Source organism: Streptomyces sp. NPDC030809 (genome assembly GCF_055572195.1).
This window is the reverse complement of record NZ_JBVIDV010000040.1, coordinates 1-45,508: the sequence shown is the minus strand read 5'-3', so window position 1 is coordinate 45,508 and position 45,508 is coordinate 1. Positions and strand designations below refer to the sequence as shown.

General features: G+C 74.9%; 34 protein-coding genes. 23 read left to right on the top strand and 11 right to left on the bottom strand.

Going from position 1 to position 45,508, the window contains the following annotated elements; translation table 11 throughout:
* Positions 1 to 181 precede the first annotated feature (181 nt).
* Positions 182 to 1,549 (bottom strand): MFS transporter, encoded by a 1,368-nt coding sequence (locus tag ACZ407_RS33960; protein WP_468135211.1) that lies wholly within the window; start codon positions 1,547 to 1,549, stop codon positions 182 to 184.
* Positions 1,550 to 1,999: 450 nt separating this feature from the next.
* Between ACZ407_RS33960 and ACZ407_RS33955 the strand changes: the two genes are divergently transcribed.
* Positions 2,000 to 2,908 (top strand): DUF3027 domain-containing protein, encoded by a 909-nt coding sequence (locus ACZ407_RS33955; RefSeq protein WP_468135209.1) that lies wholly within the window; start codon positions 2,000 to 2,002, stop codon positions 2,906 to 2,908.
* A gap of 578 nt (positions 2,909 to 3,486) precedes the next feature.
* Positions 3,487 to 6,570: a sacsin N-terminal ATP-binding-like domain-containing protein gene (locus tag ACZ407_RS33950; protein WP_468135207.1), complete on the top strand. Its 3,084-nt coding sequence runs from the start codon at positions 3,487 to 3,489 to the stop codon at positions 6,568 to 6,570.
* 94 nt (positions 6,571 to 6,664) lie between these two features.
* On the opposite strand, the gene ACZ407_RS33945 is transcribed toward ACZ407_RS33950, so the two are convergent.
* Together ACZ407_RS33945 and ACZ407_RS33940 are read right to left on the bottom strand one after the other, a co-directional pair.
* Positions 6,665 to 9,142, bottom strand: coding sequence for an HAD-IC family P-type ATPase (locus tag ACZ407_RS33945; protein WP_468135205.1), 2,478 nt, complete (start codon positions 9,140 to 9,142; stop codon positions 6,665 to 6,667).
* Between the two features lie 53 nt (positions 9,143 to 9,195).
* Entirely contained in the window at positions 9,196 to 9,543 is a 348-nt protein-coding gene (locus ACZ407_RS33940) for a DUF2530 domain-containing protein (protein WP_468135203.1), read from the bottom strand.
* Positions 9,544 to 9,681: 138 nt separating this feature from the next.
* Between ACZ407_RS33940 and ACZ407_RS33935 the strand changes: the two genes are divergently transcribed.
* Positions 9,682 to 11,139 (top strand): NCS2 family permease, encoded by a 1,458-nt coding sequence (locus ACZ407_RS33935; protein WP_468135201.1) that lies wholly within the window; start codon positions 9,682 to 9,684, stop codon positions 11,137 to 11,139.
* 70 nt (positions 11,140 to 11,209) lie between these two features.
* Here the strand turns inward: ACZ407_RS33935 and ACZ407_RS33930 are convergent, their stop codons facing one another.
* A complete protein-coding gene (locus ACZ407_RS33930; RefSeq protein ID WP_249767154.1) occupies positions 11,210 to 11,392 on the bottom strand; it encodes a BrnA antitoxin family protein in 183 nt (60 codons plus the stop codon).
* 163 nt (positions 11,393 to 11,555) lie between these two features.
* Here ACZ407_RS33930 and ACZ407_RS33925 point away from each other — a divergent pair, with 163 nt between their 5' ends.
* The 5 genes from ACZ407_RS33925 to ACZ407_RS33905 all read left to right on the top strand — a co-directional run bounded on the left by ACZ407_RS33925 (position 11,556) and on the right by ACZ407_RS33905 (position 16,932).
* On the top strand, positions 11,556 to 11,993 hold the full coding sequence (locus ACZ407_RS33925; RefSeq protein WP_468135199.1) for a MarR family winged helix-turn-helix transcriptional regulator: 438 nt from the start codon (positions 11,556 to 11,558) through the stop codon (positions 11,991 to 11,993).
* A gap of 25 nt (positions 11,994 to 12,018) precedes the next feature.
* A complete protein-coding gene (locus ACZ407_RS33920; RefSeq protein ID WP_468135197.1) occupies positions 12,019 to 13,371 on the top strand; it encodes an MFS transporter in 1,353 nt (450 codons plus the stop codon).
* 172 nt (positions 13,372 to 13,543) lie between these two features.
* Entirely contained in the window at positions 13,544 to 14,098 is a 555-nt protein-coding gene (gene thpR / locus ACZ407_RS33915; protein ID WP_468135195.1) for an RNA 2',3'-cyclic phosphodiesterase, read from the top strand.
* 251 nt (positions 14,099 to 14,349) lie between these two features.
* Entirely contained in the window at positions 14,350 to 15,339 is a 990-nt protein-coding gene (locus ACZ407_RS33910; RefSeq protein WP_468135193.1) for an aldo/keto reductase, read from the top strand.
* Between the two features lie 111 nt (positions 15,340 to 15,450).
* Positions 15,451 to 16,932: an FG-GAP and VCBS repeat-containing protein gene (locus ACZ407_RS33905; RefSeq protein ID WP_468135191.1), complete on the top strand. Its 1,482-nt coding sequence runs from the start codon at positions 15,451 to 15,453 to the stop codon at positions 16,930 to 16,932.
* A 58-nt stretch (positions 16,933 to 16,990) separates the two neighbouring features.
* Here the strand turns inward: ACZ407_RS33905 and ACZ407_RS33900 are convergent, their stop codons facing one another.
* Positions 16,991 to 17,677, bottom strand: a complete 687-nt coding sequence (locus ACZ407_RS33900) for a GDSL-type esterase/lipase family protein (RefSeq protein WP_468135189.1) — start codon at positions 17,675 to 17,677, stop codon at positions 16,991 to 16,993.
* Between the two features lie 86 nt (positions 17,678 to 17,763).
* On the opposite strand from ACZ407_RS33900, the gene ACZ407_RS33895 reads away from it, so the two are divergent.
* Entirely contained in the window at positions 17,764 to 18,768 is a 1,005-nt protein-coding gene (locus ACZ407_RS33895) for a TolB-like translocation protein (RefSeq protein WP_468135187.1), read from the top strand.
* Between the two features lie 162 nt (positions 18,769 to 18,930).
* The gene (locus ACZ407_RS33890) at positions 18,931 to 19,800 is read left to right on the top strand and encodes a hypothetical protein (RefSeq protein ID WP_468135185.1); all 870 of its coding nucleotides are present in this window, start codon (positions 18,931 to 18,933) and stop codon (positions 19,798 to 19,800) included.
* A gap of 259 nt (positions 19,801 to 20,059) precedes the next feature.
* Here the strand turns inward: ACZ407_RS33890 and ACZ407_RS33885 are convergent, their stop codons facing one another.
* From ACZ407_RS33885 to serC, 3 genes are all read right to left on the bottom strand, one after another.
* Complete coding sequence (locus ACZ407_RS33885) at positions 20,060 to 20,761, bottom strand: class F sortase (protein WP_468135183.1); 702 nt, start codon at positions 20,759 to 20,761, stop codon at positions 20,060 to 20,062.
* A complete protein-coding gene (locus ACZ407_RS33880) occupies positions 20,754 to 21,755 on the bottom strand; it encodes a hypothetical protein (RefSeq protein ID WP_468135181.1) in 1,002 nt (333 codons plus the stop codon). The genes ACZ407_RS33885 and ACZ407_RS33880 overlap by 8 nt, the downstream gene beginning before the upstream one ends.
* A 332-nt stretch (positions 21,756 to 22,087) precedes the next feature.
* Complete coding sequence (gene serC, locus ACZ407_RS33875; protein WP_468135179.1) at positions 22,088 to 23,206, bottom strand: phosphoserine transaminase; 1,119 nt, start codon at positions 23,204 to 23,206, stop codon at positions 22,088 to 22,090.
* 93 nt (positions 23,207 to 23,299) lie between these two features.
* Between serC and ACZ407_RS33870 the strand changes: the two genes are divergently transcribed.
* On the top strand, positions 23,300 to 26,413 hold the full coding sequence (locus ACZ407_RS33870; RefSeq protein ID WP_468135177.1) for an FAD-binding and (Fe-S)-binding domain-containing protein: 3,114 nt from the start codon (positions 23,300 to 23,302) through the stop codon (positions 26,411 to 26,413).
* A gap of 79 nt (positions 26,414 to 26,492) precedes the next feature.
* Positions 26,493 to 27,443, top strand: a complete 951-nt coding sequence (locus ACZ407_RS33865; RefSeq protein ID WP_468135175.1) for an EamA family transporter — start codon at positions 26,493 to 26,495, stop codon at positions 27,441 to 27,443.
* Between the two features lie 117 nt (positions 27,444 to 27,560).
* On the opposite strand, the gene ACZ407_RS33860 is transcribed toward ACZ407_RS33865, so the two are convergent.
* Positions 27,561 to 28,565, bottom strand: a complete 1,005-nt coding sequence (locus tag ACZ407_RS33860; RefSeq protein ID WP_468135173.1) for a helix-turn-helix transcriptional regulator — start codon at positions 28,563 to 28,565, stop codon at positions 27,561 to 27,563.
* 503 nt (positions 28,566 to 29,068) lie between these two features.
* Here ACZ407_RS33860 and ACZ407_RS33855 point away from each other — a divergent pair.
* The 7 genes from ACZ407_RS33855 to ACZ407_RS33825 all read left to right on the top strand — a co-directional run bounded on the left by ACZ407_RS33855 (position 29,069) and on the right by ACZ407_RS33825 (position 38,439).
* On the top strand, positions 29,069 to 29,917 hold the full coding sequence (locus tag ACZ407_RS33855) for a TIGR03084 family metal-binding protein (RefSeq protein ID WP_468135171.1): 849 nt from the start codon (positions 29,069 to 29,071) through the stop codon (positions 29,915 to 29,917).
* 203 nt (positions 29,918 to 30,120) lie between these two features.
* The gene (locus ACZ407_RS33850) at positions 30,121 to 32,220 is read left to right on the top strand and encodes an acyclic terpene utilization AtuA family protein (protein WP_468135169.1); all 2,100 of its coding nucleotides are present in this window, start codon (positions 30,121 to 30,123) and stop codon (positions 32,218 to 32,220) included.
* A complete protein-coding gene (locus tag ACZ407_RS33845) occupies positions 32,217 to 33,815 on the top strand; it encodes an acyl-CoA carboxylase subunit beta (protein ID WP_468135167.1) in 1,599 nt (532 codons plus the stop codon). The genes ACZ407_RS33850 and ACZ407_RS33845 overlap by 4 nt, the downstream gene beginning before the upstream one ends.
* A 7-nt stretch (positions 33,816 to 33,822) precedes the next feature.
* The gene (locus ACZ407_RS33840; RefSeq protein WP_468135165.1) at positions 33,823 to 35,895 is read left to right on the top strand and encodes an acetyl/propionyl/methylcrotonyl-CoA carboxylase subunit alpha; all 2,073 of its coding nucleotides are present in this window, start codon (positions 33,823 to 33,825) and stop codon (positions 35,893 to 35,895) included.
* The gene (locus ACZ407_RS33835; protein ID WP_468135163.1) at positions 35,892 to 37,064 is read left to right on the top strand and encodes an acyl-CoA dehydrogenase family protein; all 1,173 of its coding nucleotides are present in this window, start codon (positions 35,892 to 35,894) and stop codon (positions 37,062 to 37,064) included. Before ACZ407_RS33840 ends, ACZ407_RS33835 begins: the two co-directional genes overlap by 4 nt.
* A 23-nt stretch (positions 37,065 to 37,087) precedes the next feature.
* Entirely contained in the window at positions 37,088 to 37,840 is a 753-nt protein-coding gene (locus ACZ407_RS33830; RefSeq protein WP_468135161.1) for an enoyl-CoA hydratase family protein, read from the top strand.
* Positions 37,828 to 38,439, top strand: a complete 612-nt coding sequence (locus ACZ407_RS33825; protein ID WP_468135160.1) for a TetR/AcrR family transcriptional regulator — start codon at positions 37,828 to 37,830, stop codon at positions 38,437 to 38,439. The genes ACZ407_RS33830 and ACZ407_RS33825 overlap by 13 nt, the downstream gene beginning before the upstream one ends.
* 111 nt (positions 38,440 to 38,550) lie before the next feature.
* Here the strand turns inward: ACZ407_RS33825 and ACZ407_RS33820 are convergent, their stop codons facing one another.
* Positions 38,551 to 39,657: a citrate synthase 2 gene (locus ACZ407_RS33820; RefSeq protein WP_468135158.1), complete on the bottom strand. Its 1,107-nt coding sequence runs from the start codon at positions 39,655 to 39,657 to the stop codon at positions 38,551 to 38,553.
* Between the two features lie 326 nt (positions 39,658 to 39,983).
* Between ACZ407_RS33820 and pdxH the strand changes: the two genes are divergently transcribed.
* A complete protein-coding gene (gene pdxH / locus ACZ407_RS33815; RefSeq protein ID WP_468135213.1) occupies positions 39,984 to 40,616 on the top strand; it encodes a pyridoxamine 5'-phosphate oxidase in 633 nt (210 codons plus the stop codon).
* A 417-nt stretch (positions 40,617 to 41,033) separates the two neighbouring features.
* Positions 41,034 to 42,305: a PAS domain-containing protein gene (locus tag ACZ407_RS33810; RefSeq protein ID WP_468135156.1), complete on the top strand. Its 1,272-nt coding sequence runs from the start codon at positions 41,034 to 41,036 to the stop codon at positions 42,303 to 42,305.
* A 60-nt stretch (positions 42,306 to 42,365) separates the two neighbouring features.
* On the opposite strand, the gene ACZ407_RS33805 is transcribed toward ACZ407_RS33810, so the two are convergent.
* Entirely contained in the window at positions 42,366 to 43,121 is a 756-nt protein-coding gene (locus tag ACZ407_RS33805; RefSeq protein WP_468135154.1) for an SIS domain-containing protein, read from the bottom strand.
* A gap of 197 nt (positions 43,122 to 43,318) precedes the next feature.
* On the opposite strand from ACZ407_RS33805, the gene ACZ407_RS33800 reads away from it, so the two are divergent.
* Both ACZ407_RS33800 and ACZ407_RS33795 read left to right on the top strand, forming a co-directional pair.
* Positions 43,319 to 44,014: a metal-dependent transcriptional regulator gene (locus tag ACZ407_RS33800; protein ID WP_468135152.1), complete on the top strand. Its 696-nt coding sequence runs from the start codon at positions 43,319 to 43,321 to the stop codon at positions 44,012 to 44,014.
* A gap of 407 nt (positions 44,015 to 44,421) precedes the next feature.
* The gene (locus tag ACZ407_RS33795) at positions 44,422 to 45,300 is read left to right on the top strand and encodes an alpha/beta fold hydrolase (RefSeq protein ID WP_468135150.1); all 879 of its coding nucleotides are present in this window, start codon (positions 44,422 to 44,424) and stop codon (positions 45,298 to 45,300) included.
* Positions 45,301 to 45,508: the final 208 nt, after the last annotated feature.

Genomic DNA, 45,508 nt, shown 5'->3' with positions numbered 1-45,508 from the left:
AGGGAAGCACACCCCGCGGGTTGCTCTGTGGCTTCCCTTTCTCCTTCCCCCCCCCCCCCCCCCCCCCCCCCCCCCCCCCCCCGAGGCTGGATTTTGCCCCCGCAGGGTCGGATTGGGCCCGCAGGGTCAGGTTGCCCCCGCAGGGTCAGGTTGGCCCGCAGGGTCGGGGGACCGGGGGTGGTTAGGTGACGTGGGGGCGGGGGTGGCTGCCGGGGCCGGGGTGGTGGGGGGCGGTGAGCATGCCGCGGAGGGCCATCGCCGTGCCCGCCGCCACGATCGCCGCGGCCACCGACATGCCGACGACCCCGTTCAGCGGCAGCGAGATGCCGATGCCCCCGCCCACCACCCACGCCATCTGCAACAGCGTCTCCGACCGCGCGAACGCCGACGTACGGACCTGTTCCGGGATGTCCCGCTGGATCATCGCGTCCAGGGACAGCTTGGCCAGGGCCTGGCAGAAGCCGGCCGTGGCGCCGAGCACCGCCATCAGGATCCCGCTGAACAGCACGGCCGCCACGATCGCCGCCGCCAGGGTCAGGGCCAGCACCGCGGCCACGATCGCCTCCGGCGCGCGGGCCCGCAGCCACGCGCCCACGGCCGTCCCGCACGCGTTGCCCACCCCCGCCGAGACCCCGACGATGCCCAGGGAGACGGCCGCGCTCTGCCCGGACAGCGGGTGCTCGCGCAGCAGGAAGGCCAGGAAGAAGATCAGGAACCCGGACAGGCCGCGCATCGCCGCGTTCGCCCACAGCCCGCACAGCACCGAGCGGCTCAGCGTGCGCAGGGAGGGCCGCCGCGAGCGGTCCTCGTGGGTGGACAGCCGGGCCCGGCGCTCGCCCTTCGCCGAGTCCACCTTGTGGGGCATGGACAGGGCCAGCCAGGTCCCGGCGAGGAACACCGCGCAGGCCCCGTACAGCGGCCACTGCGGCCCGATCATGTGCAGTCCGGCCCCGAGGGGCGCCGCCGCCCCGGTCGCCAGCAGGCCCGCCAGGGTGACCCGCGAATTGGCCTTGACCAGGGAGAACGTGGGCGGCAGCAGGCGCGGTACGACGGCGCTGCGCACGACCCCGTACGCCTTGGAGGCCACGAGCACGCCGAGGGCGGCCGGGTAGAGCTGGATGCCGCCGGTGGCCACGGCCGTGGACATCATCACGGCGAGCACCGCCCGGGTGAGCATCGCCCCGGCCATCGCGGCCCGGCGGCCGTGCGGGAGCCGGTCGAGCAGCGGGCCGATCACCGGGGCGAGCAGGGTGAACGGGGCCATCGTGATGGCCAGGTACAGGGCGACGCGGCCGCGGGCCTCGTCGGTGGGGACCGAGAAGAACACGGTGGAGGCGAGGGCGACCGTGATCAGGACGTCGCCGGCGCCGTTCACGGCGTGCAGCTCGATGAGTTTGCCGAGGCCGGATTCCCCCGCGCCGTGGGCGTGCGTGGCGCGGCGGATGCGGCGGGCGGTGCCGGTCACGGGGCGTTGCAGGGCGCGGCCCACGGCCCGTCCGGTCCTGCGGGCCCGGCCCGGGCGGGTGTGGGAAAACCGTGCGGCTGCCACGTGGCCATAGTGCCCCACGGCGGCGCTCCGGACCCGCCCCGGCGCGTCCGCACCCGTACGGGGCCTGGTTTCCGGGGCTTTCGGGAGGCTTCTTGCGGGGTCCGGGGCGGTGCCCCGGCTGTGAGGGGCCCGTTGGCTGAGGCATGATCATGGCTCTGGGGAGCGGATTCCGGGACTCCGCCTGTCCGCGAATCGGACGTGCAGGTGGGCCCAGCGCTGTGAAGGAGGTAGCGTGCGTAGCGCGCCACCGACGGTTGCTCTTGGCCGCGCGCCTTTCCGCCATCCCGCAGAATGGGAAGCGAGTAGGTGCGCCCGAGGCCGGTCGGGCGCGGACGTCGACGCGGCCCCCTGGTCCGCTCCGCCCGCGCCGGTACGGACGGGACCGACGGGTCGTCAGGGACGACGGACGGACGGCGCACTCGTGAGACGGCGTAGGAGAGAACGAGACCAGTGAGTGCTGCGACGACGCGAAGCCGTACCCCCGACCGCCTGTGCGCCGAAGCGGTCGACCTCGCCCGCGAGGCGGCCGAGGAGGCCGCCGCCCCGGGGGCGGTCGGCGAACACGTCTCCGTCGTGGCGGAGGGCGACCGGGTCGTCACTCACTTCTTCGAGTGCAAGGAAGCGGGGTACCGCGGCTGGCGCTGGGCGGTGACCGTGGCCCGCGCCTCCCGCGCGAAAACCGTCACCCTCGACGAAACGGTGCTGCTTCCCGGCCCCGATGCGCTCCTCGCCCCCGAGTGGGTGCCGTGGAGCGAGCGGCTGCGGCCCGGGGACATGGGGCCCGGCGACCTGCTGCCCACCGAGGCCGACGACCTGCGCCTGGAGCCCGGCTACACCGGCGAGGACGCGCCGCCGCCGAACTCCGCCGTCTCCGAGGAGATGGCCGAGCTGGTCGAGGCGGAGGACGCGGAGGTCACCGACCGGGTCGTCGTGCCCGAGCGGGGCTCGATCACGGCGGTCGCCGAGGAGCTCGGCATGCGCCGGGCGCGGGTGCTGTCCCGTTACGGGCTGCACTCGGCGGCGGACCGGTGGGACGAGTCCTTCGGGGCGAAGACGCCGATGGCTCAGGCGGCGCCGGCCTCGTGCGTGAGCTGCGGGTTCCTCGTCAGGATCGGGGGGTCGCTGGGGCAGGCGTTCGGCGTGTGCGCGAACGAGTTCGGGCCGGCGGACGGGCGGCTGGTGTCGCTGTCGTACGGCTGCGGGGGGCACTCCGAGGCGGCCGTCATGCCGAAGCCGCCGAGGCCGGCGGAGCCGGTGCTCGACTCGATGCGGGCGGACGAGTTCCTGCTGCGGCCCGCGGCGGACACGGGCTCCGTGCCCGCGGCCGACCTCCCCGAATCCGACCTCGGCCACTCCTGACCCCCTCGGGGCTCCGCCCCGGACCCCGCGCCTCAAGCGCCGGCGGGGCTGGGGTGTGTCCCGCCCGGTGGGCGGCCGCGGCCTGTCGTCTCGGGGCTCTGCCCCGGACCCCGCGCCTCAAGCGCCGGCGGGGCTGGAGGTTGCCCGGCGGGCTGGGGCGTGCCCGGCGGGGCTGGAGTTGCCCCGCCCGGTGGGCGGCCGCGGGCCGTCGTCTCGGGGCTCTGCCCCGAACCCCGCGCCTCAATCGCCGGCGGGGCTGGAGGGTGCCCCGCGAGGCTGGATTGCCCCGCGGGGCTGGAGTTGCCTCGCCCGTTGGGCGGCCGCGGCCCGTCGTCTCGGGGCTTCGCCCACGCCCCGTACCGCCGGACGGGTGGTCCCGGGGTCGGGTGGGGGGAGGGCTGTTTCGGCCGGGGCGGGGCGGGGGGTGGCGTGCCACGCTGGAGGGTGCCGGGCGTGGGCCGCAGCAGCCCGAAGGCCCTTGCAGCCGCGCGCGCCCGCCCGCAGCCGCCCGCGGCCCCCCGCAGCCCAGGCGGTACGGTCGGGGACCGGCAGGACAACCGGTCTACGTGGGAGGCACCGTGAGAGCGACGGCAGCGGACGGCAGCGGAGTCGACCCCTTCGGCACCGCGAGACTGCGCCGCGGCGTGCTCGACGCCTGGACCGCGAGCCCGGCCCGGTTCCGCGAGGACGCGAACGCCGAGGAGGACCTCGCCCTCGGCGGCTACCGCGACCGCCTCGTCGTCGAACTCGCCCAGAACGCCGCCGACGCCGCCGCCCGCGCCGGCGTGCCCGGCCGGCTCCGGCTCACCCACCGCCCCGGCATCCTCGTCGCCGCGAACACCGGCGCCCCCCTCGACGCGGCCGGCGCCGAATCCCTCAGCACCCTGCGCGCCTCCGCCAAGCGCGAGAGCGGCAGCGCCGTCGGCCGGTTCGGCGTCGGCTTCGCCGCCGTCCTGGCCGTCAGCGACGAGCCCGCCGTCGTCGGCCGGCACGGCGGCGTGCGGTGGTCCCTCGCCGAGGCCCGCGAACTCGCCGGGCAGGCCGCCGCCGACAGCCCCGGCCTGGCGGACGAACTCCGCCGCCGCGACGGCCACGTGCCGCTGCTGCGCCTCCCGCTGCCCGCCGAGGGCTCCGCCCCCGAGGGCTACGACACCGTGGTCCTGCTCCCGCTGCGCGACGGCAGCGCCGAGGACCTCGTACAGCGCCTCCTCGCCGGCATCGACGACGCCCTGCTCCTCACCCTCCCGGGGCTGGAGGAGATCGCCGTCGAGACCCCCGCCGGCACCCGCACCCTGCGCCGCCGCGAAGACGGCCCGTACACCGCGGTCGAGGACAGCGCCGGGGAGACCACCCGCTGGCGCACCGTGCGGCACGGCGGACCCGTGGAGCCCGCCCTGCTCGCGGACCGGCCCGTGGAGGAGCGGCTGCGCCCCGAATGGACCGTGTCCTGGGCGGTGCCCGTGGACGAGGACGGCGCCCCCGTGCGCCCCGGCACCGCGCCCGTCGTGCACGCGCCGACCCCCACCGACGAGCCGCTCGGCGTGCCCGCCCTGCTCATCGGCTCGTTCCCGCTCGACACCACCCGCCGGCACCCGGCGCCCGGCCCGCTCACCGACTTCCTCGTCGAGCGCGCCGCCGAGGCGTACGCCGAACTCCTCGCCGAATGGCGGCCGGTGACCACCGCCCTGGTGGACCTCGTGCCCGGCCCGCTCGGCAAGGGGGAGCTGGACGGCGCCCTGCGCGCCGCCGTGCACCGGCTGCTGCCGCGCACCGCCTTCCTCGCCCCGGCCGTGCCCGCCGAGGAGCTCCCCGCGCTGCGGCCGTTCGAGGCCGAGGTGGTCGAGGGGGCGGGGGCCGAGACCGTGCGCGTGCTCGCCGAGGTGCTGCCCACCCTGCTGCCGGCCGGGCTGGAGCGCCGTACCGAGCTGCGCACCCTCGGCGTGGGCCGGCTCCCGCTCGGGGACGCCATCGAGCGCATCGCGGGCATCGAGCGCACGCCCGAGTGGTGGCACCGGCTGTACGAGTCCCTCGCCGGGGTGGATCCCGACCGGCTCTCCGGCCTGCCGGTGCCGCTGGCCACCGGCCGCACCGCCATCGGCCCGCGCCAGGTGCTGCTGCCCGGCCCCGACACCCCGCCCTCGCTGGCCCGCCTGGGCCTGAAGGTGGCGCATCCGGACGCCGCGCACCCGCTGCTGGAGAAGCTGGGGGCCCTCCCGGCCTCCCCCCGGGCTGTCCTGACGACCCCTCAGGTCCGGGCGGCCGTCGCCGGCTCCCTGGATGCGGGGGAGGTCTGGGACGAAGACGCCCTGGATCCGGAGGAGTTGGCGGAGATCGTGCTCGGGCTGGCCCGGGACGCCGGGCTGGAGCCGGGCGACGAGCCGTGGCTCGGCGCCCTCGCCCTGCCCGACGAGGACGGCGAACTCGCCCCCGCCGGTGAGCTGGTGCTCCCCGGCAGCCCCTTCGCGCAGGTCATGCGCGAGGGCGAGCTCGCCCTGTGCGATGCCGAACTCGCCGAGCGATGGGGTGCACAGCCCCTCACCGCCTGCGGGGTGCTCGCGGACTTCCAGCTCGTACGCGCCACCGATGTGGTCCTCGACCCGGACGAACTGGAGCCCCGCGAGGGTGATTTCGCCGAGCCGGACGACGCCGGGCTGCTCGACGCGGTGGACGTCTGGTGCGAGGACGTGCTCGACCAGCTGCCCGACTCCCCGGTGCCGCCGGTCGCCACCGAGATCGTCGCCGTCCGCGACCTCGACCTCGTGGACGACGAGGCCTGGCCGCAGGCGCTCGCCCTGCTGTCCCGGCCGCCGCTGCGCGACGCCCTGACCCAGCCCGTCCGGGTCCTGCTGCCCGACGGCACCACGCAGACCGTCCGCCCGTACACCGCCTGGTGGCTGCGCGACCACCCGGTGCTCGACGGCCGCCGCCCCGCCGGGCTGCGCGCCGCCGGCGGGGACCCGCTGCTGGAGGGCCTCTACACCTCCGCCGACGCCACCGGCTTCGAGGACGAGCAGGTGCTGCACGCCCTCGGGGTGCGTACTTCGGTGGCGGCCCTGCTCGACGAGCCGGGCGGGGCGGCGGAGCTCCTGGGCCGGCTCGCCGACCCGGACCGCAAGGTCACCGGCCGCCAGCTGCACGCCCTCTACGGCTACCTCGCCGACCTCGATCCGGAGCAGGTCACCCTGCCCGACGAACTGCGCGCGGTCGTGGACGGGGAGGTGCGGGTGGTGGACGCGGCCGATGCGGTGGTCGCGGACGCCCCCGACCTGCTGCCGCTGGCCGGCGGGCGGCCGCTGCTGCCGGTGGCCCCCTCCCGGGCGGCCGACCTGGCCGACCTGCTCCAGGTGCGGCGGCTCTCGGAGACCGTGCCGGCCGAGGTGACCTCGCCGGGCGAGGAGCACGAGGTCCCCGAGTCCGTACGGATCCTGCTGGGCCCGGCGACCCCTGCGACGTACGTGGAGCACGAGGAGCTGATCGCGGCCGGGACCGAACTCGACTGGCGGCGGACCCCGGACGGGGTGCTGCACGCGGCCACCCTGGAGGGGGTGGCCGCGGGTCTGGCCTGGTCGGCCGGCCAGTGGCCGCGCCGCTTCGAGGTGGCGGCCCTGCTGGAGGACCCGTCCCGTACGGAGGAACTCGCCCGGGACCGCTGGTTCGACTGAGCCCCGCTGCCCGCGCAGCGGAGCCGCCGGCTGCCGTCCGCGGTGGTGGTGCGGCTGAAGGAGACCGGGCCCCGGGTCGGAGAGGGCGGCGGGCTCAGGCGGGGAACTTGCGGTCCACCCAGCGGAAGGCCGCCTCCAGGAGGACCGCCGAGACGGCGGCGACGGCCACCGCGGTCCACGGCATGACGGTTCCGACCAGCTTGAGCTGGAAGAAGTCCTGGAGCCAGGGCACGACGAGGACGAGCAGGAAGGCCCCGCCCATCGCGCCGACCAGGGCGACCCGCCACCAGGTGTACGGGCGGGCGATGATCGCCAGCACCCACATGGAGACCAGGAAGAGGGTGAGGGTGGCGGCGCTGGTCTCGGCGTCGAGGGAGCCGGGGCCCACGTAGTGGTGGCGGGCGATCAGGTACGTGGCGAAGGTGGCGGCGGCCGCGATCGTCCCGCCGGGGACGGCGTACCGCATGACGCGTTTGACGAAGTGCGGGCGGGCCCGCTCCTTGTTGGGCGCGAGGGCGAGGAAGAAGGCGGGGACGCCGATGGTGAGGGTGGACAGCAGGGTCAGGTGCCGGGGCAGGAAGGGGTACTCCACCTGGGAGCAGACCACCAGGATGGCCAGCAGGACGGAGTAGACCGTCTTGGTCAGGAAGAGGGTCGCGACGCGGGTGATGTTGCCGATCACCCGGCGGCCCTCGGCGACCACCGAGGGCAGGGTCGCGAAGCTGTTGTTCAGCAGCACGATCTGGGCGACCGCGCGGGTGGCCTCGGAGCCGGAGCCCATCGAGACCCCGATGTCGGCGTCCTTCAGGGCGAGTACGTCGTTGACCCCGTCGCCGGTCATGGCGACGGTGTGGCCCCGGGACTGGAGGGCGCCGACCATGTCCCGCTTCTGCTGGGGGGTGACCCGGCCGAAGACGGCGTTGCGGTCGAGCTCCTCGGCCATCGCGGTCTGCTCGGCGGGGAGGGTGCGGGCGTCCACGGTGTTCTCGGCCCCGGGCAGGCCCAGCTTGCCGGCGACGGCCCCGACGGACACCGCGTTGTCCCCGGAGATCACCTTGGCGTGGACGTTCTGCTCGCCGAAGTAGCGCAGGGTGTCGGCGGCGTCGGGCCGCAGCCGCTGTTCGAGGACGATGAGGGCGGTGGGGCGGGCCCCGCCGGCCACGTCGGGGTCGTCGAGCTCGCGCGGGGAGCGGGCCAGCAGCAGGACGCGCAGGCCCTGCTCGTTGAGCTGGTCCACCTCGTCGAGGGCCGGGTCCCCGCTGGGCAGCAGCACGTCGGGGGCGCCGAGCAGCCAGGTGGAGTTCTCCCCGTCGCCCTCGCTGAAGCTGGCGCCGCTGTACTTGCGGGCGGAGGAGAAGGGCAGGGACTCGGTGCAGCGCCACTCCTCGCTGTCGGGGTAGGCGTCGATGATGGCCTGGAGGCTGGCGTTGGGGCGGGGGTCGGACTCGCCGAGCGCGCCGAGGACCTTCTTCACGTAGCCGGGGTCGGCGCCGCCGAGGGTGCGCAGTTCGGTGACGTCCATGCCGCCCTCGGTGAGGGTGCCGGTCTTGTCGAGGCAGACCACGTCCACCCGGGCGAGGCCCTCGATGGCGGGCAGTTCCTGGACGAGGCACTGCTTGCGGCCGAGGCGGATGACCCCGATGGCGAAGGCGACGGAGGTGAGGAGGACGAGGCCCTCCGGGATCATCGGCACGATTCCGCCGACGGTGCGGGCGATGGCGTCGCGGAGGTTGTCGTCCTTGACCACGAGCTGGCTGACGATCAGGCCGATGGAGGTGGGGACCATCATCCACGTGACGTACTTGAGGATGGTGGAGATGCCGCTGCGCAGTTCGGAGTGGACGAGGGTGAAGCGGCTGGCCTCTTCGGCGAGCTGGGCGGCGTAGGCCTCGCGGCCGACCTTGGCGGCGGTGAAGGCGCCGCCGCCGGCGACCACGAAGGAGCCGGACATCACCTGGTCGCCGGGCTTCTTCAGGACCGGGTCGGCCTCGCCGGTGAGCAGGGACTCGTCGATCTCCAGGCCCTCGGCCTCGCCGACGACCCCGTCGACGACCACCTTGTCGCCGGGGCCGAGTTCGATGACGTCTTCGAGGACGATCTCGGAGGTGGAGATCTCCACCGTCCTGCCGTCGCGGCGGACGGTGGGTTTGGCCTCGCCGATGACGGCGAGTCCGTCGAGGGTCTTCTTGGCGCGGAGTTCCTGGATGATGCCGATGCCGGTGTTCGCGATGATCACGAACCCGAACAGGCTGTCCTGGATCGGCGCCACGCACAGCATGATCACCCAGAGCACGCCGATGATGGCGTTGAAGCGGGTGAAGACGTTGCCGCGGACGATGTCGGCGGTGGAGCGGCTGCTGCGGACGGGTACGTCGTTGACCTCGCCGCGGGCGACCCGCTCGGCCACCTCGGGGGTGAGCAGGCCGCCGGGCCGGAAGGGCGGCGGCGGCAGGGGGACGGGGTGTACGGGGTCCAGCTCGGCGCCCGCGTCGATGGCGGTGCCGCTCGGGGCGCCCGCGCCGCCGCCGCCCGGCTCCGGCCCCTCGGTGTCGATCTTCGCCCGCTGCGTCATGCTTTCGACGGTACGGGTGGTTTGGGTGGTTCACCCGCCGAGCGGTGTGAAGATCAGACCTGGGGATGACCAGGATCGTCCTGCGGTCGAAGGCCGTTTCCGGCCGCTCCGGCCGCTTCCGCTCCGGCCGCTTCCGCTCCGGCCGCCCCGGCCGCTTCCGCCGCGTGCCGCTTGAGCGCGGCATCGCGGGCCCGGACGTACCAGATGCCGATCAGGCCGAGGGCGCCCCCGGCGGCGCAGGTCCACACCCACCACAGCAGGTCCCGGTCGGCGAACCAGCCGTAGAAGGGGAGCTGCACCACGAACATGGCGAACCAGAGGATCGTGCCGCCGGTGATGGTGGCGACGACGGGCCCCTCCAGGGGCTCGGGTGCCTCGTGCTTGGGGGTCCACTTCGCCATGCGGGCCAGTCTAGGTCGCCCGCTTCCGGGTCTACGCGCGGAGATGGACGGCCCTTCGTTCATGTGTTCATACTGAAACGGTTTGTTCGCGACCGAATTTATTGGTGCGAATCTCCTAAGCAAACCTTTGAGGACCGAATGAGCACGTCGGCCCCTGCCGCACCGGCCACCGCCCCGCAGCCCGCCCCCGAGGGGACCCGGTCCGCCCTGGACCGCTACTTCAAGATCTCCGAGCGCGGTTCCAGCCTCGGCCGCGAGGTCCGCGGCGGTTTCGCCACCTTCTTCGCGATGGCCTACATCATCGTGCTGAACCCGATCATCCTCGGCAGCGCCAAGGACATGTACGGGCACCAGCTCGACGGCGGCCAGCTGGTCACCGCGACCGTGCTGACCGCGGCCTTCTCCACCCTCCTCATGGGCGTGATCGGCAACGTCCCGATCGCCCTCGCGGCGGGCCTCGGCGTCAACACCGTCGTGGCCCTCCAGCTCGCCCCCCGGATGAGCTGGGCGGACGCCATGGGCATGGTGGTCCTCGCCGGCTTCGTGGTGATGCTGCTGGTGGCCACCGGCCTGCGCGAGCGGGTCATGAACGCGGTGCCCCTGGGCCTGCGCAAGGGCATCGCCATCGGCATCGGCCTCTTCATCATGCTGATCGGCCTGGTCGACTCCGGGTTCGTCTCCCGCATCCCGGACGCCGCCCACACCACCGTCCCGCTCCAGCTCGGCGGCAACGGCCACCTGCACGGCTGGCCGGTCCTGATCTTCGTCCTCGGCGTGCTGCTGACCCTCGCGCTGATCATCCGCAAGGTGCCGGGCGCGATCCTGATCTCGATCGTCGTCATGACGGTCGTCGCGGTGGCCGTGCAGCTGATCGCGGACCTGCCGGGCCAGGCCTGGGGCCTGACCGTGCCGGAGTGGCCGGGCAACCCGGTCGCGGCCCCGGACTTCGGGCTGGTCGGTCAGATGAGCCTGTTCGGCGGCTTCGGCAAGGTCGGCGTGCTGACCGGAGTGCTGTTCGTCTTCACCGTGCTGCTGTCCTGCTTCTTCGACGCGATGGGCACCATCCTCGGCGTCGGCGACGAGGCGAAGCTGATGGACAAGGACGGCAACTTCCCCGGCATCAACAAGGTCCTGATCGTGGACGGCATCGCCGTCGCGGCGGGCGGCGCCACCTCCTCCTCGGCCAACACCTGCTTCGTGGAGTCCACGGCCGGCGTCGGCGAGGGCGCCCGCACCGGTCTGGCGAGCGTGGTCACGGGCCTGCTCTTCACGGCCGCGCTGTTCCTCACCCCGCTGGCCACGATGGTCCCCTCCCAGGCGGCCACCCCGGCCCTGGTCGCGGTCGGCTTCCTGATCCTCGCCGGCTCGGTGAAGGACATCGACTGGAGCGACTTCACCATCGCCGTGCCGGCCTTCCTGGCCATGCTGATGATGCCCTTCACCTACTCGATCACGAACGGCATCGGGCTCGGCTTCGTCAGCTTCTGCGTCCTGCGCCTGGCCGCCGGCCGCGGCCGCGAGGTCCCCGCGGCGATGTACGCGGTCTCCGCGGTCTTCGTCTTCTACTACGCGATGCCGGCCCTCGGCCTGGGCTGACCCCTCCGCGCACCGCCGGCCCGGGACCCGAAGCGACGGGGTTCCGGGCCGGTCCGCGTTCCGGGCCGGCTCAGGTGAGCCCGTAGAACTTCTCCGTCTCGTCGACGGCCGCCTTGAAGCGCTCGTCGAAGTCGTCGCGGATCAGCGTCCGGACCACGTAGTCCTGGACGCTCATCCCGCGCTTAGCGGCGTGGTGCCGGAGCCGGTCCAGCAGCTCCCCGTCTATCCGCATGCTGAGCACGTGTGTCCCCATGCGGACAGGGTCGGGGCAGACAGGCGTACGGCGTGTCACTTTCCGGTGCTGTCTCACCCGTACGGGTGACACGTGTCGTGGCCCCCCGATGTGCCGGGTATCACCGTCCGCAGCCGGGGTGGCGCCTGGTCTTTAGCATGGGTAATGAGTTAGTCTAAAGAACATGCGTGACCTTTCCCATGGCGACGACGCTGCCGCCGTGAACGACCTGCGCTCGGCCGTGATGCGGCTGGGCCGGCGCCTGAAGCACCAGCGCGTCGACGAATCGCTCAGCCCGACCGAGATGTCGGTGCTCGGCACCCTTGCCCGCTGCGGCTCGGCCACCCCCGGTGAGCTGGCCCGCAGGGAGCACGTGCAGCCCCCTTCGATGACCCGCATCGTGGCATTGCTGGAGGCAAAGGGACTGGTCAGGCTGGAGCCGCACCCCGAGGACCGCCGCCAGAAGGTGGTCAGCCAGACGGAGCAGGCCGAAGCGATGCTCGAAGAGAGCCGTCGCAAGCGGAATGCCTTCCTGGCGGGGCTTGCGGCCGAGCTCGACGAGGACGAGTGGGCCAAGCTGCGCGCTGCCGCTCCCGTCCTGGAGAAGCTCGCGCACCTGTAGGCACCACGCACGGAGGCGAAGCCCCTTGAGTACGGGAAACGGAGCAGACTCCGCACCCGGACCGTCCACATCCACCCTCGACACCCGCGGGCCGACCCGGCGCAAGCCGTCGATGTTCGACTCGCTGAAGATCCGGAACTACCGGCTCTTCGCCGCCGGCCAGGTCGTCTCCAACACGGGCACCTGGATGCAGCGCATCGCCCAGGACTGGCTGGTCCTGTCCCTGACGGGATCGGCCTCCGCGGTCGGCATCACGATCGCCCTGCAGTTCCTGCCGATGCTGCTGCTCGGCCTCTACGGCGGGGTCCTCACCGACCGGCTGCCCAAGCGGCCCCTGCTGATCGCCACCCAGTCCGCCCTGGGACTCACCGGCCTCGCGCTCGGCGTGCTCACCCTCAGCGGGCAGGTCCAGGTCTGGCACGTCTACCTGACCGCCTTCGCCGCCGGACTCGTGACCGTCGTCGACAACCCGGCCCGGCAGGCCTTCGTCCACGAGATGGTCGGCCCCGACCGGCTCGCCAACGCCGTCTCGCTGAACTCCGCGAACTTCCAGTCCGCCCGCCTGGTCGGCCCCGCCGTCGCCGGTGTGCTGATCGCCGCCGTCGGCAGCGGCTGGGCCTTCCTCTTCAACGGGCTGTCCTTCCTCGCCCCGATCGCCGGCCTGCTGCTCATGCGCACCGCCGAGCTGCACCGGGTGGAGCCGGTGCCGCGCGCCAAGGGGCAGCTCCGGGAGGGCCTGCGGTACGTCTCGCAGCACCCGCAGCTGATCTGGCCGATCGTGCTCATCGGGTTCATCGGCACCTTCGGCTTCAACTTCCCGGTGTGGCTGTCGGCCTTCTCGGACGACGTCTTCCACCGCGGCGCGGGCACGTACGGGCTGCTCAACAGCCTGCTCGCGGCCGGCTCCCTGGCCGGGGCCCTGCTGGCCGCCCGGCGCGGCATCGCACGGCTGCGGCTGCTGGTCGCCGCCGCGGTCGCCTTCGGGCTGCTGCTGACGCTGACCCCGTTCGTCACCGGCTTCTGGGCCTTCGCGCTGCTGCTCGTGCCGATCGGCATGTTCGGCCTCACGGTGAACGTCACCGCCAACTCGACGGTGCAGACCGCCGCCGACCCCGAGATGCGGGGCCGGGTGATGGCCCTGTTCATGATGGTCTTCGCCGGCGGCACCCCGCTCGGCGCCCCGCTGCTCGGCTGGATCACCGACACGTACGGGCCGCGGACCGGCATGGCGGCCGGCGGGGCGCTGTCCCTGCTGGCGGCGGTGGCCGTGGGCCTGGTGCTCTCCCGCATCGGCGGGCTGCGGCTGCGGGTGGACCTCCGCCCGGGCCGCCCGCACGTGGCCCTGGTGCCGCGCCGGGACCTGGCCACGGCGGCCTGAGGGGCGTACGGCTCCGGGTCTCCGGGCGGTCGGGTACGGCCGGTCCCGGTCGGTTCGGCGGTCCCGGTCGGGTCGGCCGTGCGGCGGTCCCGGCCGGGTAGGGCGGTCCGGGGCGCGTACGGCGCGGCCGGACCGCCCCCGCCCGCCGCGGGCAGGCCCTAACCTCGGCCGTATGAGACTGTTCGCCGCCGTCCTGCCGCCCCCGGCGGCCGTCGCCGAGCTGCGGGCCGCCGTGCGGGAGCTGCCCGCCGACGAGCGGCTGCGCTGGACCGCCGAGGAGGGCTGGCACTTCACCCTCGCCTTCATGGGAGAGGTGGCGGAGGAGCTGCTCGACGAGCTCCGGGGCCGGCTGGCCCGGGCCGCCCGCCGCACCGCCCCCTTCCCGCTGCGCCTGCACGGCTCGGGCCACTTCGGGAGCCGCGCGCTGTGGGTGGGCGCGGCCGGGGACCTCGGCACGATGCGGCTGCTCGCCGAACGCGCCGACGCGGCGGCCCGGCGTACGGGGATCCCGATGGAGCAGCACCGCCGCTACACCCCGCACCTGACGGTGGCCCGCAGCCGCGCCGACCTCCCGCTCCGCCCGTACACCGAGGCCCTCGCCCCGTTCGAGGGCACGTCCTGGCAGGTCGGCGAGGTGAGCCTGGTCCGCAGCCGGCTGCCGGTGAGCGGGGTGCCCGGGGAGCAGCCCCGGTACGAGGTGCTCGCGGCCTGGCCGCTGGAAGGATGAGCCGCGGGGTTCGTTACGCTCGATGTGTGGATCCCAAGACCCGTAACCGTGTGATGGCCGGTGTGCTCGTGCTGATGTTCGTCGTCGTGGCCGTGGCCGCCGCCGTAGGACAGTAGTGCCGTAGGACAGAAGCGCCGTAGGACAGTGGTGCCGTAGGGCAGTCGTACCTCCGGCCCCAGAACCCGCCCGTCCGGTGAACCGGGCGGGCGGCTCTTGCTTGGAGCGGACTCGAAGCAGTTGGCTTGGGTCCCATGAAGTACACGCAGCTCGGACGCACCGGACTCAAGGTCAGCCGACTCGTTCTCGGCACGATGAACTTCGGACCCCAGACCGACGAACCCACCAGCCACGCGATCATGGACACCGCCCTCGGCGCGGGCCTGAACTTCTTCGACACCGCCAACGTGTACGGCTGGGGTGAGGAGAAGGGCCGTACCGAGGAGATCATCGGCACCTGGTTCGCCCAGGGCGGTGGCCGCCGCGACAAGACCGTCCTCGCCACCAAGGTGTACGGGAACATGGCCCCCGACGGGGACGTGTGGCCCAACCACGACCGGCTGTCCGCGGTGAACATCCGCCGCGCCGTCGAGGCCAGCCTCAAGCGCCTGCAGACCGATTACATCGACCTCTACCAGTTCCACCACATCGACCGCCTGACCCCCTTCGAGGAGATCTGGCAGGCCGTGGACGTGCTGATCCAACAGGGCAAGATCCTCTACGCCGGCTCCTCCAACTTCCCCGGCTACAAGATCGCCCAGGCCAACGAGACGGCGGCCCGCCGGGGCACGGTCGGCCTGGTCAGCGAGCAGTGCCTCTACAACCTCTACGAGCGGCGCGCCGAGATGGAGGTCATCCCGGCCGCCCAGGAGTACGGGCTCGGCGTGATCCCGTGGTCCCCGCTGCACGGCGGGCTCCTCGGCGGGGTCATCCGCAAGGAGGTCCAGGGCGGCCGCCGCGCCTCCGGCCGCACCGCCGAGGCCCTGGAGGACCCGGCCGTCCGCGCCCAGATCCAGTCGTACGAGAACCTGCTCGACAAGCACGGCCTGGAGCCGGGCGAGGCCGCCCTCGCCTGGCTGCTCACCCGGCCCGGGGTCACCGGCCCGATCGTCGGCCCGCGCACCCCGGAGCAGCTGGACTCGGCGCTGCGGGCACTGGAGACGGACCTGAGCGAGGAGCTGCTGACCGCGCTGGACGAGATCTTCCCGGGCCCGGGCCCGTCCCCGGAGGCCTTCGCCTGGTGACCGGGCGGCGGTGCGCGCGGGGGCCGGGCCGTGCGCGCCGTACAACCTTTGCCGGGCCCGGCCCGTCGAACCCCCCGTACGGATCGAGTACGTGAGTACGGGGGGAAGACTGTGCATCGGAACATCAGGCGCGGGGTGCTGGCCGCGGCCGTGGCCGCCGCGTGCACCGGCGGGCTGACCATCCCGGCCGGCGCCTCGGCGGCCTTCGCCCCCGCCGGGCCCGCGGAGACCCGCTACGCCGACGACTTCAACGGGGACGGGTACCACGACCTGGCGCTCGGCGTGCCCGATGCGGCGAGCGAGGCCACCGGCGGCTCCGGTTACGTCACCGTGGCCCACGGCTCGCGGGACGGGGTCCGGACCACGGGGTCCAGGCTGATCGACGAACGCAGCCTGGGGACTCCCGGCGGCATCGGCAGCGGAAGCGACTTCGGGTCGAACCTCACCCACGCCGACCTGAACGGCGACGGGTATGCCGACCTCGTGGTCAGCAGGGCCTCGTCGACCTCCGACGAGCCGGAGGGGCCGCCGCTGCGGATCATCTGGGGCAGCCCCCAGGGCCTCGGGACGGGCACCTTCCTCGGCGGCGACACGCCCGTGCGCCACTGGGACCTCGGAGCCGAGCTCCAGGCGGGCGACTTCACGGGAGACGGGAAGCCCGACCTCGTCGCGCGGTACCACGGGGGCATCGACCTCTTCGAGGGCCCGTTCACCGAGAAGGGCGTCCCGGCGAAGACCCGGCGCCTCGACACCGGCTCCGGCATGCGGGTGGACTGGGGCACCCGGCTGGTCCCCGGCCGGATCGACCGGGACGGCGCCCTGGACCTGGTGGTGCTCGGCCCGAACGAGAACGGGCTGAAGGATCTCGGCCGGGTGTTCCTCGGGGGCCCCTCGGGCCTGCGGCGCACGGGGAAGGACCTCCCCGGCGGCAGCGCCGGTGCCATCGGCGACTTCGACGGCGACGGGTACGGGGACCTGGCCGTCGGCGAGCCCGATGCCCGGGACGGGCGGAAGCAGACGGGCGGCCGGATCCGGGTCAGCCACGGCGCGGCCGGCGGCATCGACCCGGCCCGGCCCGCCCGGACCGTCACCGAGGACACCATCGGGGTGCCGGGGCGGGCCCGGCCCAAGGACGCCTTCGGCGCCGGGCTGGCCGCCGGCGACCTGAACGGCGACGGGTACGCCGAACTCCTGGCCACCGCCCCCGGCGAGGACGGCGCCTGGTGCGAGCCCGGCGACGAGGACTGCGCGCCCACCAGCGGCGGCGGCCTGTACGTGTTCAAGGGCGGCCCCGCCGGGAAGCCGCTCACGGCCGGTGCGGCCTTCTACGACCGCAAGGCCCCCGGGCTGCCCGCCGCCTCCGCCGTCCCCGTCCCCACCAGCCTCGGGGCGGAGCCGCGGGTCACCGATCTGAACGGGGACGGGCGGCCGGAGGTGACGTTCGCGCTGCGCGTGGCCGGCGGTTCGCACCACCAGGTGTGGTCGGTCGGCACCCGCAACGGGAGGCTCGCCGGACCGGAGCCCACGGCGGTGGTCCGCCCGCCGCAGCTCGGCGACTGGACCCACCACGGGTTCGGGCGGCCCTCGCACTGACGGGGCGCGGGGCTGCGGGTTTGCCGGCGCCCCGCCGGAGCCCGCGCGGGCCGGTTGCTCAGGCGGCCGGCTCGTACGGGGCGCCGATGCCCCAGGCCTGGTGCAGGGCGCCGGCGAACTCGCCCGCCAGGCGGTGCTCGCCGGAGGGGTTCGGGTGCGTGCCGTCGTACGTGTCCGCGTGGATGTCGTAGTCCTGCGGGCGGGCCGCCAGCAGCAGCGGGGAGGCGGTCGTGGAGAGGTCCGCGACCGCCTTCGCCAGCAGTTCGTTGAACCGCGCGCACTGGGCGGCGAAGGGCTCGTCCGACTCGGCCCGGACGTTCGGTATCACCGGGAGCATGACCATCCGGATGCCGGGCCGGGCCGCGCGCGCCTCCGCGACGAACCGGCGCGCGTTCGCCGCGGTCTCCTCGGCGTCCGTGTAGAAGCCCAGGTCGATCAGGCCGAGCGAGATGAGCAGCACGTCCGGCTTGTGCTCGCGCACGGTCCCGCCGATCAGCGGGGCCATGTGCTGCCAGCCCTCGCCCCAGCCCGCCAGGTGGCGGCGGCCGGCCTCCGGGAAGCCGGGATCGGCGTACTCGTGGGAGACCGGGGCGTCGGCGAAGGTGTCGTACACCTCGGTCCGCGGGCCGACGATCTTGTACGGGCCGCCGAAGGTGCGGTTGAGGTGCTGCCACATGCGGTAGCGCCAGGTGAAGTCGCCGGCGCGCCCGATGGTCATGGAGTCTCCGACGAACATGAAACGCATCCGGACATCATCGTGGATCGGCCCCGGCGCTCCGAGGCGCACTGCTGTGAGCCTGGCCACGTGGGCGGGATGGCAGGCTTGAGGGCATGCGCCCTGCCTCGCGTCCCGCCGTGTGTGCCCTTGCCGCCGCTGCCGTGCTCGCGCTGACCGCCCTGCCGGCGGCGGCCGCGGCCGGGCCCGGGGCGGAGTCGTTCACGATCACGGACCCCCGGATCAAGGAGTCCAGCGGGCTGGCGGCCAGCCGGGCGCACCCGGGGGTCTACTGGACGCACAACGACAGCGACGACGGCCCGTACCTCTACGGGGTGGACTCCGCGACCGGCCGGACGGTCGCGCGGATCACCATGACGGGTGTCGGCAGTCCGCGGGACATCGAGGCGGTCTCCCTGGGCCCGGACGGGCGGTTGTACGTCGGCGACATCGGGGACAACCGGGACGGCGGCTGGGACCACGTGTGGATCTACCGGCTGCCGGAGCCAGCCCGGTTGGGGGATTCGACGGCCAAGGCCACCCAGTTCACGGTCCGTTACGCCGACGGACCGCGCAACGCCGAGGCCCTGATGGTGCATCCGGTCACCGGCCGGGTCTACATCGCGAGCAAGCACGAGGACAAGGGCGGCCTGTACGAGGGCCCGGCGCGCCTGGACGCGGGCGGCTCCAACGTGTTCCGCCGGGTGGGCGAGGTGCCGTGGGTGACGGACGGGGCCTTCTCCCCGGACGGCAAACGGCTCACCCTGCGCGGCTACTTCTTCGCCGAGACGTACGCCTGGCGGGACGGGCGGATCGGCGGCGAGGGCGAGCGGGTGTCCGCCCCCTTCCAGGCCCAGGCGGAGTCCGTGGCGTACGCGCCCGACGGCTCGGCCCTGATGTTCGGCTCGGAGGGGGCGCAGAGCCGGGTGGTGGCCGTGCCGGTGGCGGCGGAGCAGCCCGCGGAGGGGGCCGGGGGCACCCGCCGACCGGGCGGCGCACCGGGGAAGGCGGACCCGCCGGCGGAGTCCGGATCGGGGAGCTTCACCACCGGGGCCCTGGTGCTCGCGCTCGCGGTGGCGGTGGTGGTCGGTCTGAAGCGGCTCGTACGGCGGGGCGGGTGACGGTCACTCACGGGTGCAGTAGCGGGCAGGGGCCTCCGGTTGCGGCGGGCTGACGGGTGATCAGTAGTGGGTGGGGTAGTCCCCGTCCCCTTCCCATCCCCGTGCCTCCCGCGCCGGACGTCCTTCCGGCCGGGGAGCGCCCTTTCCGAACAGGAGAAGCAGTTGCGTCCCACAACGCGCTTCGTCGTCCCCTTCGCCCTCTCCCTGTCCCTGCTCGGCGTGTCGCCGGCACTCGCCGGCGCGGCCGTCGCCGCCCCGCAGCGGACGGCGGTGTCCGGCACCCTCGCGGCCGCCCCGGTGCCGGGGGCCGATGCGCTGCTGGCGCAGGTCAAGACGCTCGGTGACATCGGCGGGGTGCTGACGCCGGTCACCGATCTGCTCACCGCCGTGCTCAAGGCGGACGACGGCAAGCTGCCCCAGGCCGAGCTGGACAAGCACCTCGCGGCCGTCACCTCGGCCCTGGACGGGCTGAAGGCGGGGCTGCCGAAGCCGCCCGCGGACCTGCCGAAGCCCCCGGTGGACCTGCCGGTGCCGGTGCCGCCGCTTCCCGTGCCCGTACCGCCGCTGCCGGTGGAGGCGCCGAAGCTGCCGGTGGAGGCGCCGAAGCTGCCGGTCGAAGCCCCGAAGCTGCCCGTGGAGGCCCCGAAGCTCCCGGTGGAGGCGCCGAAGCTGCCCGTCGAGGCCCCCAAGCTGCCGGTGGACGCCCCGAAGCTGCCGATCGCGGCGCAGGCCGCGCCGGCTGCCGCGGGTGCCAAGGCGGCCCCGCTGGACCTGATCACCGCAGCGGTGGACAACCTGAAGAAGTCGGTGGAGGGCCTGGTCAAGGCGGCCGGCCCGTGCGGCTGTTCGGCGGACGCGGCCGGAAAGGCCACCGAGGTGGTGACCGGGCTGGTCAACCTCGTCGTGGCCCTCGTCCTCGGCTCCGGGCTGCCGCTGCCGAACCTGCCGGGCCTGCCCGCACTCCCGAAGCTGCCCGTGGACGTGCCGCCGCTGCCCGCCCCCGTCCCCGTACCGCCGCTGCCGGTCGCGTGAGGGCCCCGGCCCCGGCCGCCGGCGGTGCGATATCCGGCGGGGCGGCAGCCCTCGGCGGGATAGCCGAATGCGGTCGTGGGGGGGGGGGGGGGGGGGGGGGGGGGGGGGGGAAAAGAGGGGCCGTCAGCTCGCCCCACCCTCCCCACCCTCCCACCCCCCCCCCCCCCCCCCCCCCCCCCCCCCCCCCCCCCCCCCCCCCCCCCCCCCCACCTCCGTGCCCGGCCCCGCGGGCCCCGCTGCCGGGGCCTGCCCCGGCTCCTCAGGCCTTGCCGGTCAGGTGGGCGAAGACGACCACGTTCGAGTCCCAGTGCCGGTCCGCGGTGAGGCTGCCGCCGCAGGTGATCAGCCGCAGCTCGGCCCTGCCGTGGGTGTCCCCGTAGACCTTGCCGGTGGGGAAGGCGCTCTTCTTGAACGTGTCCACCTCGTCCACGGCGAAGACGGCGGTGGTGCCGTCCTCGCGGTGCACCTCGATCTGCGCGCCCTTCCCGAGGTCCTTCAGCCGGTGGAACACGGCCTCCGGGGTGGTGGGCGTGTCCATGTGCCCGGCGATCGCGGCAGCGCCCTTCTCGCCCGGCGTCGGCCCCTGCCGGTACCAGGAGGCCTCCATCGGCTTGTCGAACGGCGGCTCCTGCATCCGCCCCTGCGCGTCGAGACCGACCGCGCCGAGCGCGGCGTCCACGTGGATCGACGGGATGTCGATCCGGTCCGGCACGGAGGGGGAGAGGGAGGAGGCGGCCGCGGCCTTCACGGGCGGTCCGGCGGCCCCGCCCTTCGCCCCGCCGTCCGCCCCGCCGTCCGCCGAGCCGCAGCCCGCGACCAGGGCGGCGGTCAGGGCCGCGGCTCCAGCGCAGGCGGCCGCGCGGCGCAGGGGGGCCGGGTGCCGCCCGCGGTCAAGGCGGGCCGCGCGGCGCAGGCGGCCTGGGCGGGCCGGGCGGCGGCCGGCCGCGGTCGGGTCAGCCATGGTTCCGGCGGCGGCGCAGCAGACCGGCGCCGGCCAGGCCGACCGCGGTGGCGGCGGAGGCCCCGCCGACGGCGAGCAGGCCGTCGTCCACGCCCTTGCGGAGGGCGGCGGGGGCGGCCTCGCCGGTGTTGACCGAGCCCTTGGGGGTGCGGTGCTCGCTCGGCTGCAGCGGCTTCAGGCCGCCGTGGTGGTGCGGGTGCGGCTGCGGGCCGGTGGCGTCGGTGCTGAACTTCCAGGTGCCGAACTTCTTGCCCCCGGCGTACGCGTCCACCCCGTAGTAGCCGGTCTTGACCCCGGAGGCGACCACGGCGGTGCCGGTCCAGGTGTCCGTGCCGGTCTTCTTCAGGTTGACGCGCCCGCCGAAGGCGCCGGAGTCCACGTACGCGCTCTTCGCGGCGGTCGTGACGGTGATGCCGATCCGCTCACCCGGCTTGCCGTGGTCGGCGGACAGGCGCAGCGAGTCGGTCACGGCGGGGGTGGGCTTCGGGCCCGGCCCGCCCGCCTGCACGGTGAGGGTGACGGCGGCCTGGAGCTTCTCGCCCCGGGGGCCGGTGCCGGTGAGCGCGACCCCGTGGTTGCCGTCCTGGGCGTTCTTCGCCACGGTGGCGCGGCCGGTCCAGACGGTGCCGCTCTTGCCCTCGGTCATCGTCACGTCGTCCAGGGCGGCGGAGGCGACCCGCACGTTCGTGGAGCCGGCCGGGACCCGGGCGGTGACCTCTATCGCGGCCCCGGGCTTCGCGGTGCCGGAGGAGAGTTCGAGGGTGGCGGCGGAGTCCGCGGCGGCGGTGTCCTTGCGGCCGCCGGACGCGGTGTCGCCCTTCGCCGCGTCCCCCTTCGCCGCGTCCCCCTTCGCCGCGCCCCCCTGCGCCGCGTCGCCGGACGCCGTGCTGCTGCCCGGGTGGGAGCCGCCGTCGGCGGCGAACGCGGTCGCGGGGCCGGCCAGCGCGATCGCGGAGGCGAGGGCGATCGCCGGAAGGGTGAGTGCCTTGCGCATGGTGGTACCTCCTGACAGGGCCGGGACGTTTCCCGGCACACCAGACATGAGGCACATCCTGCGCAGGAGGTTGCGGCCCCGCAGCCGCCCCCGGACCGGCCCGCCGAAGGTCCCGTACGGGGAAACCGCAGGCCGCGGCCCCGCCGGGAAACCCCGTTTGCAGCCTCTTTGCCGCCATTTTTGGGACCAAGGTCCCGGCCCCCGCGGCCCCGCCCCCGGTCGAACGGCCGAGGCCCCCGGTGACACATGGTCACCAGGGGCCTCGGAGCCCGCAGTCGGGCCGGGGTCGGAGCTCGTCGATCACACAGGCCGGAGTCTCCCGACGGATCGGGTCAGAGCTTCTCGATCACGTAGTCGATGCACGCGGTCAGCGCCGTGACGTCCGCCGGGTCGATCGCCGGGAACATCGCGATGCGCAGCTGGTTGCGGCCGAGCTTGCGGTACGGCTCGGTGTCCACGATGCCGTTGGCGCGCAGCACCTTGGCGACCGCGGCCGCGTCCACGCTCTCGTCGAAGTCGATCGTGCCGATGACGGACGAGCGCTTCGCCGGGTCGGTGACGAACGGCTGCGCGTACTTGGACTCCTCCGCCCAGCCGTACAGCGCCTGCGCGGAGGCCGACGTACGGGCCACGGCCCAGTCCAGACCGCCCTGGCCGTTGATCCACTGGACCTGCTCGTTCAGCAGGAACAGGGTGGACAGCGCCGGGGTGTTGTACGTCTGGTTCTTCAGCGAGTTGTCGATCGCCGTCGGCAGCGAGAAGAACTCCGGGACGTGCCGGCCGGACGCGTGGATGCGCTGCGCGCGCTCCAGGGCGGCCGGGGAGAACGCGGCCAGCCACAGGCCGCCTTCCGCCGCGAAGGACTTCTGCGGGGCGAAGTAGTAGACGTCCGTCTCGGTGATGTCCACGGGCAGGCCGCCCGCGCCCGAGGTGGCGTCCACCAGAACGAGGGAGCCCTCGTCGGCGCCCGCGACCCGCTTGATCGGGGCGGCGACACCGGTGGAGGTCTCGTTGTGGGTGTACGCGTAGACGTCCACGCCCGCCTCGGCGGCCGGGTCCGGGTGCGTGCCGGGCTCGGAGGCGATGACGGTGGGCTCCTCCAGCCACGGCGCGAGCTTCGCGGCCTTGGCGAACTTGGAGGAGAACTCGCCGAAGTTGAGGTGCTGGGACTTGCTCTCGATCAGCCCGTGGGTCGCCACGTCCCAGAAGGCGGTGGAGCCGCCGTTGCCCAGGATGATCTCGTAGCCCTCGGGGAGGGAGAAGAGGTCCCGGAGGCCCTGCCGCACCGCGCCGACCAGGTTCTTGACCGGTGCCTGGCGGTGGGAGGTTCCGAGGAGAGAGGTGCCGGTGGCGGCCAGGGCTTCGAGGGCCTCCGTCCGCACCTTGGAGGGGCCCGCGCCGAAACGGCCGTCGGCGGGCTTGATGTCAGCGGGAATCTGGATCTCAGCCACGAGCGGAGCGTATCCGGTCCGGCCAGGTGCTGTTCAGGCGCGTCCACCCGGTGAGACGGACTCACCCTGCGGAGTGGGTGGCAGGGTGTACGGGTGACGGATACGCGGGGTGCGGGGGAGCTGGCACGGGCGCTGCGGGAAGCGGTCCGCGGCGAGGTCGAGTTCGGGGCCGCGGCCCGGGCGCTGATGACGATGGACGCCTCGAACTACCGCCGGGTGCCGGTGGGCGTGGTGGCCCCGCGGGACACCGAGGACGTGGCGGCGGCCCTGCAGGTGTGCGCCGCGGCGGGGGTCCCCGTGGTGCCGCGCGGCGGCGGCACCTCCATCGCGGGACAGGCCACCGGGACCGGCGTGGTGCTCGACTTCACCCGGCACATGGCCGCCGTGCTCGACCTCGACCCCGAGGCGCGCACGGCGGTGGTGCAGCCCGGCGCTGTCCTCGACGTGCTGCGCGACCGGGCGGCGCCGTACGGGCTGACCTTCGGCCCCGACCCGTCCACCCGCAGCCGCTGCACCCTCGGCGGGATGATCGGCAACAACGCCTGCGGGGCGCACTCGGTGGCCTGGGGGACCACCGCTGACAACGTCCGCAGGCTGGAGGTCCTGCGGTACGGCGACCCGGGCGGCCCGCACCGGCTGGGCCGCGGCTGGGCCGGCGCCCCGGACGGCCTGCCCGCCCTGGTCGCCTCCCACCTGGCCCTCCTGCGGACCGAGATGGACCGACCGGGGCTGACCCGCCGGATCTCCGGATACGCGGTGGACGCGCTGCTGCCCGAGCGGGGCACCGACCTGGCCCGCGCCTTCTGCGGCAGCGAGGGGACCCTCGGCGTGGTCACCGAGGCGGTGGTCGCGCTGGTGCCGGTGCCGCCGTGGCGGGCGCTGGCCGTGCTCGGGTACGCCGACGAGAGCGCCGCCGCCGAGGCCGCCGCCGGGCTCCTTCCGTACGGGCCGCTGACGGTGGAGGGGATGGCGGCCGACCTGGTGCGCGGGGCCGCGGGCGCCGGGCTGCTGCCGCGCGGGCAGGCCTGGCTGTTCGTCGAGATGCCGGACCCGGGGGCCGCGCACGCGGTGGCCCGGGCCGCCGACGCCCTGGATGCGGTGGTCGTGGCCGACCCGGCCCGGCAGCGGGCCCTGTGGCGGATCCGCGAGGACGCGGCCGGCACCGCGACCCGCTTCCCCGACGGCAGCGAGGCCTGGCCGGGCTGGGAGGACTGCGCGGTGCCGCCCGCCCGGCTGGGCGCGTACCTGCGGGAGTTCCGCGCCCTGCTGGCGGCGCACGGGCTCCGGGGCGTCCCGTACGGGCACTTCGGGGAGGGCTGCATCCACGTGCGGATCGACTTCGACCTCGTGAGCGCGGCCGGGGTGGCCCGGTTCCGGGCCTTCTCGGAGGAGCTGGCGGACCTGGTCGCGGCCCACGGCGGCTCGCTGTCCGGGGAGCACGGCGACGGGCAGGCCCGGGCCGAGCTGCTGCCGCGGATGTACGGCGCGGAGGTGGTGCGGCTGTTCGGCGCGTACAAGGACCTGTGGGACCCGGCGGGGGGCATGAACCCGGGCACCCTGGCCCGCCCGGCCCGCCTGGACGAGAACCTGCGCTTCGCGGTGCTGCCGCGGGGCGGGGGGCCGGGCGCGGCTCCCGGGGCAGAGCTGGGCGCGGCTCCCGGGGCAGAGCTGGCGGGAGGTCCCGGGGCGGGGCCGGAGGTGCGGCTCGCCCGGGAGGTGGCCCGGTGCGTGGGCGTGGCCCGCTGCCGGTCCGCGGGCCCGCCGGGGGCCGGGGTGATGTGCCCCTCGTACCGGGTGACGGGCGAGGAGATGCACTCGACCCGCGGCCGGGCCCGGCTGCTCCACGAGATGCTCGCCGGGGAGGTGGTCACCGACGGCTGGCGTTCGGCGGAGGTCCGCGAGGCCCTCGACCTGTGCCTGGCCTGCAAGGGCTGCCGCAGCGACTGCCCGGTGGGCGTGGACATGGCGGCGTACAAGGCCGAGTTCCTGCACCGGCACTGGGCCGGCCGCCTCCGGCCCGCCGCCCACTACTCGATGGGCGGCCTGCCCGACTGGCTCCGCCTGGTCGCGGCGGCCCGCGCCGCCCGCCCCGCCAACGCCCTGGCCCGCCTCCCCGGGATCCACCGCCTGGCCGGCCTCACCCCGGAACGCGAGCTGCCGCGGCTGGCGACCGAGACCTTCAGCCGGTGGTGGCACCGGACGGGGCGGGAGACGTACGCGGCCGGGGGCGGGCCTTCGGGCGGCGGGCGGCGCGGGGCCTCCGGCGGGTGGCGTACGGCCTCCGGTGGGGCCGGCGGCGGGCCCGAGGGGGCGCCGGGCGGCGGCCGGGACGGAGCGCCGGGCACCCGGCCGGTGCTGCTGTGGCCGGACACCTTCACCGAACACCTCGCGCCCGAGGTCGGGCGGGCCGCCGTACGCGTGCTCGACGCGGCCGGGATCGGCACCGCCCTGCCCCGGGGGCGCGTCTGCTGCGGGCTCACGTACGTCTCGACCGGGCGCCTGGACCGGGCCCGAGCCGTGATGCGCCGCACCCTGGACACGGTCGGGGACTCCCTGGGTGGCGCGAGCGGTGCCCCGGGCGGTGAGCCGCGCCGGGACTCGGGCGGGGACCGGGGCGGGGACTCGGGCGGCGAGGCGGCCGGGGACTCGGGCCGGGAGTCTGGCGGCGAGGCGGTCGGGGGCTCGGACCGGGAGTCTGGCGGCGAGGCGGCCACCGTCCTCGTACTGGAACCCAGCTGCGCGGCGGCCCTGCGCACCGACCTGCCGGAGCTGCTGCCCCGGGACCCGCGGGCCCGGCGGCTGGCCGCGGCCGTGCGGACCTTCGCCCAGGTGCTGGAGGAGCGCGCCCCCGGCTGGCAGCCGCCGCGGCTGGACCGCGAGGTGGTCGGCCAGACCCACTGCCACCAGCACGCCGTACTCGGTGACGCGGCGGAACGGCGGCTGCGCGAGCGGGCCGGACTCACCGGGGAGCTCAGCGGGGGCTGCTGCGGGCTCGCGGGCAACTTCGGCTTCGAGCGGGGGGCCGGGCGGTACGCCGTCTCCGTGGCCTGCGCGGAGGAGCAGCTGCTGCCCGCGGTACGGGCCGCCGGCCCGGGCGCGGCGGTGCTCGCGGACGGCTTCTCCTGCCGGACCCAGCTGGCCCACCTCTCGGACCGCCCGGGCCGGCACCTGGCGGAACTGCTGGCGGAGGCGTTGGACCGGGGGTGAGCGCCGCACGGCTCGCAGGGCACCCCCTGTAAGGCAAAACACGGCGGCATGCCCCTTACGGGAGGCTTAGTCTGGGTGAATGACCCGTTCCGCCTCCGCCACCCCAGGTACCGCCGTGTCCTCTGCCGCCGCCCGGCCCTCCCTCGCCCTGCCCGGCAAGGAACGCGGGCCTTCCCGCCTGGGACCGGTCGGCCTGGTCGTCACGGCCGGCATCTCGGTGCAGTTCGGAGCGGCCATTGCGGTCATGCTCATGCCGCGCGCGGGGGCCGCCGGAGTGGTCGCGCTCCGCCTGGCCGCCGCGGCCCTGGTCCTGCTGGCGGTGTGCCGGCCGCGGCTGCGCGGCTACTCGCGCACCGACTGGGGCACGGTCCTCGCCTTCGGCACCGCCATGGCCGGGATGAACGGCCTCTTCTACCAGGCCATCGACCGCATCCCGCTGGGCCCCGCGGTCACCCTGGAGGTGCTCGGCCCGCTCGCCCTGTCCGTCCTCGTCGCCCGACGGATGTCCAGCTTCCTGTGGGCGGGGCTCGCGCTGGCGGGCGTGGCGCTGCTGAGCGGGCACGGTGGCGGCGGCTTCGGCGGTCTCGACCCGGCGGGGGCCGGCTTCGCGGTCGGGGCGGGTGCGATGTGGGCGGCGTACATCGTCTTCAGCGCCCGCACCGGACGGCGCTTCCCGCAGGCGGACGGGCTGGCCCTGGCGATGGCGGTCGCGGCGGTCCTCAGCCTGCCGCTCGGCATCGCGGAGGCGGGGGCGGCGCTGGTCGTGCCGGGGACGCTGCTGCTGGGCGTCGGCGTGGCCCTCCTGTCGTCGGTCCTCCCGTACACCCTCGAACTCCTCGCGCTGCGGCGGCTGCCGGCCTCGACGTTCGCGGTCCTCATGAGCCTGGAGCCGGCGATCGCTGCGCTGGCCGGGCTGCTGGTACTGGGCCAGGGCATGTCCTGGACGGACGCGGCTGCCATCACGCTGGTCATCGCGGCCAGCATGGGCGCAGTCCGCACCCAGACCCAACCCACCCCACCCCAGCCCTAACGGGTCCCTGGCCCGGCCCCGGCCCCGGCCTAACGCGTGGCGGGCCGCACTCTTCGGGCCGGGCCGCGTCAGGCCCGGGGGCGGGGCGGAGCCCCGTAACCACGCGGCGGAGCCGCGTTACGCGTAGCGCGCCGCGAGGGCCGCCGCCGTCGTGGCCAGGCGGGCCCGGAGTTCGGGAGGTCCGAGGACCTCCACGTCCGTGCCCAGCGCCAAGAACTCCCGCTCCGCCTCGTCCAGCGACGCGACCGGAAGCACCGCCCGCACCCACCCCTCGTCCCCGTCCGGCGCCCCCGCCGCAGCCGCCGCCCGCGCCTGCGCGCACGTGATGCGGGCGGCCCCGCGCGGGGAGAGCCGTACTTCCGCCTGCTGCGGATGCCGTGCCGCGGCCTCCGCCGCCCGCCAGTGCGCGGCCAGGTCGAAGTCCGCGGGGGGCGCGGCCTCCACGGTGGTCTCGGTCAGCGCGAGGATGCGGTCCACGCGGTACGTACGGGGCCCGGGTCCGGCGACCAGGTACCACCGCCCCGCCTTCAGCACCAGCCCGTACGGCTCCAGCCGGCAATCCACATCCCCGCCCGCACCCGCGCCCTCGCCCCCACCCGCGGCGGACCCGGCCCCCTCCGCCCCGTGCCCGTACTCGTACCCGTACCGGTACCGGACCTCGATCACCCGCCCCCGCCACACCGCGTCCGCGACCTGCGGCAGGAACGGGACCTCCGCGTGGTCCGCGTACCAGCCGGGCGCGTCGAGGTGGAAGCGCTGGCGCAGCCGGTCGGCCTCCGGGCGGAGTTCGGGCGGGAGGGCCGCGCGGAGTCTCAGGCGGGCGGCCGACAGCGCCTGGCCCAGCCCGAGTTCCGCCGCCGGCCCGGGCAGCGCGGCCAGGAACAGGGCCTCGGCCTCGCCCGGACCGAGCCCGGTCACCCGGTTCCGGTACCCGTCCAGCAGCTGGTAGCCGCCGCTGTGCCCGGCATCCCCGTACACCGGCACCCCGGAGGCCGCCAGGGCCTCCGCGTCGCGGTAGATCGTACGGACCGACACCTCCAGTTCCCGGGCCAGTTGTGCGGCGGTCATCCGCCCCCGGGTCTGGAGCAGCAGGAGGATGGAGAGAAGACGGCTGGATCTCATCGTGATGTCGGTTCCCCTGGCTCCGCGGACCCCGGAGCCCTTTCGGTCCCCGGATCCCTGGATCGCTGGATCGCTGACGTGTCCCTGATGTGCCCCTGAGGTGCGTGCTGTGCCCGGCGGCCCCGTCCCGTCGGGCCTGCACAGGGATGAACGCGTGAGTGCTCGGGCCCTGAGCGCTGCTCAGTATGGGCTCAGACATCCGCGACGTTTCGCGGGTTCCGGGTATCAGACCGGAATTGCCCCCTTGTCGGGCGGCGGCCGGACGGAACGGGGGTGGCACTTCCGCTGCGGCGCGGCCGGGTTGGCCGCAACACGCCCGGGATTGCAGAGAGTTGGGCCGTGGCCAGATCCGAACCCTGGGGTTCGCCGGGCTCCGTGCGCGGGTGCGCGCCGGGTTCTCGACAAATCATGCAAGCACGCTTGATTGTTTTCATCGGCACTGCCACTCTTCCCCTCACGCCGGAGTGCCCGTCCGTGTCCGGACCCTTCCCGAGGGAGCGCACGTGCCCGATCCGAACGCCCGCCCGCCCCTGCCCGTGTTCGCGGATCTGCGGGCCGAGAGCGAGGAAATCGACCTGCTGGTGGGCGGTTTGGCCGCAGCGGACTGGACGCGGGAGACGCCCGCCCCCGGCTGGACCGTGGCCCACCAGATCGCCCACCTGGCGTGGACCGACCGGGCCGCACTGCTCGCCGTGACCGACGCCGCCGGCTTCGGCCGCATGGTCGAGACGGCCCTCGCCGACCCCGACGGCTTCGTGGACGAGGGCGCGGCCGAAGGGGCCGCACTGCCGCCCGCCGAACTGCTGGAACGCTGGCGGGCCGGGCGCAGCGCGCTGGACGCGGTGCTCGCCGCGGCCCCGCCGGACGCGCGCTTCCCCTGGTACGGGCCCCCGATGAAGGCCGCCTCCATGGCGAGCGCCCGGCTGATGGAGACCTGGGCGCACGGCCAGGACATCGCCGACGCACTCGGTGTACGGCGGACCCCGACGGCCCGGCTGCGGCACGTGGCGCGCATCGGGGTCCGGGCCCGGGACTACGCGTACGCGGTACGCGGACTCCCGGCCCCGGAAGGGGAGTTCCGGGTGGAGCTCACCCCGCCGCCGGAGGCCGGCGCCCCCGACGCTGCGGCCATCGGCGACGGTGCCGCCGGAGTCTGGGCCCACGGTCCCGCCGACGCCCCCCAGCGGGTCACCGGGCCCGCGCTCGACTTCTGCCTGCTGGTCACCCAGCGGGCCCACCGGGACGACCTCGCCCTCCGGGCCGAGGGACCGGACGCGGACCACTGGCTCGGCATCGCCCAGGGCTTCGCCGGCCCGGCCGGGCCGGGCCGCGCCCCGAAGGGCCGGCGGTGAGCGCGGCCGGGGGAGGGCCGAGCGCATCCGACGGAAGGGCCGCGTCCCGGGTCGGCGCGGGCCCGGCCCGGGGCGGCCCCGGCCAGGTCGGCGCGTCCGGCGCGTCCGGCCCGCCCGGGGCCCGCGGGCCCGACCCGTCGCGCCCGCTCCGCATCGGGAACGCCTCCGGTTTCTACGGGGACAGGTTCGCGGCCGTCCGGGAGATGCTGACCGGCGGCCCGCTGGACGTGCTGACCGGCGACTACCTGGCCGAGCTGACCATGCTGATCCTCGGCCGCGACCGGCTGAAGGACCCGCAGCTCGGCTACGCCAAGACCTTCCTGCGGCAGCTGGAGGACGGGCTCGGGCTGGCCCGGGAGCGCGGGGTGCGGATCGTCGCCAACGCCGGGGGCCTCAACCCGGCCGGACTGGCCGATGCGGTACGGGAGCTCGCCGCGAAGACGGGCGTACCGGTGGCGGTGGCGCACGTGGAGGGGGACGACCTGCTGCCGCGGGACGGGGCCCTGACCGCCAATGCGTACCTCGGCGGCGGGGGGATCACCGCCTGCCTGCGGGCGGGTGCCGACGTGGTGGTCACCGGCCGGGTCACGGACGCCGCCCTGGTCAGCGGCGCGGCGGCGTGGTGGTTCGACTGGTCCCCGGCGGACTACGACGCCCTGGCCGGGGCGGTGGTGGCCGGGCACGTGCTGGAGTGCGGCACCCAGGCCACCGGCGGCAACTACGCCTTCTTCGGCCGCCACGACGTGCGCCGGCCGGGCTTCCCGCTCGCCGAGATCGCGGCCGACGGCTCCGCGGTCGTCACCAAGCACCCCGGCACCGGCGGCGCGGTCACCACCGGCACCGTCACGGCCCAGCTGCTGTACGAGACCCAGGGCGCGCGGTACGCGGGACCGGACGTCACGGCCCGGCTGGACACCGTACGGCTGGCGCAGGAGGGCCCGGACCGGGTGCGGATCCACGGGACCCGCGGCGAGGCCCCGCCCGCCACCCTGAAGGCAGGGGTGACCCGGATCGGCGGCTGGCGCAACGAGACCGTCTTCGTGCTCACCGGGCTGGACGTGGCGGAGAAGGCCGCGCTGGTGCGCGAGCAGATGTCCGGGGCGCTGGCCGGGGTGGCCGGGTCCGCCTGGACCCTGGCCCGCACCGACCACCCGGACGCGGACACCGAGGAGGCGGCGAGCGCCCTGCTGCGCCTGGTGGTGCGCGACCCCTCGCCGGAGCGGGTGGGCCGGGCCTTCACCGCGGCCGCCGTCGAACTCGCCCTGTCCGGCTACCCGGGCTTCCACCTCACGGCCCCACCCGGGCCGGCCGAGCCGTACGGGGTGTTCACGGCGGAGCACGTCCCGGCCGAGTCGGTCCCGCACACGGCGGTCCTCCCCTCGGGCATCCGCCTGCCGATCCCGGCCCCGCCCCGACTCCCCGTACACGGGCTCCCGCCCCTCCCGCCGCCCCACGCGACGACCCGTCCCGAGGCAACGGCTCCGACGCCTGCCACGGCCGCGGACCGCACGGGGCCCCTGCACTCCGCACCGCCCGGGTCCCCGGAGTCCGCACCGCCCACGGTGGCGGCGGCGCCCACCGAGCCGGCGGCGTCCACCGAGCGGGGGGCGTCCACCGAGCCGGCGGCGTCCACCGAGCCGGCGGTACCCGCCGGGCCTACGCCGTCCGCCGGGCCTTCGCCGTCCGCCGGGCCTTCGCCGTCCGCCGGGCCTTCGCCGTCCGCCGGGCCTTCGCCGTCCGCCGGGTCTGCGCCGTCCGCGGGGTCCGAGCCGTCCGCCGGGCCCGCGCCGTCCGCGGGGCACGCGGTCCCGACCCGCCGGGTGCCGCTGGGCCGGGTGTTCGGGGCCCGCAGCGGGGACAAGGGCGGCGACGCCAACCTCGGGGTCTGGGCGGAGAGCCCGGCCGCCTGGCAGTGGCTGGACGCGAACCTGACCGCCGAGGCCCTGGCGGAGCTGCTCCCCGAGGTCCGCGGCCTCGGCATCGTGCGGCACCGCCTGCCCGCCCTGCGCGCCCTCAACTTCGAGATCCGCGGGCTCCTGGGCGAGGGCGTGGCCTCCCGCCACCGCTTCGACCCCCAGGCCAAGGCCCTCGGCGAATGGCTCCGCTCCCGCCACGCCGACCTCCCCACCACCCTCCTCCCGGCACCGGGGCCCGCCTCCGCATCCGCGCCTGATACCGCCCCCGCGTCCGACCCCGCGCCCGACCCCGCCCCCGCATCCGCGTCCGACCCCGCGCCCGGCCCGGGCCCCGGGCCCGGATTCCCGACCCCGTTTCCGATGACGCCCCCGGAGGTGAGCCCGTGAGCCGGCTCGGTACTCGTGTCGATACTGCGTCCGCCGAGTTCGCGGCCCACCGGGCCGTCGCTCTGGAGCGGCTCGCCGAGCTTGATGGGGAGCATGCCAAGGCGCTCGCCGGGGGCGGCGAGAAGTACACCGAGCGCCACCGCGCACGCGGCAAGCTGCTCGCGCGCGAGCGGATCGAGCTGCTGCTCGACCCCGACACGCCCTTCCTCGAACTCTCCCCGCTCGCCGCCTGGGGCAGCGACCACCCCGTCGGCGCCTCGATGGTCACCGGCATCGGCACGGTCGCGGGCACGGCCTGCCTGATCACCGCCAACGACCCGACCGTGCGCGGCGGCGCCTCCAACCCGTGGACCCTCAAGAAGGCCCTGCGGGCCAACGAGATCGCCCGCGCCAACCGGCTCCCGTGCATCAGCCTCGTCGAGTCCGGCGGCGCCGACCTGCCCTCCCAGAAGGAGATCTTCATCCCGGGCGGGGCCGTCTTCCGCGACCTCACCCGGCTCTCCGCGGAGGGCATCCCGACCATCGCCGTGGTCTTCGGCAACTCCACCGCCGGAGGCGCGTACGTCCCCGGGATGTCCGACCACACGATCATGGTCAAGGGCCGCTCCAAGGTGTTCCTCGGCGGCCCGCCCCTGGTCAAGATGGCCACCGGCGAGGAGAGCGACGACGAATCCCTCGGCGGCGCCGACATGCACGCCCGGGTCTCCGGCCTGGCCGACCACCTCGCCGCCGACGAGGAGGACGCCATCCGGCAGGCCCGCCGGATCGTGGCCCGCCTCAACCACCGCCGGGCCCACCCCGAGCCGCCGGCGGCCGCCGAACCCGTCCACGATGCCGAGGACCTGCTCGGCATCGTCCCCGCCGACCTCAAGACCCCGTTCGACCCGCGCGAGGTCATCGCCCGGATCGTGGACGGCTCGGAGTTCGACGAGTTCAAACCGCTGTACGGGAGCAGCCTCGTGACCGGCTGGGCCGCCCTGCACGGCTACCCGCTCGGGATCCTGGCCAACGCCCAGGGCGTCCTGTTCAGCGAGGAGTCCCAGAAGGCCGCCCAGTTCATCCAGCTCGCCAACCAGCGCGACATCCCCCTGCTCTTCCTCCACAACACCACCGGCTACATGGTCGGCAAGGAGTACGAGCAGGGCGGCATCGTCAAGCACGGCTCGATGATGATCAACGCGGTCTCCAACTCCCGGGTCCCGCACCTGTCCGTCCTCATCGGCGCCTCCTACGGGGCCGGCCACTACGGCATGTGCGGCCGCGCCTACGAGCCGCGCTTCCTGTTCGCCTGGCCCAGCGCCAAGTCCGCCGTCATGGGCCCGCAGCAGCTGGCCGGGGTGCTCTCCATCGTGGCCCGGCAGTCGGCCGAGGCGAAGGGACGCCCGTACGACGAGGAGGCCGACGCCGGGATGCGCGCCTTCGTGGAGGCCCAGATCGAGTCGGAGTCCCTGCCCATGTTCCTGTCGGGACGGCTGTACGACGACGGGATCATCGACCCCCGCGACACCCGCACCGTCCTCGGCCTGTGCCTCTCCGCCGTCCACAACGCCCCCGTCGAGGGCGCCCGCGGCGGCTTCGGCGTCTTCCGGATGTGAGCCCCCGATGACCCAGTCCCCGTCCCAGACCCCGCCCCACTCCCAGCCCTCCGCGGCGCCCGAGCCCGAGCCCCGGCCCGCGCCCGTTCCCGCGCCCGCGCCCCCCGCCCCCCTCACCTCCCTCCTCGTCGCCAACCGCGGGGAGATCGCCGTACGCATCTTCCGCACCGCCCGCGCCCTCGGCCTGGACACGGTCGCCGTGTACGCCGACCCCGACGCCTCCGCCGCGCACGTCCGCGCCGCCGACGCCGCCGTACGCCTGCCGGGCGCGGCCCCCGCGGACACCTACCTGCGCGCGGACCTGATCGTGCAGGCGGCTCTCGCGGCCGGGGCCGACGCGGTCCACCCGGGCTACGGGTTCCTCTCCGAGAACGCCGCCTTCGCCCGGGCCGTCCAGGAGGCCGGGCTGGTGTGGATCGGCCCGCCGCCCGCCGCCATCGAGGCCATGGCGTCCAAGACCCGCGCCAAAGAGCTGATGCGGGCGGCCGGGGTGCCGCTGCTGGAGCCGGTGGACCCGGGCCGGGCCACCGCCGCCGACCTCCCCCTGCTGCTCAAGGCGGCCGCCGGCGGCGGCGGGCGCGGCATGCGGGTGGTCCGCGACCTCGACGAGCTCAAGCCGGAGCTGGACGCGGCCGCCGCCGAGGCCCGTTCGGCCTTCGGGGACGGCGAGGTGTTCGCCGAGCCGTACGTCGAGCACGGCCGGCACGTCGAGGTGCAGGTCCTCGCCGACTCCCACGGCACGGTGTGGGCCCTCGGCACCCGCGACTGCTCCCTCCAGCGGCGCCACCAGAAGGTCATCGAGGAGGCCCCCGCCCCCGGGCTGCCCCCCGGGCTGCGCACCGCCCTGCACGAGGCGGCCGTCGCCGCCGCCCGTGCGGTGTCGTACCAGGGTGCGGGCACGGTGGAGTTCCTGGTCACCGCCGACGGCCGGCCGTGCTTCCTGGAGATGAACACCCGCCTCCAGGTGGAACACCCCGTCACCGAAGCCGTGTTCGGCCTCGACCTCGTCGCCCTCCAGCTGCGCATCGCCGAGGGGGCCGCGCTGCCCCTGACCCCGCCCGAGCCGTACGGCCACGCCGTGGAGGCCCGCCTGTACGCCGAGGACCCGGCCCGGGACTGGCGCCCGCAGACCGGCACCCTCGACACCCTCGACCTGCCGGGCGGGGTCCGCGTGGACAGCGGCTTCGAGGCCGGGGACACCGTGGGCGTCCACTACGACCCGATGCTCGCCAAGGTCATCGCCCACGCGCCCACCCGGGCCGAAGCCGTCCGCACCCTCGCCCACGCCCTCTCCCGGGCCCGGATCCACGGCCTGGCCACCAACCGCGAGCTGCTCGTACGCTCCCTGCGCCACCCGGAGTTCACCGCCGCCCGCCTCGACACCGGGTTCTACGACCGGCACCTGCCGGACCTGACGGCCGGCGGCGGGGAGGAGTCCGCAGCCCCCCTCGCCGCCCTGGCCGCCGCCCTCGCGGCCGCCGCCCCCGCCCCCGGCGCCCCGCTCGCCACCCGCATCGGCGCCTGGCGCAACGTGCCCTCCCGCCCGCAGCTGCGCCGCTACCGCGCCGAGCCCGACGGCACCGAGCACGAGGTCCGCTACCACCAGACCCGCACCGGACCCGAGCCGGACGGCCACCCCGGCCTGCGCGTGCTCGCCGTCTCGCCCACCGAGGTCGTATTCGAACACCACGGCATCCGACGGACGTTTCACGTGAAACACCAGCGGATGTTCCACGTGAAACACAAATCGAACAGCCCCGCCGGGAGGGTCTACGTGGACTCCCCGCTCGGCTCCCACACCTTCACCGAGCTGCCCCGGTTCGCCGACCCCCAGGACCGCACCGAACCCGGCTCCCTGCTCGCCCCCATGCCCGGCACCGTCGTCCGCATCGCCGAAGGGCTCGCCCCCGGCGCCGCCGTCACCGCCGGACAGCCCCTGATCTGGCTGGAGGCGATGAAGATGGAGCACCGCATCCTCTCGCCCGCCCCCGGCACGCTCACCGCGCTCCACGCCGCCGTCGGCCACCAGGTCGAGTTCGGCGCCCTGCTCGCCGTAGTCCAGGAGGAAGCACAGCCATGAGCTCCGCCACCGGCACCGTCATCGAGTCCGAAGAGCACCGGGCCCTGCGCGCCGCCGTCGCCGCCCTCGGGCAGCGCTACGGCCGCGAGTACCTCGCCAAGACCGCCCGCGAGGGCCGGCACCCCGTGGAACTGTGGGAGGAGGCCGCCAAACTCGGCTACCTCGGCGTGAACCTCCCCGAGGAGTACGGCGGCGGGGGCGGCGGCATCGCCGAACTCTCCCTCGTCCTGGAGGAGCTGGGGGCCGCGGGCTGCCCCCTGCTGATGATGGTGGTCTCGCCCGCCATCTGCGGCACGGTCATCGCCCGCTTCGGCACCGAGCAGCAGAAGCAGACCTGGCTGCCCGGCCTCGCCGACGGCTCCCGCACCATGGCCTTCGGGATCACCGAGCCCGACGCCGGCTCGAACTCCCACCGGATCACCACCACCGCCCGCCGGGACGGCGACGGCTGGGTGCTCAGCGGCCGCAAGGTGTTCATCTCCGGCGTGGACATCGCCGACGCCACCCTCATCGTGGGCCGCACCGAGGACGCCCGCACCGGCAGCCTCAAGCCCTGCCTGTTCATCGTCCCCCGCGACGCCCCCGGCTTCGGCCGCTCCGCCATCGACATGGAACTCCAGGCCGCCGAGAAGCAGTTCGAACTGGTCCTCGACGAGGTACGGCTGCCCGCCGAGGCCCTCGTGGGCGACGAGGACGCCGGACTGCTCCAGCTCTTCGCCGGGCTCAACCCCGAGCGCATCATGACGGCCGCCTTCGCCATCGGCATGGGCCGGTACGCCCTCACCCGGGCCGTGGACTACGCCCGGACCCGGCAGGTCTGGAAGCAGCCCATCGGCGGCCACCAGGCGGTCGCCCACCCCCTGGCCCAGGCCCACATCGAGCTGGAACTCGCCCGGCTGATGATGCAGAAGGCCGCCCACCTCTACGACGCCGGTGACGACATGGGCGCCGGAGAGGCCGCCAACATGGCCAAGTACGCTGCCGGCGAGGCCTGCGTCCGGGCCGTGGACCAGTCCGTCCACACCCTCGGGGGCAACGGCCTCACCCGCGAGTACGGGCTGGCGTCCCTCATCACGGCATCCCGGGTGGCCCGGATCGCCCCCGTCAGCCGCGAGATGATCCTCAACTACGTCTCGCACCAGACCCTGGGCCTGCCCAAGTCCTACTAGAAGCAGAAGCCGGAGGAGAACCAGTGAACGCCCTCGTCGGGTCCGCGCACGCGCGCGGCATCACCACCCTCACGCTCGACTCGCAGGCCAACCGCAACGCGCTCTCCGCCGCCCTCGTCGGCGAGCTGCGCGCCGCGCTGGCCGCCGCGGGCGCGGACCCGGCGGTCCGGGCGGTCGTCCTCACCCACTCCGGCGGCACCTTCTGCGCCGGCGCCGACCTCAAGTCCCCCTGCGAACCCGCCGACTTCCTGGCCCTGCTCCGCGAGCTGCTGGAGCTGCCCGCCCCCGTGGTCGCCCGGGTGACCGGACACGTCCGGGCCGGCGGCCTCGGGCTGCTCGGCGCCTGCGACATCGCCGCGGGCGGGCCGCAGTCCACGTACGCGTTCACCGAGACCCACCTCGGACTGGCCCCGGCCGTCATCTCCGGCCCCCTCCTGCCCCGGCTCGACCCGCGCGCCGCCGCCCGCTACTTCCTGACCGCCGAGCCCTTCGGCCCGGCCGAGGCCGCCCGCATCGGACTCCTCACCCTGCACTCCGGCCCGGGCTCCGCCAAGGAGCTCGACGAGGCCCTGGAACCGGTCCTCGACGGCCTGCGCAAGGCCGGACCCGAGGCCCTGGCCGAGACCAAACGCCTGGTCACCGCCCCCGTACGGGAGGCGCTCGACCGGGACGGCGAGGCCCTCACCGCCCTGTCCGCCCGGATCTTCGGCTCCGCAGAGGCCCGCGAGGGCATCACCGCCCGCTTCGAACGCCGGGACCCCGCATGGGCGCTGTGACCCCGCTGCGCGGACCCAAGCAGGACCGCAGCCGCGCCACCCGCCAGAGCCTCCTCGAAGCGGCGGTGGCCTGCCTCGCCGAGCACGGCTGGGCCGGCTCCACCGTGGCCGTCGTCGCCGAGCGCGCCGGGGTCTCGCGCGGCGCCGCCCAGCACCACTTCCCCACCCGCGAGGACCTGTTCACGGCCGCCGTGGAGTACGTCGCGGAGGAGCGCTCCGCCGCGCTGCGCGGGCTCTTCGCCGACGGGCCGGCCTCCCGGGCCGCCGCGGTCGGCGCCCTCGTGGACCTCTACACCGGCACCCTGTTCCGGGCCGCCCTCCAGCTGTGGGTGGCCGCCTCCAACGAGGAGCAGCTGCGCCCCCGCGTCACCGAACTCGAAGCCCGCGTGGGCCGCGAGACCCACCGGATCGCCGTGGAGCTCCTCGGCGCGGACGAGTCCGTGCCGGGGGTCCGCGAGACCGTGCAGGGGCTGCTGGACATGGCCCGCGGCCTGGGCCTGGCCAACGTCCTCACCGACGACGCCGCCCGCCGGGCCCGCGTCCTGGCCCAGTGGTCGCTGATCCTCGACACCGCCCTCGGCCCCGGCCCGGTGCACTGAGCCCGTACGCCCGTACGCCCGTACGGCCGCACGGCCACGCCCCGCGCGTACCACGCACCGCGCGCCGCACCCCGGAGCGGGATGCGGCGCGCGGCGCAAGGGTGTTGCAGATCAGGCGGTCGAGGTGATGTCCTCGTAGCCCTCGATGGACCGCGGGTCGCGCGGGCCGGGGCCCACGTACCGAGCCGAGGGGCGCACCAGCCGGCCCGTGCGCTTCTGCTCCAGGATGTGCGCGGACCACCCGGCCGTGCGGGCGCAGGTGAACATCGAGGTGAACATGTGCGCCGGGACCTCGGCGAAGTCCAGCATGATCGCGGCCCAGAACTCCACGTTCGTGGCGAGCACCCGGTCGGGGCGGCGGGCGTGCAGCTCCTCCAGGGCGGCCTTCTCCAGCGCGGCCGCCACCTCGTAGCGCGGCGCGTCCAGCTCCTTGGCGGTGCGGCGCAGCACGCGGGCCCGCGGGTCCTCGGCGCGGTACACGCGGTGGCCGAAGCCCATCAGCCGCTCGCCCTTGTCCAGGGCCTTCTTCACGTACGCCACGGCGTCCCCGGTGCGCTCGATCTCCTCGATCATGCCGAGGACGCGCGAGGGCGCACCGCCGTGCAGCGGGCCGGACATGGCGCCGACCGCCCCGGACAGGGCCGCGGCCACGTCCGCACCCGTCGAGGCGATCACCCGGGCGGTGAACGTCGAGGCGTTCATGCCGTGCTCGGCGGCGGAGGTCCAGTACGCGTCCACGGCCTTGACGTGCCGCGGGTCCGGCTCCCCCCGCCAGCGGATCATGAACCGCTCGACGACCGACTCGGCCTTGTCGATCTCCTTCTGCGGGACCATCGGCAGCCCCTGGCCGCGCGCCGACTGGGCGACGTACGACAGGGCCATGACGGCGGCGCGCGCGAGGTCGTCGCGGGCGGTCCGCTCGTCGATGTCGAGGAGCGGTTTCAGCCCCCAGACGGGGGCGAGCATGGCGAGGGCGGACTGCACGTCCACCCGGATGTCCCCGGAGTGCACGGGGATCGGGAAGGGCTCGGCCGCGGGCAGGCCGGGGTTGAACGCACCGTCGACCAGCAGGCCCCACACGTTCCCGAAGGAGACGTGGCCGACCAGGTCTTCGATGTCTACGCCCCGGTACCGCAGCGAGCCGCCTTCCTTGTCGGGCTCGGCGATCTCCGTCTCGAACGCGACGACTCCTTCGAGCCCGGGTACGAAGTCGGACATCAGGCGGCTCCTCTGTGTAGTGCGAGGTACGGCTATGACCATGCGTCAGGATGGGCGGCTGCGTACATCTTTGTACGGTTGCACGCGCTTCGCGGTTCGGCCCGGCCGGGCGGGGTCAATCCCGTCATGCCCCGCGCGGACACGAAATACAGCGGGCTCCGCTGCCCGGCGTCAAGATTTTGTCGGCTCCCACCCCGGCGCGGAAGCGTGACGTCCGGCACATCCCGGCCACCGGCGGCCCCGCCGCGGCCCGGCCCGGCGGGGGTGCGGCGGCCCGGCTGCGGCAGGATGGCAGGGTGCCGAACCAGGACCTTGACCCCGCCACCATGCGCCGGCAGTACCGCTCCGAGATCGTGTACGAGGCCGATCTCGCCGCGGACCCGATGGACCAGTTCGCCGTCTGGTTCCAGCGGGCCGCCGACGCCAACGTCTTCGAGCCCAACGCGATGGTCGTCTCCACGGCCACCGCGGACGGCCGCCCCAGCTCCCGTACGGTGCTCCTCAAGCAGTTCGACGCCCGCGGGTTCGTGTTCTTCACGAACTACCGCTCCCGCAAGGGCACCGAGATCGCCGGGAACCCGCACGTCTCCCTCCTCTTCCCCTGGCATCCGATCGCCCGCCAGGTGATGGTCACGGGCACCGCCGCCCGGGTCGGCCGGGACGAGACCGTCGCCTACTTCCGCTCCCGCCCGCACGGCTCCCAGCTGGGTGCCTGGGCCAGCGAGCAGTCCACGGTGATCGGCTCGCGCGAAGACCTCGACCGGCGCTACGCCGAGCTCGCCGCCCGCTACCCGGAGGGGGAGCAGGTCCCCGTGCCCACCGAATGGGGCGGCTACCGGGTCACGCCCGAGGCGGTGGAGTTCTGGCAGGGCCACGAGAACCGGCTGCACGACCGGCTGCGCTACGTCCGCGAGGAACCGGCGGGCGGGAAGTGGCGGGTGGAGCGGCTCTGTCCCTGACGGGCGCCGCACCGGAAACCCGGGAACCCGCAGACCCGGGAAACCGGGAACCCGGGAACCCGGAAAACGCAGACGACCCGCGGGCTCGGGATCCTCTCCTGCAGTGAGAGGAGCCGGCCGGACGTACCGGCGAGCCCGCGGGTCGGGTGACTGCTTGGGATTGGCCGGCGCTCGCGCCGGCTACGCACTGGGTGCGCGCTGACGACGAGCGTTAGCCCGCAGCCACCTCACGCGTCCGAGAGTTGTACATGCTCCGGATCACCTCCTTTCAGTGTGCGGCCAACGTACGCCGCCCCCCGGGAGGCCCTCAACCCATTTTTTTCCCCACCTCTTCGGGGGAACGCAGTGTGGGCTGCGTCACGTTGCAGTTGAATGATCTGACGTGCCGCACACGCGAACACCTGCGGGGGGTTCCAGGTGAGTGCTTCCGGACGTAGTGAGACCACCGACGATCTGCTTGCCGCGCTGCTCGACGGCATGGACGCGGCCCTGTGCGCGTTCGACGCCGAGGGCGTGATCACCCACTGGAACCGCGAGGCCGAGCGGATCCTGGGCTGGTCGGCGGCCGAGGCGGTCGGACGGCGCGGGTTCGCCGGCTGGGCCGCGATGCCCGCCGACGCCGAGGACGTGGCCAAACGCCTGATGGCCGCGCAGGACGCCCCGGGCCGGCAGGTGCACGAGTTCGCCCTGCTGACCAAGGACGGCGGCCGGGTGCTCGTACGGACCCAGTCGGCGCGGGTCTCCGGGGCCGGCGGCCGGCCCGCCGGGGTGTACTGCGCCTTCAGCGAGGTCCACACCCAGATCGACCTGGAGCGGTCCATCGCGCTCAGCGAGGCCCTCCTCGACGACGCCTCCTGGGGGGTGGTCCTCGTGGACGTGGACCTGCGCCCCGCGGTGGTCAACACCCACGCGGCCCGGGCCTTCGGCGCCCACCGCGCCGCCCTCCTCGGCCGGCCCCTCGGGGACCTCCTCGCGCAGGGCGTGGAGGAGCTGGAGGGCGCCCTCCACCACGTGCTCGCCGAGGGCGCGCCCCCCGCGCCGGTGGAGCTGTGGGTGTCGGTGCGCACCGGGGACGGGCTGCGGCGCCGCTGCTGGCGGTGCGGGTTCCTGCGGCTCGCCTCCCCGCTCGGGGAGGAGCCGGTGCCGCTCGGGGTGGGGCTGCTGTTCCAGGACATCACCGAGGCCCGGCAGGCGGAGCTGGACACCGCGCAGCTGCGGTTCCGTACGAACCAGATGCACCGGGCGGCCCGGGCGGCCGCCGAGTGCGAGTCCCCGGCCGAGGCGGTCGGGGTGCGGCTGGACTTCGCGCTGGCCGGGTTCGCGGACCACGCGCTGGTGGACCTGCTGGACGGGGACCGGCTCGTACGCTCCTCCGTCTCGCCCCCGCCGCCGGCCCACCCCGGCCCGCTGCCGCTGCGCTACGAGCCGGGCCATCCGGCGCTCCAGGCCCTCGACCGGGTGGGCTCGGTCCGCGTCGGCAGCCCGGCGCGGCTCCCGGACGGCTGGCCGGAGGGGGTGGCGCACGGGCTGTGCACGGTGCTGCGCAGCCGGGGCCGGACCCTGGGGGTGCTGACCTTCCTGCGGTCGGGCACCCGGCCCGCCTTCGAGCGGCCGGACGCCGTCTACGCGGAGGAGGTCGCGGCCCGGGTCGCGGCCGACCTCGACCTGGCCCGGACGCTCACGCCCTGACCGGTGCCGCGGGTACGGCCGGAGTCCGTGCCGGGGCGGGCCCCGGAGCCGGCGGCCGGGTCAGTGCCGGAAGAAGATCCGGTCGCGGTACTCGGAGAGCACCCGGCCGTTCCACTCGTGGCCGCCGTCCACGTTGCCCGAGCGCAGCATCGGCGGCTCGATCCCGCGGGCGACCAGCTGCTCGGCGGCGGCCGCCATCACGGACTGCATGATCGCGCTGGTGACCACGGTGGACGCGGGGGCGAACGGCGCGTCGATCCCGTCGAGGGTCAGCTCGGCGTCCCCGACCGCGATCTTGCTGTCGAGCACCACGTCGCAGTGGTCCTTGAGGAAGGTGCCCGAGGAGTGCCGGGACCGGGTGCCGGTCGTGTAGGCCACCGAGGTCACGCCGATGACCTTCAGGCCCAGGGCCCGGGCGTTCAGGGCCATCTCCACGGGCAGCGAGTTGCGGCCGGACAGCGAGATGATCACGAGCACGTCCCCGGCGGCCGCCGGGCTGCTGTCGAGGACCGCCCCGGCCAGGCCGTCCACCCGCTCCAGGGCGCTGCCGAGGGTGGCGGGCATGACGTCGACCCCGGCGGTGCCGGGCACGGCGAGGAAGTTCATGAGGGCCAGGCCGCCGGCCCGGTAGACCACGTCCTGGGCGGGCAGCGAGGAGTGCCCGGCGCCGAAGGCGAAGAGCCGGTTGCCGGCGGCCACGGCTGCGGCGATCAGCTCGCCGGCCGCCGCGATGCTGTCGGCCTCCTCGTCCCTGACCCGCTGCAGGAGCCCGATCGCGGCGTCGAAGAACTGGCCGGCCAGCTTGCTCTCGCTCATGCGCCGAGGACCCTTCCGGGGTGGGGTGCGTGCGTGTCGCCGCTCACCGTGCGGTCTGGACCATCGGCCTGTCAATACGCGGGTCAACCCGGCGCCCGGGCCCCCGGCCGGATCCCGCGGCCCTCGGCACGGGACGGTTGTCGGCCCGATGCGTCAGAATTGGTGGCAGGGCCAGCGCACGATACCGAGGGGCACGTATGTCCGGACTGATCGACACCACGGAGATGTATCTCCGCACCATCCTCGAGCTGGAAGAGGAAGGCGTGGTCCCCATGCGCGCCCGGATCGCCGAACGGCTGGACCAGAGCGGTCCGACGGTCAGCCAGACGGTGGCTCGGATGGAGCGCGACGGCCTGGTGGCCGTCGCCAGCGACCGCCACCTGGAGCTGACCGAGGAGGGCCGCCGGCTGGCCACGCGCGTCATGCGCAAGCACCGCCTGGCGGAGTGCCTGCTCGTCGACGTGATCGGCCTGGAGTGGGAGCAGGTCCACGCCGAGGCCTGCCGCTGGGAGCACGTGATGAGCGAGGCGGTGGAGCGGCGCGTACTGGAGCTGCTGCGCCACCCGACGGAGTCCCCGTACGGGAACCCGATCCCGGGCCTGGAGGAGCTGGGCGAGAAGGCCGAGGCCGACCCCTTCCTCGACGACAGCATGGTGAGCCTGAACGACCTGGACCCGGGCACCGAGGGCAAGACCGTGATCGTGCGGCGCATCGGCGAGCCCATCCAGACCGACGCCCAGCTGATGTACACGCTGCGGCGGGCGGGCGTGCAGCCCGGCTCCGTGGTGAGCGTGACCGAGTCCCCCGGCGGGGTGCTCGTCGGCAGCGGCGGCGAGGCCGCCGAGCTGGAGGCCGACATCGCCTCGCACGTGTTCGTGGCCGCCCGCCGCTGACCCGCCCGTCCCGACCCGGTCCGGCGCCCGCCCCGCCGGACCCCGGGGAATCTGGCCGAACCGGGCCCCTGCGCCCGGCTTGCGTGCCAGTCTGGGCGGAATGGGTTTCGTAGGTTTCTTCCGGGCCGCGCGGCGATCGCCGCGCCCACGGCCTCAAAGGGAAGGTCCCGGCGCCTTGCAGCGCCGGGACCCGTCCTCCCCTTGGCTGACCCGGAGCCCCGAGCTCTCAGGGTCAATCCCCTCGGACCGTCTTCCCCGAGCGGCCCGCCTCCCGATGAAGATCTCCCCTCGGCAGCGGCCGCCAATCCTTGAGCAAGGTCACTCGAAAGAGCGGTGTTGCCGGGCAAGGCCCGGTTTTCGAATGCAGGTTCGATACTCTGGGCGGGAGCGAAGGGGGTGCATCGACCTTGGTACGGCGCTTCGATGTGACAGGAACCGGCGGCGTCCGGCTCGCCGCCTGGGAGTTCACCGCCGAGCCCGGTGACCGGGACCCGGGCGAGGAAGGACCCGGAGCATCCGCCCCCGCCGTGCTCTTACTGCACGGGCTGATGGGCCGCGCCGCCCACTGGGCCGGCACCGCCCGCTGGCTGGCCGCCCGCCGCCGCACCTTCGCGCTGGACCAGCGCGGACACGGCGACAGCGAGCACCCCGCCGAAGGCCCCTACACGCGCGAGGCGTTCGTGGCGGACGCCGAGGCCGCCATCGAACAGCTCGGCCTGGCCCCCGTCACCTTGATCGGGCACTCCATGGGCGCCCTGACGGCCTGGCAGCTCGCCGCCCGCCGCCCCGACCTCGTCCAGGCCCTCGTCATCTGCGACATGCGCGCCTCCGCCCTCGGCGCGGCCTCCCAGCGCCAGTGGGAGGACTGGTTCCGCTCCTGGCCGCTGCCCTTCGCCTCGCCCGCCGCCGTCCGGCAGTGGTTCGCCGAGGACGACCCCTGGGTGGAGCGCCCCAGCCCCGCGCGCGGGGAGTACTTCGCCGAGATGATGGAGCCCGGCCCGGACGGCTGGCGCCCCGTCTTCTCCCGGCGCCAGATGCTGCGGGCCCGCGAGACCTGGGTGTACGACGCGCACTGGGAGGAACTCGCACAGGTGCGCTGCCCCACGCTCGTGGTGCGGGGGCTGGACGGGGAGCTCGGCCGGGCCGAGGCGCAGGAGATGGTCCGCGTCCTTCCGCACGGGGCGTACGCGGAAGTCCCGGACGCGGGCCACTACCTCCACTACGACCAGCCCGACGCCTGGCAGGCCGCCCTGGAACCCTTCCTGGAGGGCGTCCTCGCCCCCTGACCCGGCCCCGCCCGACCCCCGGGCTTTTCAGCCCCGCCGGCGTTTGAGGCGCGGGGTCTGGGGCGGAGCCCCGGGCTTTTCAGCCCCGCCGGCGATTGAGGCGCGGGGTCTGGGGCGGAGCCCCACTTCGGGAAGGGGCGGGTAGGGGAAAGCCCCGCAGGGATCCGAGCCGGGCCCTCTAGCGTGAGGGGGGGGGGGGGGAGGGAGT

Coding starts and splice junctions, on each gene's coding strand:
- ACZ407_RS33940 (WP_468135203.1), bottom strand. CDS start 9,543: ATGGCGAAGTGGACCCCCAAGCACGAGGCACCCGAGCCCCTGGAGGGG.
- ACZ407_RS33860 (WP_468135173.1), bottom strand. CDS start 28,565: ATGAGATCCAGCCGTCTTCTCTCCATCCTCCTGCTGCTCCAGACCCGG.
- pdxH (WP_468135213.1), top strand. CDS start 39,984: ATGCGCCGGCAGTACCGCTCCGAGATCGTGTACGAGGCCGATCTCGCC.
- ACZ407_RS33895 (WP_468135187.1), top strand. CDS start 17,764: ATGCGCCCTGCCTCGCGTCCCGCCGTGTGTGCCCTTGCCGCCGCTGCC.
- thpR (WP_468135195.1), top strand. CDS start 13,544: ATGAGACTGTTCGCCGCCGTCCTGCCGCCCCCGGCGGCCGTCGCCGAG.
- ACZ407_RS33880 (WP_468135181.1), bottom strand. CDS start 21,755: ATGCGCAAGGCACTCACCCTTCCGGCGATCGCCCTCGCCTCCGCGATC.
- ACZ407_RS33900 (WP_468135189.1), bottom strand. CDS start 17,677: ATGCGTTTCATGTTCGTCGGAGACTCCATGACCATCGGGCGCGCCGGC.
- ACZ407_RS33910 (WP_468135193.1), top strand. CDS start 14,350: ATGAAGTACACGCAGCTCGGACGCACCGGACTCAAGGTCAGCCGACTC.
- ACZ407_RS33800 (WP_468135152.1), top strand. CDS start 43,319: ATGTCCGGACTGATCGACACCACGGAGATGTATCTCCGCACCATCCTC.
- ACZ407_RS33945 (WP_468135205.1), bottom strand. CDS start 9,142: ATGACGCAGCGGGCGAAGATCGACACCGAGGGGCCGGAGCCGGGCGGC.
- ACZ407_RS33825 (WP_468135160.1), top strand. CDS start 37,828: ATGGGCGCTGTGACCCCGCTGCGCGGACCCAAGCAGGACCGCAGCCGC.
- ACZ407_RS33840 (WP_468135165.1), top strand. CDS start 33,823: ATGACCCAGTCCCCGTCCCAGACCCCGCCCCACTCCCAGCCCTCCGCG.
- ACZ407_RS33885 (WP_468135183.1), bottom strand. CDS start 20,761: ATGGCTGACCCGACCGCGGCCGGCCGCCGCCCGGCCCGCCCAGGCCGC.
- ACZ407_RS33850 (WP_468135169.1), top strand. CDS start 30,121: ATGCTGACCGGCGGCCCGCTGGACGTGCTGACCGGCGACTACCTGGCC.
- ACZ407_RS33865 (WP_468135175.1), top strand. CDS start 26,493: ATGACCCGTTCCGCCTCCGCCACCCCAGGTACCGCCGTGTCCTCTGCC.
- ACZ407_RS33835 (WP_468135163.1), top strand. CDS start 35,892: ATGAGCTCCGCCACCGGCACCGTCATCGAGTCCGAAGAGCACCGGGCC.
- ACZ407_RS33935 (WP_468135201.1), top strand. CDS start 9,682: ATGAGCACGTCGGCCCCTGCCGCACCGGCCACCGCCCCGCAGCCCGCC.
- ACZ407_RS33925 (WP_468135199.1), top strand. CDS start 11,556: ATGCGTGACCTTTCCCATGGCGACGACGCTGCCGCCGTGAACGACCTG.
- ACZ407_RS33820 (WP_468135158.1), bottom strand. CDS start 39,657: ATGTCCGACTTCGTACCCGGGCTCGAAGGAGTCGTCGCGTTCGAGACG.
- ACZ407_RS33805 (WP_468135154.1), bottom strand. CDS start 43,121: ATGAGCGAGAGCAAGCTGGCCGGCCAGTTCTTCGACGCCGCGATCGGG.
- ACZ407_RS33930 (WP_249767154.1), bottom strand. CDS start 11,392: ATGGGGACACACGTGCTCAGCATGCGGATAGACGGGGAGCTGCTGGAC.